We start from the raw sequence: 48819 nt of genomic DNA, 5'->3' as shown, positions 1-48819 counted from the left end.
CCTTCGAATGCTTCGGCTACAGCTTCAGCTCCGGCCAAAATCGCCCGCTCCGCTTCCATACGCAGCATGGCCGGTCCTTTGGCCATATTTGAAGTGCCCATGCGCACCTTACGGTTGACCAAATCCGGGTGCGAGACATCCGCATTTACACCAACGTCCACAACCCTGACATCTGCCCCCGCATGGCGTGCAAGTACATTAATGGCCGCACCGCCTGACAACATGTTATACAGCATTTGCTGCGTGACCTCAGCCGGGAAGGCACTGACCCCCTCTTCACATACACCGTGATCCGCAGCCATGACCATCACGGTTTTGCGAGTAAATTCAGGCTTGTCTCCCCCTGTAATTCCTGCCAGCTGAATGGCCAGACTTTCCAACTTTCCAAGACTTCCCGGCGGCTTCGTTAATTGGTCCAAATGCTTAGCAGCGGCCGATGCAGCCACCTCATCCGGCGGGGTTATGCTATTAATTAGCTGATGCAGCTTTTCGCTCATACCTTCCACTCCCTGCTTCTTTTATATTGCTATAAAATCTCCTATTCATCTGCTGCCATCACGAGTACTCCTGCGCAGCAAAAGCTGTGGTACACCGCTATCTGGATGAGGAAGCATCACAGGCTCAACGCCGTATACACGGTGAATTCGCTCCTTGGTTAACAACTCCGCTGAGGCTCCCACCCCTTCAACCTTTCCATCCTTAAGCACAAGCAAATTATCGCAAAATTGGGCTGCCAAATTAAGATCATGTAGGACAGCAATGATCGTCACACCCGTTTCTTGCCGCCATTCTGCCAGCAGCTCCATAAACTCAAGCTGATAACGCAGGTCCAGGTAGGTTGTAGGCTCGTCCAGCAGCAATATTTGTGGCTCCTGCACCATCACCTTTGCCAAAGCTACACGCTGCCGTTGTCCTCCGCTCAGGCGATCCATTGCTCTGTCCGCCAGCGAAATAAGACCCAAGCGCTCCAGCACACGATCCGTGATAAGGTCAACATCCACACCCTTTTCCCTGCCCAGCCAGTCCTGATGAGGAAAACGTCCCATTTCTACGACTTCCCTGACTGTGTATCCCACGGGAGGAAGCCCCTCCTGTTGGAGTACGGCTATAATTCGGGAAAGCTCTTTTCTGCTGTAGCTGCCAACCTTTTTACCATAGATATGAACGCTGCCCGAGGTGGGCTGATCTACACCGGAAAGCAAATGCAGCAGGGTCGATTTTCCACTGCCATTCGGACCAATAATGCCCCACCACGATCCCTCATCTACGCTCCAGCTTATATTCTCTAACGCATGAAACTCTCCAAAAGCACGAGTCAAGCCAGTTGCCTCTAATGCCGAAGTACGCGTCTTCTGTGATCCACTTTGTTCTGTCACAGCAGTTCCCCCCTGCGCAGCTTTTTGTTCCGATACAGGAGGTATGCGAAGAACGGAGCGCCGACAAAGGCCGTCATAACACCCAGAGGGATTTCCGTTGGAGCCAACAACGTGCGAGCCGCAGTATCTGCCCAAGCCATAAAAATAGCTCCACCCAGCGCGGACAACGGAACAATCACCCGATAATCAGGACCTGTGACCAGACGAATGATATGCGGTACGACGAGTCCTACAAAACCAATGACTCCACATACCGAGACAGCGGCAGCTGTCAGCAGTGTGGATACGATCAGCACAGATAGTTTCGTGGCATCTACCTGAACTCCCATGTGAGCCGCCTGACGTTCACCCAAGGCCAGAATATTCAGCACCCTTGCCCGGTTCCACAAAAACACTAATCCTATGACCACATAAGGTAAAAGAATTCCCGTATATGACCAACCACGCAGACTGAGACTTCCCATCGTCCAGTACAATATTTCATTGACTGTTTCTTTCGACATGGCTGTCAGAAAGGAAACAACCGCACCCAGAAAAGATTGCATCACCACACCCGACAAAATGAGACTTTGTGTCGGAATCTTTCCACCTTCCCGTGCCAGCGTCAGCACCATCCACAGCGTGAGCATTCCGGTGAAAAACGCCACCAGCGGCAGCGTCCATATGCCAACAAATGAAAACTGAAGCCCCCAATAAATCAGCACCGCCGCTCCTACCGAGGCACCCGAGGACACTCCAAGCGTGTATGGATCAGCCAACGGATTGCGAAGCACTCCCTGAAATCCGGCTCCCGCCAGCGCAAGCGCTGCACCTACCAGCATTCCGAGTAACACCCGTGGTAGTCTGACCTTCAAAATAATCTGCTCCGAGGACGTATTCCAATCGGGTGTAAACGTCTCACCTAATCCCGGTAGATGATTAACCAGAATACCTGTGATTTGGCTGACCGGAAGCTTGGCCGAGCCCATGCCGAGACAGAGCAGCAACGTCAGCAGCAGCAAGGCCAGGCCTACACCTCCAAAGCCGATCAGTCTACGGTTCATTTGAAAATTTCAGGATACACGCCTTTGGCCACTTCCTTGAGACCTTCTGTCACGCGCGGACCCGGACGGCTGATCAAATTATCATCCACGGCAAAAACCCGGTTATTGCGAACAGCCGATATTTGATCCCATCCACTGCGGGCTTTGATAATCTCGCCAAGCGTCTGACCTGTTTTGTCGTCCTTGACACTTTTGCTGTACAAAATCACGTCTGGATTTGCAGCAATAATATTTTCCTCGCTGATCTGGTACCAGCCCTTCTGGGTCGCACCTACATTTTCGCCGCCTGCCAGTGTAATCAGCTCGTCCATAAATTCACCCTTGCCCACCGTCCAGCCAGGTGAAAACTCAACATACACTCGCAGCTTCTGGCCTTTGCCGATATTTTTAACACCGTCCTTCACTTCCGCTACATCTGCTCTCATCTTGTCGGTCACCGTTCTTGCTTCTTTCTGATGATCGGTGATTTTCCCATATAATTCGATGTTAGCTATGACATCTTCAACCGTTTTCGGTTCGGTTTTAAAAATCATAATTCCCATATCACGCAGCTTGGTGGTAGCCTGCTCACTAAGGGATATCCCTGCAAAAACGACATCCGGATTCGCAGCAATAATCGCTTCTTCATTCGGCTTCATAATACCGCCCATTTTGGGCTTTTTTGTCGCCGCTTCCGGGTAGTCGGAGTAGTCGGATACGCCGACTATTTCTTTATCCAGCCCGATCGCGAACAGCGCCTCGGTTTCTGCCGGGGAGACGGAAACGATCTTGTCCGGCGCTTTTTTGAACGTGAACTCCTGGCCTGTTGCGTCCTTAATCGTTAACGGGTAAACCGTTTTGCCCGGAGGCTCTTTTGCAGCCGCTGAATGTCCCGTCTGCTGCGAAGAAGCCTGATTTCCTTTATTTTCGGCGTTTTTTCCATTCGCGCCACATGCACTCAGTACAATCACTAAGACTAAAGCCAATAGACCTGTTGTCCAGACCTTTATTTTTTTTCCTGACATGCTTTACACCCCTCCATAAAAATCGTAAGAGCATCGCTTGAACATCATCCGCTAACTTTTAAATCCAGCCTCTTTCCCTTCAAAAAAACCCCGCATCCTTATATCAGGACACAGGGTCACGTTAGCGCAGATCATGCGCAGGCGGCAGCTTCTTCCGCATGGACAGTCACTGCGAACACGTCATCCTTTCCTCGAAGGATTATGGTGAGAGGCGGACGGGCAGGTATCCTGACTTATAGCAAGCTGCCGCAGCCCAAGTTCCTTTATATGCTTGACGGCACATAAAGCAGGGCTGATAGGCAATTACCATTTACAGTGGCGGGACCGCGCCGGATTCACACCGGCTTCCCTTTTAACAGCGAGTAGATGAAATTTCCATTACACTGCGCTGACCTCGTCTGCTGGATATTTGATGTAGTGTTAGTCAAGCCGTTCTTTTACTTGATGATTATAGGTTAAAAAGAGACTGCTTACAACCCAGACAGCCTGTTTACCAGTTCTCGTCTAGTGAATGAGAAAGTATCTTCGCCATGAACTTGTGTGGCTCTATCAGCCTCAACTGAATTCTCAATGCCTCTCCCGGCTTTGGATGTAAGCTCCAAAAACCGTGTCCCGGAATTAGCATATGAGCCAGCTGGCGAATGACGCCGCCATGCGTGACGACCAGAACAGAGGGAGGGGCATCAGCCAAACTTAATTGCTGAGGCTCCATAGCAATTCGCCACTCATACAGAGAGTCAAGAAATTCGTGCAAACGATGCTCAAATTTTGCCCAAGATTCCCCTCCAGGAGGCGTGATCCGTTGCGGCTCATCAATCCAGGCACGATACAATGCCACATTCTTAAGCATGTCATACGTTTTTCCGTCCCATTCACCAAAATCAAGCTCTCTCAGGCGTGGCTCCATAATAGGGGACTTGGCGGATAGAGTGCGTCCAGCTTTTAATTCTGATTCTGGCAAAATGATCTGTAGGGTCTGGCGACACCGCATCAAATCGCTGCAATAGATTCGAGCAAAGGACCGACCCTGCAGCTTCTCCCGCAAAGGCTCCAGTTCCTGCCCTGCTCCCGCTAGCAAACCAATATCTGTGTGTCCTAGATATCGACGCTCCCTGTTCCACAGGGTTGTGCCGTGACGTACCAGCACAAGCTCCAGATCCCATTGCGAATCTTCATTAACATGTCCGCATGCCTGTTTCTCCTGTTCCTTCAAAATGTATTTCAAGGTCCCGTCACTCCTCACTGCGTCCATTCCAAGGCAAAGCAGCCTGCGGCTCCTAGCAGACACAATCCAACAAACATGCTGGACACGGTGAACATCAGCCGGATTGTGTGCCGGATATCCTCCGACTCCATCGGTCGTATCCGATCGCCCATGTATGCACGAAAGGAGCGGACGCCGTGATAGACGTTAAAGCCTCCAAGCCGAATCCCCAGCGCACCGGCAACGGCCGATTCCGGGAAGCCGCTATTCGGGCTTGGGTGCAGACGAGCATCGCGCTTGACAGTGCTCCAGCTTCTTGCAGCATCATGCCGATGCATCCACGCCGCTACCATAAGCATAACCGCTGTCAAGCGTGCCGGAATGTAGTTAGCTACATCATCCAGCCGTGCCGAGGCCCAGCCTAAATGCAGATACTTTTCATTTTTGTAGCCAACCATGGAATCGAGCGTATTTACGGCACGATAAGCCAGCGCCAAGGGGGCCCCTCCGATCAGGGCATAAAAAAGCGGAGAAATAATCGCGTCAACGATGTTTTCTGCGACCGTTTCGACGGTACCGCGTACAATTTCAGGCTCATCCAGCTGCTGCGTATCCCGCCCGACAATCATACCGAGCTCCCGGCGTGCCGCAGGCAGGTTACCCGCCTGCAACTCGCGGTAGACTGCCATGCCCGCTTCCTTGAGTCCTTTGGAAGCAATCGTGGTTGCGATCAGAATGATTTCTGCACCAACAGACAGCCACGGGTGAACCCAGGCAAGCAAACGCAGCAGCGCCCAAGCGAGCGCAAAGGCCCCTCCCGCCACAATAAGTGGCAGCAGCAAGCCGGCGCGTTTCAGTCCACGGTCGCTGCTGACCTGACGGCGAATCGCCTTTTCCAGCGCTGAAATGACATATCCCATTCCGATGACCGGATGCGGCAGCCACCTCGGATCGCCAATTAGCCTGTCCAGAAGATAGGCCGCTAAGATAATCAAGCTAACTGTCACGCCAACGCTCCTCCTCCAGCACTTCACCCAATGCAGACAGCAGTAAGCCGTTGGCTTCCGCGTCCTTGACCGCAATCCGAAAATGGCTCGCCGTCAGCCCTGGATACATAGCACAGCTACGAATAAGAATTCCACGCTGTCCAAGCGCCTGCTGCACAGCCAATGCACTCCACGTTCCCGGCGCCCGTACCAGTACATAATTCGCTTCGCCGGGAATGACGCCGCAGCCCCATTCCGCCAACGCGGTCAGCAAACGGCTGCGTTCCATAGCAATCAGCTCCTGTGTGCGCCGCTCGTAGGCCTCCCCGCTTCGCAGACACGCCTCCCCAGCCAGCAACGCCAATCCGTTCACACTCCAGGTCACCTGTTTGTCTGTCATTCGCCGGATATAGTCTGGATGAGCAATTGCGTAGCCTAGGCGCAGACCAGGAATGGCATAGAATTTAGTCATCGACCGGATCAAAATCACATGAGGATACCGATCCAGCACAGGCAGCAGTGAAATTCGCCGCTCCAGTGGGATAAAATCAATGAAAGCCTCATCCACCACCAGCACGGTGCCCGTTTTGCCAGCCGCCTCTGCCAGCTCACGCAGCTCCTGCTCGCCATATTGCACACCGTTAGGGTTATTGGGCTGCCCCAAAAACAGTACATCTACCTGCTCCATGAGCTGGAGTATATCCTCCACGTCAGCCTTCCATTGCAGCGAGGCTTTGCCGTATACCCGGCTTACCTCGGCCCCGAATTTGCCTGCCAGCTCTGCATATTCTGAAAAGCATGGCTCCACCGTACCCACACGTTGGGGAGCCAATCCTAACAGCAATAAAGCCATGCTTTCAGCCGCACCGTTTCCGATGCTCAGCGACTCGGGTGGAACATACAATCGCCGTGCCAGCATATTTTTAAAATTCCGGTGCCCCGGATCTGGATAGCGAATCACAGTATCCAACGCGCTTTGCAGAACCTCTAGCACCTCGGGCGGTGGACCGAGCGGATTAATATTGGCGCTAAAATCCACAAAATCCGCAGCAGCTCCGCCAAATGTCGCCGCAGCCGTTTCCCTGTCTCCGCCATGACCGTAAACCTCTATCATTGCCTATCATCCTTTCCGGCCAATCCTGATCATTTAGCTCCATTATGGGGCTGTTTTTCGCGTCCCGTCAATGCAAATGAGCTTTTGTGTACATTGCTCACTTGGGTTACAATAGAAGATGGTACACGTAAAATTACACAGTTTGTATACGGAGGAATGGACATGCTGTTCATCGACAACCAGGGCATACACGATCCAGCCATTAATCTTGCCATTGAGGAGTATGCGCTCAAGCATCTACCGCTGGACGACAGCTATCTGCTGTTTTACATTAATCAGCCTTCTATTATTATAGGGAAGCATCAAAACACCATTGAAGAAATCAACGCCGAGTTTGTCAGAGGCAACCATATTCAGGTCGTTCGTCGCCTGTCCGGCGGTGGAGCTGTATATCATGACCTCGGTAATTTAAATTTCAGCTTCATTACCAAGGATAACGGGGAGTCCTTTCATAATTTCCTCAAATTTACGCAGCCTGTTATTGATGCCCTGCGCCAAATGGGTGTGGAAGCCGAAATGACCGGACGCAACGATCTTCAAGTCGGTGAACGCAAAATTTCGGGAAACGCCCAGTTTGCCACACGTGGACGCATGTTCAGCCACGGTACATTGATGTTTAACCTGAATCTGGACAATGTGGCTGCATCCCTGCATGCTAACCCTGAAAAATTCAAATCCAAAAGCACCAAATCCGTCCGCAGCCGCGTTGCTAACATCAGCGAGCTGATGGATCGTGAAATGACGATAGAGCAATTTCGTGAGGAACTACTGCGTTTCATATTCGGAGTAGAGCTGGATCAGGTACCCCAATATAAGCTCACCGATTCCGATTGGGCTAAAATTCATGAAATTTCCAAAGAACGCTATCAATCCTGGGACTGGAATTATGGTCAATCCCCGGAGAGCAATATCAAGCACACCCGCAAATTCCCGGTCGGTATTATTGATATCCGCATGGACCTTAAGGAAGGCCATATCCGTGACATTAAAATCTATGGTGATTTCTTCGGTGTGGGCGACGTTGCTGATATTGAAAATATTCTGCGTGGCAAACGCTATGATGAAGACGAGGTTCGTCAAGCCTTGTCCTCTCTCGATTTGAAGCATTATTTTGGTAATATTGAGCTGGACGACTTTGTCGGGCTTGTATTTTTGGAAGACTAACAGCTACTTTTTCCTATCGTTTCAAACCAATACTTCAGTGGTTATAAGGGGACAGGCTCTTATAGGGGTCGTCCCCTTTTATTGTGATATTGTGATATTGTCATTTTGAATATTATGAGATACAATTTTAGCATTGCCCCATGATAGAGATAAAGGAGAGATTACCGATATGTATAAATTAATTGCTATTGATATTGATGATACACTTATTAACGATCAGAAGGAAGTTACTCCAGCGACACAACAGGCCTTGGAAGCTGCTGTAGCCAAAGGTGTTGTGGTTACGCTCGCCACCGGACGAGCTTACGCTTCCGCACATAAAATTGCCCGCCAGACAGGATTAAACGTGCCGATCATTACGTACCAGGGAGCTTTAGTCAAAAACCTGCTGGACGAAAACGTGCTGTATGAGCGTTATGTTCCACTCGTGGCTGCACGCCGCCTGTATGAATTCTGCGTGGAACGCAATCTGCATCTGCAAACGTATATAGATGACAAATTGTACACACGTGAAGATAATCAGAAAATTAAAGATTACACCGAGCTGAACAACACGGAATATTTTGTAGAGCCTGTGTTCAGTAAAGTTATAGAGCAACCTGCTCCTAAATTGCTGATTATCGACGAGCCAGAAGTATTGGACGAATTGATTCCCGAGCTGCGCGAACTGCTGGGCAATGAAGTGCATATTACAAAATCCAAGCCTCATTTTCTGGAAATTATGCATCATGAGGGTACCAAGGGCCACGCTCTTACCTTCCTGGCAAAACATTTTGGCTGTGAGCTGTCGGAAACGATTGCCATCGGCGACTCCTGGAACGACCATGAAATGCTTGAATGTGCTGGTCTCGGCATAGCCATGGAGAACGCTATTCCTGATTTGAAGAAGCTGGCTGATTACATCACTACCAGCAATAATGAAGACGGCGTCAAGCATGCCATCGACAAATTCGTACTCAATGTTGAATAAGCAAAAAAGTGACTTTTAACGAGATACTTAAATAAAGGATCACAACAACAAAGCCTCCAAACGTCGCATGTTCAATAACATACGACAGTTTGGAGGCTCTTTACGTCATATCACATAATAACTAACGGCTTCAAATTATCAGATAGCCGAACGTAGCTTTCGTCTGTTCACCAGACGGATGATTCCGTTGTTCATACACATCAATCCGATCACAATGAGCAGCACCCCTGCCAGCATCCACCAGCTTACATGCTCTCCATATAAAAAAGCCCCCAAGCCTACAGCAATCGGTGGTGAAATATAGAGCCATGTTGTCGGAAAGAGTGGATTCGTACGAGCCATGAGCCAGTAGAATAGCGTCTGCGCAATCATTGAACCGAACAAGATCAAATACAGGAGAGAACCCATGGCAGGGAGTACATTCCATTCCCCAGAATTCCAAGGCTCTGTCAAAGCTGACAGTACCAGCAACATCCAACCACCATGGAACATTTGCGCTGCATTCAAGGCAATCGGATTCGTATCACGAAACGCATCCATGACTCGCTTGGAGTAAAGGGCCCCTCCCGAATAACACAGCTCACCTAGCAAAATGACTATGCAACCCGCAAGCCACAAACCGCTAATCTGAACCACCAATCCTGGCAGTACCACCAGCACGACCCCGAGAAAACTAATCATGCAGCCAATAAGCGTAATTCTCGTCGTTTTTTGCCGCAGTAGTGCGGACTGCATCAACACAATCATCATCGGTCCAGTGGCTGACAAAATAGCACCGATCCCCGAGCTGACATATTGCTCTGCCCAATACAGTGCTGAAAATGTACCGAAGGTTGTTCCAACTCCAATCAGCAGCATTTCCTTATGCCATAATAACGACCACCGAACCTTTCCCGATAGTCTCATCGCAATAAACAAGATCGCTCCTGCTGCCAGAAAGCGTGTGCCTGCTGATAGGAATGGCGGAAGCCCGGCTTCCACCCCCACTTTTATAGCCAAAAATGTTGTGCCAAAAATAAGACACATAACTGTAAAGGCAATACCAATCATGATACTTCCCTCTCCCTTCTGTTACTCACAAGCATACAAGGAGACAGACAGAACAGATGTGTAACCACAGAACAGTTGTAAGCGATTTTGAAGTGATGTATAGTACAATACACACAAAAGGAGCGTGGACAGCATGGGCAGGAACAACAGCGAATTACTCTTTTCGACGACCGATCAGGCCTTAAAGCTGTATGAACAGGTCATTCACTATGTAAATGTGCGGATTGATCGCGGGGACTGGCCAGCCGACGTTAAATTGCCGTCTGTGCGAAGCTTGGCTCAGGAATTGGGTGTGCATCGGTTAACCGTCTTCCGGGCATATCAGGAGTTAAAGCAACAGGGACGTATTTATGTAAAGGATAAATCAGGGTACTACGCTCATGCTTCCCATGCAAATACATTGAAACCATTAGCCGCCTACTCGGAACGTTCATCCACCAAACAAGGCTTACACTCGGAATCTGCCTACGCGGCAGACGATCCGTCTGTTTCCGCCTGGAGGGGAATGGACGGGCTTACCCGTGTCCAATCTGTGAACGCCGATTTCCAATTTTCCAAATCATTAATTGATCCCTCCCTTCTGCCTAACCGATATTGGGGAGAATTAATGATGCAGGTTTTTGAAAAGCATCCGAAAGTGGCGGCTACCTATTCTTCTGTACAAGGGGATGCTGAACTGCGTGATGCAATGGCCCAGCATTTTAGTGCGGATAAGCATTTTGCCTTATCAACAGACGAAGTACTGATTACCTCCGGCGCACAACAAGCCATTGATTTAATTTCCCGATCTCTTCTGCGTACAGGGGACCGTGTATTAATCGAGCGTCCTGCCTATGGCCCCGCTATGGAAATATTCCGTAGACAAGGTGCACGTCTGACTACAACTGATATTCGCCCGGAAGGTTATGATATGGATCAGATTGAATGGTGCATGAAAACAGAAAAGCCGCGTCTCTTTTATATGAATCCGACATTTCACAACCCGACCGGCTTTACGGTACCCGACGAGCAGCGCAAACGACTGCCTGAACTGGCCGAGCGCTATGGCTGCCTCATTGTCGAGGATGACAGCACCTATGACATCAGCTTTGGGCAAAAGCCCCCTTCCCCGATTTTTGCCTATGATATCTCGGGAAGCGTCGTCTACATTCGCAGCTACAGCAAATATGTAGCACCCGGTCTGCGCATCGCAGCCGTGACCTGTCGACGTCAGCTTATGGCCAGCCTGCTGAGCGTCAAAGCGTTGGTGGACAATGGATCGCCACTGCTGAATCAAAAGCTGTTTTTACAATACTTTCAATCTCCACGTATGCAGCAGCATATCAAAAAGCTATGTATCGCGCTCCAGATTCGCAAGGAAACGATGGAAGACAGTCTCCGCGAATCAGGCTGGACATGGACCAGTCCGTCAGGGGGACTCAACCTGTGGCTCCAGCTGCCTTTTGCGTTGAAGCCCAATGAACTGCTTGCCAAAGGCATAGAAGAGTCCGTCTCCTTTGTACCGGGGAACGTATTTGATCCCGTTGGCGCGGAGGGTAAAACGCATGTGCGGCTGTCCTATTCATACGCCAACGAGCAGCAAATCAAAGAGGGCATCTCCAGACTACTCTGCATCAGTCGGTCGATGTAATGGAAATTGCTATTCCAACGGCAGACTCATGCCGGTTTGCGCCAAGCAAATCCCTTCCCGAAGCCCGTAGTTGCGTGTGACATCCACATCATGGGACATATGTGTAAATACCGTACGATCAGGCTCAAGCCTGCCTATAAGCTCCTGAGCCTCGAGCATGTCATATACCGAGCGGGTCGAATACTCGGCCTCCTCATGATAAAAGCTCGTTCCCAGCACGAGCAGATTCAGATTATGCAAGGGCAGAATCTCTGCCTCATTCAGTCCAATCGAATCGGAACAATAGGCCCACGAGAAACCATCCTTTTCCAGTCGATAAGCGTAAGCATATCCGTTCTTCCCGTGATTTACACGCCAACCTCGGATATTCCACCCGGCAAGCTGCGCTCCCTGATCGACAGGGATAAGGTCCAGATGTCCAGGCAGCCAGGAAAATTGACGCAGAATTGTGTCAATCACTTCCTGTGGAGCATACAAGCGGCCTCTATTCCCGGTCCAGCGACAGGCATCTGCCCATTCCGGCAATCCTCCAATATGATCAAAATGCGCATGTGTAACGAGGATCGTACGGATAAAGCGAAGCCCCCGTAATTCTAGCTGTCTGCGCCAGTCCGGACCACAATCAATCATAAAGTCCTCCGTATCGCTTTCGATCAGCACAGAAGATCTCAGCCTTACATTCGCCCCAGTCGAGCGTGCCTCTGTGCATACGGGACAATCACAATATACACGCGGAACACCCATTGCATCCCCCGTGCCAAGAAAAATAAGCCGATTCATGAATTAAACTCCTATCTATCTGAATGGTTGTCGTATTACTATTATAGCGAACACACCGATTCTGCGTAAATCGTCTGCGTAAATTCTTCCACCTCCAACGCCAAAAGGAGCATGCCCTAAGCCCTGAAATCAGGCCGGACATCCCCTCATGCGTAATTATTCTACGTTTAAATCACTATAGGCATTGGATCTTTCTTCAGGCGGTTTTCCACCATCCAGCTCGACTGATCATTATACAGATAGGCCCGATGTACCAGCACTCGCACCTGCTGACCAGGCTCCAGAGTAGACTTCTCCAGCGAACGGTACGTCATAAGCCGTTGATCTCCGACCTGCACTTCAACCATCCATTCACTTCCCCGGAAATGCAAATGCCTCACTATGCCTTCCTCGGTCGCTGACAAAAGCGCAAACTCTTCACTTGGCCCGACATCAATATACTCCGGCCGGATCAAGGCACGTACTCCTGATCCAGCAGCTTCCTCGAAGCCCTTAAGGCTGGACGCTTGTTCAATCACTGTCGACTCACCAATAAAAGAAGCAACGAACGGCGTCCCCGGCTTTTTATAAATATCCCAAGGCGTTCCCTTCTGCTCCAGCCTTCCTTGATTAATAACCATAATTTCATCCGCCACCTCAATCGCCTCATCCTGATCATGAGTGACGAAAATGGAGGTAATGCCCACCCGCTCAATCAACTCCCGCAGCCAGCTTCGCAGCTCTTGGCGAATCTTGGCGTCAATGGCCGCAAAAGGCTCATCCAGCAGCAACAATTGAGGCTCCGGCGCCAAGGCACGCGCAAAAGCAACCCTCTGCCGCTGCCCACCTGATAATTGATGCGGATAACGATGCTCGAAGCCTTTGAGTCCTGTCAGTTCAACCAGCTCTGTGACTCGCTCTTTGATATGGGCTTTGGAGCTTTTTTTCACTTTTAGACCAAAGGCAATATTATCGTACACGCTCATGTGCTTAAACAAAGCATAGTTTTGAAAAACAAATCCGATTCCGCGCTCCTGCGGGGCCAGCTCATTCACTCTTTTTCCGTGAAAATGAATCTCTCCGGCATCTGGTTGCTCCAGCCCTGCCAAAATGCGTAAAATGGAGGTTTTTCCGCCACCACTCGGACCGAGTAAACCAATCAAATGGCCCTTCCGAATATCAAAAGATACGTCCTTTACCGCATGAAAATTACCGAAATGCTTGTTTAATCCCTTTACTTCCACATGCATATCCGTACACTTCCTTTCCGCTTCTGAACCTGTTCAGGAACAGCAGCAGCCTTGCTTTTTGCAAAGCGCGTACCTCATTTGAGATCACTTAATTAATCCAATGTCTATACTATGTTTTTCTTATGTGATACTTTATCAAAGGAAAGCTTTTGTCGTCAACTCTATATATTAGGTTGAGAGCTAAAAGGGTAAAATATGAAGAAGAAAGGAGATGAAATCATCATGCTGCATACTTTAGAGTTATCTACTACACGGCGAGATGAAATACGTGATATTACACGTGAGGTTGCTTCATTGATCGAAAAAAGTGGGGTTCAACACGGAACCGTACTCATCTATTGTCCACACACAACGGCCGGAATTGCCATTAATGAAAATGCTGACCCGGATGTCAAACATGATGTGATACTAAGACTGGATGAGGTTTACCCGTGGGAACATCCCCAATATCGCCATATGGAGGGAAACACGGCGTCCCACCTTAAATCCATCACAACAGGCCCCTCTCAGACTGTCATCATCCATGATGGAAGGATGCTGCTAGGACGCTGGCAAGGAATTTATTTTTGTGAATTCGATGGACCACGCAGACGACAATACTATGTAAAAATCATGAAGGGCTGACGGCCATAAAGAAAAGACGATGATGTTCTCCTCCTGGATTCATCATCGTCTATTAAATTCTTAGTCGCTTTCGCAAAGTAACGTAATGATTAGTCACCGTCTTGAAGTGCAAATACCCAGAAAAGCACCCTATAAGCTCATGGCCGAGGCGTATGATTGCAGGTACGCTCATAGGTGTCTACACAGCAGCTTTACATGTGCTAAAGCAGCAGGTCTGATTTCTTCAAAGGTTAAACCATCTTGGATATAAAATGACACAAAGCCGTGCATGGATAAAAACAGACTTTTCGGTACCCACGAACAATCTTCCTCCGAGTGTCCCTGACCACTCAATTCCTGTAGGATCATAGACGCAAACAATTCCACACAACGGTTTTGCTCTGTACGACAATATGCAAGCAATTCTTCATCGTGCATCATAAACATAATTTCGTACTGATATGGATTTTCCAAGCCAAAACGGATGAATTCCAGCATCAAGTATTCCAGTCTGCTCAAGCCGCCCTCAGGCGTACCTGTTGCTGATTGCAGCAAAATTCCACGCAATGTATTAAAATCCTCAATTACAATGGCGTAGAACAGTTCAGCCTTCTCTTTAAAATGATAATATAACGAACCATGACTGTAACCCAGATGCTGGCCAATGCTGCGCATTGAAATCGCACGGTAGCCCTTGGTAATAAACAAGTGCCTGGCCGCTTCCAGAATCCGCCCTCTTGACAACTCCTGTTCCACTGCTCTTCTAGCCATATTATTTATTCCCCTTCAATAAAGTAAAGCTGTTCTCCCTCCGACACAAGTGATTGCCCCTGTGTCAAATCTGTTATCCAGTTGCTGAAGGATTCAGCATCACCAGCCAGCGGCAGACAGGTTAACGTAACTTTATCCGTAAAAATGGTTTCTCCAGTACGGATGCTGCGATTCCGCAATTCATTTTCCACTTTACCCAACCAAGTATAATCTAATTCCACAAAAATTTCACGATGCAATACACGCGTAATCGCATCGCCTGCCTCGATTGCTGCAACGGCACCGTCTGAGTATGCACGAATCAGACCTCCTGCTCCCAGCAATATACCACCAAAGTAACGGGTAACGACAATCGCCACATTTTTCAGCTTCTGATTACGGATCACCTCCAAAATGGGCTTTCCAGCCGTACCACTTGGTTCTCCATCATCCGATTGCTTCTGGATTTCGTCTCTTTCTCCAATCATGTAAGCTGAACAATTGTGGGTTGCATTCCAGTGCTCTTTTTTGATGCGTTCTATGAAAGCCGTCGCTTCTTCCTCGGTATGAACAGGCTGGATATGACCGATAAAACGGGATTTACGGATCACAATTTCCTTGCTGCCGGAACCTCGTACGGTTCGGTATTGTTCCAACATATTACGTATACCCTTCCTTACTTCATTTTACAAGAAAGCAGTCCCCCGCTTCTGGCAGCCGGTGAACTGCTTTCCTGTACTTTATCTGAGGCTACAACCTATAACCCCCTGCTCAAAACCCTGCTTTGGGTCAGAGATTATAGTTCCCTTATTCAGACAATCTCGCTTCAAGCTCAGCTTTTTCTTTTTCGAAGCCCGGTTTGCCCAACAAGGCAAACATATTTTTCTTGTACGCTTCTACGCCCGGTTGATCGAACGGATTTACGCCCAGCAAGTAGCCGCTGATGCCGCAAGCTTTTTCGAAGAAATAAGCCAGATACCCGAAGGAGTAAGGGCTCAGGTCAGGAATATTTACAATCAGGTTCGGTACTTGTCCGTCTGTGTGAGCCAGCAACGTACCTTGGAATGCTTTTTTATTTACAAAATCCACGGTTTTGCCTGCCAGGAAGTTCAGTCCATCCAGATCATCCTGATCTGCCTCGATAGTGATGTGGCTAGGCACATTTTCGACTTGGATAACTGTTTCGAAAATGTTGCGGCTGCCTTCCTGAATGAATTGTCCCATGGAGTGCAGGTCTGTCGAGAAATCAACGGACGCAGGATAGATGCCTTTATAATCCTTGCCTTCGCTTTCGCCGTACAACTGTTTCCACCATTCGGATACGAAATGCAGGGAAGGCTCATAGTTTACGAGAATTTCAATGGCTTTACCTTTACGGTACAGAGCGTTACGAACGGCTGCATATTGGTAAGCCTGGTTCTCAGCTACGTTCGGGTTGCTGTATTCTTTGGATGCGTCTGCCGCTCCTTGCATCATTTCCTCAATGTTAATGCCGGCTGTAGCAATCGGCAGCAAGCCTACTGCTGTCAGTACAGAGTAACGGCCACCCACATCATCAGGAATAATGAAGGATTCATAGCCTTCTTCGTTAGCAAGTTTTTTCAAAGCGCCGCGTTCTTTATCCGTTGTTGCGTAAATACGTTTGCGCGCTTCTTCTTTACCATATTTTTTCTCCAAAGCAGCACGGAATACGCGGAAAGCGATAGCTGGCTCAGTAGTCGTACCTGATTTGGAAATAACATTGACGGAGAAGTCTTTTCCTTCAATCAGTTCCAGCAGATGATTCATATATGTAGAGCTGATGTTGTTGCCTGCGAAATAGATAGCCGGACCTTTGCGTTGTTCTTTAGACAATGCATTGTAGAAAGAATGCGACAGCATCTCAATGGCAGCACGTGCTCCAAGGTAAGAACCACCAATACCGATGACGATCAGTACTTCGGAATCGCTTTGAATTTTAGCAGCAGCCTTTTGGATGCGCGCGAATTCTTCTTTATCATAATTGGTAGGCAGGTCAATCCAACCCAAGAAATCGGAGCCAACACCTGTTTGGTTGTGCAGTTGCTCATGAGCCAATTTGATGGGTTCTGCAAAGTAATCAATTTCGTGCTGACCTACAAAGGAGAGTGCTTTAGTGTAATCAAAAATAACTTTTTTAGACATGTTTGGAACCTCCTGTTTGGTATTACTAAGACCATCAATACGAACATAAGGACTTAGGAATAGGATACTTTAATTTGCAGGGCCTGACAAGCTTGCGTTACCTGTATGTCGTGTGCCTTGACAGACCCCGGTGTAGATAGGGTCGCATACCCATGCTACAATAAATTGAGATCAACCTGTTAAACATTCATTTCAAGCCGAATTCGCATCTTATCGGACAGTATCCTCCAACAAGAAAGGTGATTAGCAATGAAAAACATCGGATTTATCGGACTGGGCACCATGGGCGCCCCGATGGCATCCAATCTGCTGAGGCAGGGATTTGGAGTCACGGTTTATAACCGTACGGCTTCACGCTGCGAGCCACTGGTAGAACAGGGCGCTCGTACAGCTTCAACGCCTCGTGAGGCAGCTGAAGATCAGCAACTGGTCATTACCATGGTCAGCGATGATAACTCAATTCGTGACATCTATTACGGTGAGGACGGCGTGTTTGCCGGTCTCACGTCCGGCGTGACCGTGATGGATAACAGCACGATTTCACCTGAGCTGGTCAAACAGCTTGCTGCTGAAGCGGACAAGCTGGGCTGCTCCTTCATTGATGCTCCTGTAACAGGTAGCAAGCCTGCCGCTGTTGACGGAACACTCGTGTTCATGGTCGGCGGAGACGCGGACGCCATCGCAGCACAGTCGGACGTTTTTGATGCCTTGGGCAAGAAGGTGCTGCATATGGGACCAAACGGCAGCGGAGCTGTAGCCAAGCTCGCTCATAATACGATGGTCGGCATTAACAACCTCGCTCTGGCTGAGGGCTTCGCTATTGCCGCCAAATCCGGTATTCCGGCAGACAGCTTCCTTGAGCTGGTTCAGCTCGGATCGGCTGGCAGCAAGGCTGCGGACCTGAAGGGACGCAAAATCATCGAGCATGATTTTAGCAACCAGTTCTCACTTGCCTTGATGCTCAAGGACTTGAAGCTTGCTTCCTCCTTGACCGATAGCCTGTCCATTCCGACACCCATGCTGGCCATTGCCAAAAGCCTGTTTCAAGCCGGGCAAACGCAAGGCTATGGTGACGAGGACTTATCCGCTGTCGTGAAGACATACGAAGCATGGATTGGCCGCACCATTGGTGGCAAGCCACTCGAATAAGCTGCACTTTTCTTCGCAGTTATACGCTAGCATAAAGGGTAAGCACACTTGGCTTGAAGTCGTGTGTTCTTACCCTGTTTAGCTGTTTATTCAGGGTAAGAACAGCAATAATCAGTCACACTTCGTACTTCAAGTTTGAACGAGGACTGCGCAGGTACGTGGAACGTTGCCGTTCCCTGTATTTCCAGCCATTCCTCAGTACCTGGAAGCAATACTTTCAGATCCCCTGCCAAAATCTCCATGATCTCGCGGGAATCCGTGCCGAATTCATATGTTCCAGGCAGCATAATCCCCAGTGTAACCTTACTACCGTCACCCAGGATGACTGTACGGCTTGTGACCTGACCGTCATAATATATGTTTGCTTTTTTAACTACGTTGACTCCATCAAACTGTGACATTTTTTATCCCCTCATCTGCTCATCAATGGTTGAATGAATATTGTGCATCATAACATAGATTTGATTCCATATTCAGTAAGAAAATACACACTGCATCGCCGTATCCTATACACTGGATTTTCAAAAATGATTTCTTACAAAACTCGGTTGTATGAAACAAACAGCCGTAAGCCTATCTCAGGTTACGACTGTCTGCTTGACATGTTGTTTTATTTCAACAAAGCTTTCACGCGGCTAACAACATCCTCTACTGTAAAGCCGTATTCCTTAATGACGCGGTCACCAGGAGCGGATGCGCCAAATGTGCTGATACCAAGAATATCGCCTTGGTCGCCAACATATTTTTCCCAGCCCAGTGGGTAAGCCATTTCCACCGCCAAACGAGCCTTCACTTCAGGCAACAGAACGGAATCTTTATAGGCTTTGTCTTGTTTTTCGAACAGATCCCAGCTTGGGAAGCTGATAACACGTACTTGGATACCTTGCTCCGCCAGTGCTTCCTGTGCTTTAACAGCCAGTTGTACCTCGGAACCTGTAGCCAGAATTTGAGCAACCGGCTTGCCGTCCTTCGCATCTGCAACGACATAGGCACCGCGTTGGATCCCTTCACGTGCATGCTCAGCAGTTGCAGCCAGAATTGGCAGGTTTTGACGAGTCAATACCAGTGCAACCGGATTCTTCTTGTTTTCCAGTGTGTAAGCCCAAGCAGCAGAAGTCTCATTGCCATCTGCCGGGCGAATGACCGTCAGGTTCGGGATAATGCGCAGGGAAGCCAATTGTTCAATCGGCTCATGGGTAGGACCATCTTCACCTACAGCAATACTATCGTGAGTCAGAACGTAGGTTACAGGCAATCCCATCAGAGCTGCCAGACGAACGGCCGGACGCAGATAATCCGTAAATACAAAGAATGTACCGCCGAATACTTTTACGCCTCGGTGCAGTGCCATACCGTTCATCGCAGCAGCCATACCAAATTCGCGGATACCGAAATAGATATTACGGCCGGCATAGTCTTCTGGCGTAAAGTTCGTCAGATTGTTCAAATGTGTCATCGTGGAGCTTTCCAGATCGGCAGATCCGCCTGTCAGGAAAGGTACGTTTGGTGCCAATCCGTTGAGTGCATTACCAGAAGCTACGCGAGTCGAAACGGCTTTGTCTCCAGCCGAGTATTTAGGAAGATCGCGGTCCCAGCCTTCTGGAAGATCGCCGTTGATTGCTGTTTCGAACTGGGCTGCCAAATCAGGATGAGCCGCTTTGTATTTCGCAAATTGTTCATCCCATGCTTTGTTCGCTGCGATACCACGCTCTTTTACTTTTGCAAAATGCTCACGAACCTCTTGCGGTACATGGAAGTCCTCTTCGTATACCCACTTGTAAAATTCTTTAGTCAGCTTGGCTTCCTCTGCTCCCAGCGGAGAGCCGTGAGTACCGCCGTGTCCGCCTTTACCTTGTTTGTTCGGGCTTCCGTAGCCGATGACTGTCTTCACTTCAATCAATGTAGGACGTGTGGAATCGCCTTGCGCTTCTTCAATCGCTTTTTGGATCGCTGGAAGATCGTTGCCATCCTCTACGCGCAGCACTTGCCAGTTGTAAGCCTCAAAACGCTTGGCAACACTCTCGGAAGAAGACAGGTTCAGCTTACCGTCCAGTGTAATATCATTGGAATCGAACAATACGATCAACTTGCCCAGTTGCAGACGCCCAGCCAGTGAAGCAGCCTCGTGGGAAATACCTTCCATCAGATCGCCATCACCGCAGATCGCATATGTGAAGTGATCTACAACTTTAAATTCATCTTTATTGTATGTTGCAGCCAGTTGAGCTTCAGCCATTGCCATACCTACGGACATGGCCAAGCCTTGTCCCAGTGGTCCTGTCGTAGCATCTACACCAGCAGTGTGTCCAAACTCAGGGTGACCTGGTGTAAGACTGCCCCATTGACGGAATTGCTTTAATTCTTCCATAGGCAGATCATAGCCGCTCAGGTGCAGCAAGCTGTACAGCAGCATGGAGCCGTGTCCTGCAGACAGTACAAATCGGTCACGGTTAATCCATGTAGGATGATACGGGTTATGATTCATTGTTTTAGCAAAAAGTTGGTAGCCCATTGGTGCGGAGCCCATTGGCATACCAGGATGTCCCGAGTTCGCCTTCTCGATGGCGTCAATTGCCAACGTACGAATAGTTGTGATGGACAAATTGTCGATTGTGGAGTTCTCATCCTTTTGAATCGCTTGATTCTGGTCAGTCATGGTTTGCCTCCTCATATAGTAAAAAGTATACCAATTGCATTCGGTCATGCCCTCCAATACTACTGTCCGATACCGAAGCCGTGTTTCTTGGAGTGAGTGAATCTGCTTGAATGTTTCAATATGACTTATACATTCTTAAGTATTGTACCATTTGCCGTGAAGGTTTGCCAGATTGTTTATAGAGATGGTTGTCGAAATGTGGCACAGAGTCCTTATATCAATATACCCGTTATGTATTAACCTCATTTAAAAAATGATAAAATCACGAAAAAATATCACAAAAAAACAAAGCCAGTCGAAGTGACAGGCTTTGTTTTTAAAAAGTGTATACTCAAAAGTTTTGTTCTAAATTTTATGATTAATTAAAAACGACCGTTTTGTTCTCATGAACCAGAATTCGATCCTCCACATGCCACTTTACGGCTCTTGCCAAAACGACCCGCTCAATGGTACGACCAATTCGTTTTAGCTCATTTACATCGTCTCCGTGGCTTACCCGCTGCACGTCCTGCTCAATGATCGGGCCACCGTCCAATTCCTCGGTTACATAATGCGCGGTAGCGCCAATAATTTTTACCCCGCGATTATACGCTTGGGCATAAGGCTTGCCACCCACGAATGCAGGCAAAAAGGAATGATGAATATTGATAATCCGGTTACGGTAATACTCAATAAACTTGGGCGAAATAATCTGCATGTACCGCGCCAAAATGATAACGTCGATATCGTCACCAATGACCTCCAGCTGACGGCGCTCCGCCTCTGGCTTAGTGTCAGGTGTTACCGGAATATGATGATACGGAATACCAAACGATTCCACATACTCCTTCATATCCAGATGATTACTAACCACCAATGCAATATCTGCGTCCAGATCCCCGGCCTGCCATTGCCACAGCAGCTCTACCAAACAGTGATCCTCCTTGGAAACGAAAATGGCCAGTTTTTTCTTGCGGCTGACCGCAGAAATCGTCCACTCCATACGGAATTGCTCAGCAACAGCGACAAAGTCCTGCTCCAGCTGCGGCTGGGCTGCACTCAAATTCGGCAGATCAAATTCAACCCGCATAAAAAACATACCGCCGGACGGGTCCATTGTATATTGGTCAGATTGGACGATATTGGCCCCATGCTCGTACAAAAAGCGGGACACAGCCGCAACAATCCCCGGCCCATCAGGGCAGGATACAAGCATACGTGCGCGGTTTTCATGTGCAGATAAAGTGCTGTTTGGATGTTTTACGTGAAGTTCCATGTGGCTACTAATCCCCCTTGGCTTATACTGTCACTGGCAAATGACTGCCGGCAAACCAGGCAATCAGCCGTTGATTAATATGTTCTTCGCTCAGCTCTGGAAACAGGGCTGCCTCCGTGATCATGTCATACAGACGCTCCAGCGGCTCACGTGGATCGGCTTTTCTCGCTTTGGCATCATTTTTCAGCAGAGTCCAGGTGTCCAGCACAAATTTTCGTACATCCACATCCTGCTTTTTGAAAAACGAATGCAATTGCTCGACCTGACCCAAAAATTCATCTCCAAAGCGCTCCTTTACATTTCCGCGAAGCAAAGCAATTTCAACCTCATACATCGGGCGCTGCGTTTTGGCTTCCTTTCCGATCCACGGCGTTTCCAAAATAAATGGACGTCCTTGAAGTGCCTCATGATGTACCACATTATGAATGGTCTGATAGCCAATCCAGCCCGATCCAATCGGAGTGTGGCGGTCTTTACGAGCGCCGACTGGATTTTTACTGTCATTGATGTGAACCACTGCAATGCGATTCAAGCCAACAATACGGTCAAATTGCTGCAAAACACCATCCAGATCGTTCACGATATCATAGCCCGCATCATGAATATGGCAGGTGTCCATACAAACCGTAAGACGCTCGTTGTGCTCCACTTTATCTATAATGGAGGCAATTTCCTCGAAGCTGCGTCCCATTTCGGTCCCTTTACCCGCCATCGTTTCAAGTGCAATATTAACATCTGTCTCCTTAACACCGTTCAGTACCTCGTTCAGGCCATCCGCAATACGCCCAATTCCGTACTCTGCATCCTTATCGGTAAAAGCACCCGGATGCAGCACAATATTTTTCACACCAATCGCGTGTGTGCGACGAATTTCCTCCTGAAGAAAGCTAACCGCCAGCTCATAGGTATTTTCTTTATAGGAACCGAGATTAATGATATACGGGGCATGCACCACGATATCCTCCATCCCTTTTTCGGTCATTAACTGCTTGCCCTCTTCCAAATACATAGATTCCATCGGCTTACGACGCGTATTTTGCGGTGCCCCCGTATATATCATAAACGAGCTGGACCCGTAAGAAGACGCTTCTTTTGTAGCACTGAGCAGACCCTTGTCCGAGAAGGACACATGAGAACCAATTTTCAGCATGATCCTGATTCATCCCCTTATCCTTATTATCCTGTTATGCTTGTCTTAATTTAATTTAATCATTTTAACGTGATTATTGAAATCAAACAACATGGCTTTTATGACAGCCCTATCGAATGTCTTTCATTAGGAAACGTTTTTTTTCTTAAAAAGGGTTATATTCTATAACATATATATTTTTGCGAATCGGAAGGAGAGCTTGCTCCATGAACATCATCGTATGCGGAGGTACTGGGTTGGTAGGGAATGCGCTGGTCAAAAGCCTGCTGGGCGACGGATACACTGTGAAGGTCATTACACGTAAGCCGCTAGAAGGTCACGAATCGAGCCCCCGCTTGCAATACATGAGCTGGAACGAATTGAAACAAAGACCTGAATTACTGGAAGGCACAGATGCGGTCGTTAATTTGGCAGGCGAAACGCTGAATCAACGCTGGACGGACAAGTCCAAACAAAGAATTCTTCAATCACGACTGTTGTCGGTTGCCTGGCTGGCTCAGGCACTGAATACTCTGCAAAGAAAACCGGAAGTCATCATTCAGGCATCGGCTGTTGCCGCATACGGTACTTCCTTGACCGAAACGTTCGATGAGACTAGCCCGCGTCGTTCGAAAGATTTTCTTTCTCAGGTGGTCGAGCAATGGGAAGAGGCCGCGGGCGCCTATCCATCCGATTCCCGTTTAATTAAGCTACGCATCAGCCTCGTGCTGGACAGAAAAAAGGGGGCGTTTCCACTTATGAGATTGCCCTACAAATTCGGATTCGGCGGCAAAATAGGCAGCGGTAATCAATGGATGAGCTGGATTCATATTGAGGATATCGTTCGTCTGATCACGTACTGTATCCATACGACAGAGATCGTCGGGGCAGTAAATGCTTCGTCACCACACCCGTTGACAAACGACCAGTTTGGCAGAACCGTGGCTCAAGTGTATCACCGTCCACACTGGTTTGCCGTTCCCGGCTTTCTCGTTCAAAAGCTTGTCGGTGAGATGAGCACCCTTGTATTGGACGGGCAAAAAGTACTCCCGCGCAAAGCGGTGGAGCACGGATTTAAGTTCAACTATCCTTTACTGAAGGAAGCGCTGGAGGAACTCCACTCTCCTCCAAAGCAGCGCTAAAATTAAAAGAGGAACTCTATGTGGCGGCATCTCATCAGCTCGGAGTTCCTTTTTTAGACATGATCTATTTTCATACAAAAAAATTTAATTTAATTAATACGAACCATGGAACCCTTCTTTATTTCTTGAATGTGTTCTGATTCCTGTACAAACACTAGGACGAACTTCTTGCAACGCCTCTTAACTTATCCCTTCAGCTATCCTCTCAACTATTTCCTTATCAAAATCATCTAGTTCAGCCATTAAAAGATCATATTGTTTTATAGATTCAGAGGTGTTCAATACTCGAAGTACTGCAATACTGTAGTGTCCAAGAGTATCAATACCAAATAGCTTGTTTACTTCCGGATCTCTGAACTGGCTAATATACTTCAATTTTTCGATAATTTTTTCGTTGCAGAGCTTCTTTTTTGCTATCTGACTCATAGCATTCATCATAACCTGGTTATGATGAATATCCAGACACTCCACTAATTTATCGTCACTTATCTTTCCCTCTCGTATTTCTTTTGATAAAGTGAGTAGATTCATTATACACTCTCCATTCAATCTAGTTTAACTGGTCCAAAATTCTCTAAAAGATACTGCCGTTCATTTCTGTAATTGCCCCAGAGATGTTCTGCAAGCTCCTTATTTCCAATCCTCTCTGCTTCTTTTATCTCCACCATATAAGCCCTAAGCTCCATGATAATTCTATTTTTGAATTCATATGTTACATCCAAACTTGGAAATCCTTTAGCCTTATCATCAAGGAAATGTTGATACTCATGTCGCAATGCACTAATTGAAGCATCCTCATATATATTCAGTTGACCAGGCTTCCCTGATCCTTTGGGAGCATACGCCATAATATCTCTATCCAAAATCCTAACTTCAACACCCGCTTCTTGTGTGTTTTTAATAATGTTACTCCACTCTTCTGGGTGAGAAAGTCTTCCCGGACCATAAATATCCCTAAATGGGTCAGCATCATTTTTACCTAACATATTATCAGATAAACGTTTTGAAGTCCCTTCAGCTTCAATAATAGTCCCAGATTTCACCTCATATTTTATTGACGATCCCAAACCAACTTTAGGCTTAATTACTGAGCTAACTCCTCCAAATAGTGCAGCTGTACTAATCATATTGGCCCAATGTTCCTTTGACCAAGCATTTGTAGGGAATATAGCTTCTCTGATCATTCCATGTATACCAAAAGTCCAGAAGTTAAAAAAATCATTTGCTGAATCAAACTGCTTGGATGCTCGCTCCGCATATCCTTGATACAGACCTTTCGGAATACCAAATGTCCAATAGTCTAAAAATCCTCCTACGGAGTCATAGCGTTTTTCGTATCTGTCCTCCGCAGCAGCCATAAAATCCTCACCAAGCTCTACCAAACTATCTGCCGATTTTTCCAAAGCATTCCGTGTATCTGGAGCAGGAACTGCACAAGCATTCGGTGGAGGTGGTAAACAGCTAGAGTCTATACTCCCTGCTTCTATTAGATCCGCTAATCTGAATTTTTCTGCATGATGACGCAACTCCCTAGCAATGGAATCCGTCAGAGTAACAAAGCCAGTCATATTCTTCTGAGATGTTTGGAAACGGTAGTAGAATTGCTCTTTGGTTATACCATCCCATGATTGCTGCATAAAAGAAATTTGCTGTATCAATTGACTATTCATCTGAATCGCTGTTTTCTGTGCAAAGTCAAATTGCTTGGAGACGGATATAAGTTGTTCAGGAGTTACTTTAATGGTTGTCATAATTTACCTCGGTTCAAGTTCGTTATGACATGATAGCATTATTCGAATTTATGGAAAATCGTCTCAATTCCTAATTGTTAAAAGAAAGAGTGTTTCTTTATACCTGTATCAAAAGGCTCAGCTCTGAGTGTCGGCAAATAAACATCAAAGAAGCCCAATACTTTAAATGGGCTTCTTTTTCTTCTATACATAAATATATTACCCTTCACCTTAGGAAGCATCGAAGGATTTAGCAGAGTCCTGCCGATAAGTGTAAGACACTCCGGCAATTTTAAAAGTGTCTCCATCCTTCATAACGTACTTCTTGTAAGGCACCATCGGCTCTCCGTTCAAAACAGTTCCGTTTGTCGAGGACAAATCCTTGACGATGTGACCTTCTCCTTTTGCATCCATACAAAGCTCAATGTGAGAACGGGATGCCCCCTCTGTATTGTCTACAAACTGAACCAATTGCGGATCTCTTCCGATGAAGAAGCTGCCTGCAACGAACTGATCTGGCTGCAACCGAATGCACTCGGTCGCTCCACTTCCTGGTGCTTTGCGCTCCAGACAGGCAATCGGTGATTGTTGAACGTGTAGAATATGTGTCTCTTGGTTTGCACGAAGCAGCACCGTTTCTTGCCTGGATGCTGTATTTAGTAGCTCCGTTACACCAGACAGAGACTTATAATAAGCCTCGCTGGTTTCACTGGCTTCCAATTCATTTGCCTGAACTGTGCCATTCCTAGGTGATTCGTGTAAGTCATAACGTGCAGAAGCCATCCCACTATCCTCAGCAACTCGGCTTCCTGTTCTCTCAGACTCCGGGTCAGAAAAAGACCATCGCCAGCTTTCCTGTTCTTGATCACTTGGATTGGAAGAGCGCTTATCCTTATTCTGACGACCCGCTATAAATCCGGTCAGCTTATCCACCTGATAGCGGTCATTCCTCTGCTGAGCCGGCGTAGCAGCTCCTAACCATTCCGACTCCAATACAGGTACTGAATCAGTGTAGATATGAGGCGAAGCGCCCTTGCGCCCCCATTTTCCCGTCCAGCTTATATAAGCGACCACAGCAAGTACCACAGTCAGCACAACGGAAATGATCAACGGCACGATCTCAGAATGATCCAGATAAATGTAACGCCACACGATGGCCGAAGCGAGCAAACACCCGAGAGCAATGTACGTTTTATATTTATGCAATGCAGGCTCCACCTCTTCCATTTCGGCGTTTACCTCTGTACTCTCCTCTGGCTTCACAGAATGCTTGAGCCGATTAATCCGTTTAAGCTCCTGAATTTCCTGCAAAGTCTCCCGCTTCTCTTGTCCGTACACTCCTCCACGTTCTGAATGATGGTGCAATGAGGACAGTTCATCACGCTTTCCTTGTGGCTCATTTGGAAAATTGGCATTTCTATTATGAAATTCCTCTATCCCCTCATCTTGAGCACTAAAGCTCTCTGAACTAGCCTTCATCCCCTGCAAAAGCAACTCCTTTAACGACCGCAATTCAAACTCATTTCTATCACATAGCTCAAGTATGCGTTGCATATTTTCTCCCTGAAAGTGAGCCACACGAGTCATCAAACGAATAACCATCTGCTTAAATTGACTGCCTGCTTGTCCTTCATACAATACACTTTGTAAAGGAACATAGGTTAAACTGACAGCTTTTCTTGAACCAGAACCGTCTATAAAAATATAATCCTCATGCAAAATAAACTGCCTTATATCTAGCATATATTGCGGGCTGCGATGAAGAGCATCTACCACTTCAAAAAGAATCCGATAAAACTCAGAAGCCAAAACGCCTCCGCCCTTCCATACCTGAGAAAGCATGCGTTGACCTGAAATATCGTAATGCAACTCAACCTGAAAATCGACTTCCTTTATTCTTAGTTCCAGAAGACCAGGAATCCGATTACCAGTCATCATTCCGGTTTGCACGGAATTTAAATCATCAGTCTTGAGTCCGCCTTCCTTATTTAAAACCATAAATGTCCCGCTGTTCCGGACAAAATCCCTGCTTAAACCAAACAATTCATGACCTCCTTAGCATTTTCCCGCTCCCTATAAGGCAGCATGATCCATCCAGGCGGGCATGTCATGGCAAAAAGTAAAGATAAGCACTGATCGCTCCCGGAATGACTGCGGTCATAAATGGAAACCTGAGATGAGCTTCTCTCCCACTGATCAACGCCTTGCCGCTGCGAAACAGGAAAAATCCTCCCAAATTAAAAGCAACGCGCCGCAGTCTCATGATGGCTTCCCTCCGCCATAGCAGGATGCCCACACCAATAATGCCTGCAAAAAAAATTGAATATAGAGCCGATTGCCACGCAAAAGCAGCACCTGTCCAGGCACCGATTAGGCCAAATAGCTTTACATCTCCTGCACCTACTGCTCCTATCCAATACAAAATCAGCATGAGGCCAAATCCTGTCCCAAGTCCAGCAGCAGCAAATAAAAAACCATGCCAGCTTCCTAACAGCGTATTAATCAGCAAACCTGCGACCATGCCGGGCAGCGTAAGCTTATTAGGAATTTTCATACTCCGTAAATCGGTGACCAGCGCAATCACCAGTAAAACTCCACATACAATATACATCCAAGTCAATGCCACCTTCCCCCTCCCCATCTATTGTCTACTCTACGGAAAATGGAACCTCGATACGTTGTCCATCCTCCGTTTCAATCACAAAGCTCCATTGACCAGGTGTCGTGTTTGTTCCCACAAACCAATTCCATTCAATAATTCCCTCGTCATTAGCTGAGGTCCAGCCCAAATGCTGGGCCGTGCTTTGACCCGACTTATAAAGCACAGACAGATTAGCAGTCGTTCCGGGTTCAATCTTGGCCCTGATCAAATTGTACACACCCTTCACGGCAGGCTCTGGCTTGACCAGCAACTGTATGGCATATTGTGTATCCTTATCACCTGCAGCATCTCCTGTACCTGTTCCCTCTCCTGTGTCGCCGATCCAAAGGCGTTCCTCTGCTGCCGCCTGAAGCACTATGCTGCGATACAAAAATGGGACCTTCATCGGTAGTTCATAGGACAGCTCTACTCTAAAATAAGGGTCTTTGGTTTCGGTAAGAGAAGGCACATGCACACTCGTTACATGAATACGGTCATACTCAAGAATACTCTCCTTCATAAAAGGCTTTAGCATCGGCTTTAGAACAGGATCGAGTGCTGCTTCCGTCAAGCGCCCCCGCAACTCATCCAGGGGCTTTCGACCGGCCTGTACAGCGCCTTCTACCCAATCGCCAATCGGAGATGGCAGTTGCGCAGCAAATTGGCTTGCATATTCACTCACAGATAATTTGGGTAATTCATCCAGCGGCTCACGGGCTGTATCCATCTTGGCGGACGCCGCATCTATCGCCAGAGATACCGGATAGATTTTAGCGGAAACCTGCTTAACCGCTTCTGAAGCAGTGGTCTGCAAGGCCGTGGATACCAGCGTCATCTGAACCATATAAATGAGAAAAACAATAAAGAACAGGAACAATGGCAACACCAGTGACGCTTCTAAAACAATACTTCCTTGTTCACACCGTTTCTGTCCACGAACCCGCTGTAGATACCGATTAATAGGAAAAATGCGCTGTTTTTGTAACATAGTACACACTTCCCTTAATGCTCTCGCCTTCCTTTGAGGCAGTTCCGAGCATCTTCATTACCCCAGGTAAAAACCACAGCCGCATCCCGCTCTTGACCTCACCCTTTGCATACGTTTGCCGCTCAGCAGGATTGACATCTGTATTTAGGCGGATCAGAGCAAGCATACGGGACATCTTGCGTTCATTATTGCTATGAAGCATCAGAAACAACCGCAAATGATCCTTGTACGTCATTCGAAACTTCAGAAAATCAGACAAAGGCACATACCCCTTTTGCGCCAGCATAATCATATCTTCAATCGCCTTTTCCACCCCATATAACAAAGCTGCCGCCAAAACGACCAACGGATTTCCCTTTGAGCTATTTTTGACCAGTCCCTCCATCGTACGTATGGCAAGTCTCATTGCGAAAATTTCACCATAAGCGGATGCCAGATTACCCGTTGGATTATGGAACCCGTACAGGATGTACTCAACCTCCTGATTATTCACCTCCAGCTGATCACCCAAAATCTGTGCTGCCTTACCCACATTTGCACCTGATCCAGCCAAACTGCCAAATCGGCTAAAATCCACATGATGATAGTAAGAAAGCGCATATTCGTTCTGGTAAAATTCATCCCCCAGTTGAGTCAGCAAGCCGGATGCAGCCCTATATAGACCGTCCATACTATCCATGGAGGCCCCTGCCGCATCATAGGTGTCATAGGATAAATCAGCGGTTACAGATGAACCGGACGTAGACTGATTAAATGCAATACTTTCATCGTAATACCGCTCCAGCTTTTGGAACTGTTCTGCACTTTGTTTACCTTTGGAAAGAACCTCAATGATGCGATACGCTTGGTTAAGCTTGTTTTTCGCCTCTTTTTCCATTTTCTTGCGTTCTTTGTCAGGTCCGCGTCGCGTGTCCATCATTCTGGCTTCACTATCGAGTACATTGGCGGCTCCCGACCAGACATACGCACTCAAGTACTTGTCCATCTCCTTGAGCGCTGAGACAACTTCTTGCTTGAGCATATCTGCATTCAGAAATGGGTCTGTATAAAAGGATAACGTACGCATCATTCCTGTCAGTCTGTTGTTAGCTGTATTAATAGAAGCACGTTGCTTTTCGATTTCTGCTTCCCATTGCTCAAATTCCTTATCGGGAATCAATAGATCCCCAACCTTTTGCCGGGCGCTTCCTACTAAGGGATCAGCATTGGAGCCTCCTCCGCTTGGAGTAGGTGCAGCAGAAACCTCATCGTAGCCTGCATTGGCTGCTCTTTGTTTATACTGCGCAATGACTTTGCGCATCTCTTCATTAATCTGCTGAGCCTCATTTAACGGCTCCTTGGCTTCCAGAAGCAACTTATCATGCTCTTCTTCAGCCTGAACCTTAGCCTGACGAAGTCGGTCAAGCGCTGATCTCGCTCTTCTTGAATATTTCTCCATCTGCATGATTTTAACATCATCCACGCTTTTCTTATTATCCTCATATACATGCACGTAATGCTTGTATTGTGCAGCAATATCGGCTACAACCTCGAGTGGGTCCCAAATATACTGATTGGGTATATATGCGCCCTGCTGCTTAATAATCCGTTTGCGAATCTCTTCCATACGAGCCCCAGCCTCACGTTGCTTCGCCAGCATGTCATCCAGCTTGGCCTCGCGTTGGTCATACAGCTTTTGCAGCCGTTTCAGTAAATCAACGGTATGAGAAGCCTCCTTCATATTTTGAGAGAGCGGCTTCAGCTTTTCGAGCACTTCCAACGTAAAATCGACAGGCGCTTTATACTTCATCTCTTCACGAATCTGCTCATTAAATATGGAATATTTACCAAGCTCCCTTTCCATCTGCAGAGAACTCGAATCCAGCTTCGTATTCATAAGCGGCAGCGTTTGCGCACGTGCTGTACGCTTAGCGCTGTCATTCAGCACTTTGACCATAATTTGTTCTCCGCCGCCTTCACCATAAGCAAACAAACCGTACTCCTGTTGCAATACCGGATCATAAGCAGACATCACTGAACGAACCGCCGCATGAGCCAGACGTTCGGTTTGCACATGCAGGGCTGCAATTCTCGCATAATCAATAAAGACAGCAATAAAACCAAACATGACCGCCAAAATTAAAATCAAGAAGACCGTGACAGCACCTGACTCGCTATCCTTTGTATTTCGTCCCTTTCCAAACACCCGCTTCCTCCTTTCCAGTCCATCCCCGTTCCTTACTTACCGTTCTGGCCATATTGCATCAACACTTGTCCGACACCTGCCGGATCTACCTTTTCGCCTGAGCCTCTGCCCATAAACTTCGCACCGTAATATCTGACCATTTCCACCGTACGAATCCATTCCACAGGCTCAACCACACCCGAGCTCATTTTCCCTTGTAGGTCCGTCTGGTCCAGAAACTGATTCAACAACGGCACTTTCACGACCTTATTCAGCTCCGTTGTCACCTTGCGGTGAATCAGATTGTTCTCATATGTCATCTGTCCCTGCATCCCCGCAGGCATTCTGCTTTCGGCATTGGACAGCTTCTGAGCAGGCAATGAGCCTCCCTCACTGCCGTCAGGTACCTGTACACTTTCCAAATCATTAGCTCCGCCCCAGCCAAACAAGGCGCCCAGCATGACATCATCCCTCAAACGCCAATAAAGCGAATCCCGTTGTCCTTGTGCAAAAGCCCCTGTACGCGGCTCCCTGAAGCTGTTATCCCAACTGTAAGCAGCTCTCTCCGAAGCGGTTGAAGCGACCTGCACCAGTATAGATTTTTGATATATGTACAGGCAGAAAAATAACATCACAAAAATGATCAACAACAGAATGGGAAAGACGAGGGACGCTTCTAATGAGAAGCTCCCGTCCTCTTTTTGTGCCAATATGCGCAGCATTATGAGTCCATAAAATCGTTACTCTTTTTATCTGCCTTTTTCAGCAAGCCTTCCACAATCTTCTTAATCTGATCCTTGAAAATAATTGCCACTGCAATCAGAATCGCAATGATCAGAATCATTTCCAACGTACCCAGACCTTCTTCCTCTTTGTACAATTTACGGATACCGCCTGTTACTAATGTCAACATCGTTTCATTCCCCCTACATATTCATCATCATTAAAGCGGGAGCACCCACAAGCACGATAACCGTGAGCAAAATCAGCGCCATTGGGAATACGAGCTTAGATGAAGCCTGCTCCCCTCTTGTCCGACTAATCGACGTCCGTTTGCCCCACAACGTCTGGGACAACTCACGTAACGCCATCACGAAATCGCTCCCGCCACGTCTCATATTCAGCAAAACCGTTGTCGTAAATACCGTCACTTCCTGAATACCGCAGCGTTTGCTTAAATGCTCAAATGCCTGTTGAAAGGAATAACCACTTTCCCATTCCCCCACGGTCTGGCGCAATTCCCGATACAACGGATGTACCGTATCTGCCCCTTTGCGCTCCACACAATGGAACAACGCCCGTTGCACCGTCTCGCCTGCACCAACCAAAAGCATCATTTTACTCAGCAGCTCAGGTAATTCCAATAGAATTTGCTGATCCCGCTTCTGTACTTTTCCGTGCAAATCCTTGGCCAGTGCGACTGGAATTAGAACACCGAGTCCCATACCAAGCACCAGTCCGGTTGTATCCCCACCCATCATCAGTGATATTAAAGCTCCACCAGCGACCATCATATATCCGTAACCGAGCATTTCTGTCAGGAAAAGTATCGTTTTTTCTCCGCTGTTTCGCATACCATACAGCTTTTGCACCGAACGCTGGAGCTTGAACATCAGCACAGGCAGCCTATGAGTAGCACGCAAAACATGAATCATGTGTACAAAAGGAACTGAAAGTCTTTGCAGCCGTATTCCTTCCAGCTTCATATGGCGAAAATGTGCATACTGAGCAGCATACATCCGGTTCAGCACCACCCAACCTCCCACTTGCAGAACCAGCGTGACCAGACAAACCAACATCACCATGTTTATCTCTCCTTACACTTCAATCTTCATAATGTGATTGATCCACACAAGACAGCCACCAAGCACCAACAGACAAATGGTGGACAAAATCATACCCGTACCACTATATAAAGGCATCATGTAATCTCCTGCGGTCATTGTCATAAACAGTACAAATAAAAAAGGAGCAGCAAACATAACTCTCGATTCAAAACGCTTTTGCGCAATCATCACACCGATTTCTTGTTGAATTTCCAGCTTCTCCCCAATGACACTTGAAGCTCGTCGTACGACCTCCACCAGATCACCTCCGGTTCGTTTACAAGCCGCAAATACATCTGCAAAATTCGTAATATCCTCCATTTGGGCCCGACGGGCCAAATCCTGCAAGGCAACCTCCACGGGCTGTCCAATTTCGAGACAGGCTGTAATAATGTTAAATTCAAAAATCAGATCATGATCTCCATCCGGACTGAGCAAACGCAAATCCTCCACAGCCTCACGAAAACCATTCTCTACCGACCTCCCCGCCGAAAGAGAAGACGAGAGGGAATATAAAGCCTGCTTGAATTGGATGCTTAGAGCAGACCTGCGTCGTTGCAGCAAAAATTGCCTGAAATAACGGGGCGTCGCCAGAGCTCCGACAGCACACAGTAACGATAATATCCATTGGTGATAAAATAGATAGCCAATCATTGCGAATAGCACGCCACTAAAGAGAATGCACATACTTTTTTGTATTGTCGTTAATGTATATACCGTATAGTCAGGCAGAGAAGGGACCTGACGGGATGCTTGCTCCGGCTTCCCTGCCGCCTTTTCAATCTTCATACCGCTGCTTCCCCCTATGCCAGCTTTCCGGCTTGATCCCGGCCATTTGCAGCTTTAACGTATGGTGCAAACCTTCACCACAACGTTTCAGCTCCCCTATAATTCTTCCTTTACTTTCTCCGTGTTCTTGAAAGCGATAGAGCGGATTAAGCGTCACCTCACCATTTTCAAAACCGATGACTTCGCTAATTTCGAGTATCCGTCTGGATTTGTCACGCAGCCGTGACAGATGGACGAATATATCAATGGCCGAGCTAATCTGCTGCCGGACTACACCAAGTGGAAGATCGGCCCCGCCGAGCACCATCGTTTCCAGCCGACTGACCATATCACGGATATTATTCGCGTGGCCAGTTGACAACGATCCATCGTGTCCTGTGTTCATCGCTTGCAGCATATCCAACGCCTCACTTCCCCTGACCTCACCCACTACAATCCGGTTAGGTCGCATACGCAAGGAGGAGCGAATCAGATCACGAATGGTGATCTCCCCCTTGCCCTCGGTATTCGCGTTCCGTGTCTCCATGGAAACGAGGTTAGGGACAGTCACGATTTGCAGCTCTGCCGAATCTTCAATCGTTATAATCCGTTCGGACGGTGGGATAAACTGGGATAATGCATTCAAAAAGGTTGTTTTACCGGAACCCGTTCCTCCGCTTATAAAAATATTGTATTTGCTACGTACCAGGTCCTTGAGCATTGCGGCAGCTTCCTCATCCAGCGCGCCTATTCGTATCAAGTCCTCCATCGTCATGGGACGTTCGGGAAACTTCCGTATTGTCATCGTTGGCCCCTTGAGGGCCACTGGCGGCAGTACAATATTGACGCGTGACCCATCCTTTAGACGAGCATCCACAATCGGCGAAGCCTCATTTACAATTCGATTTACCCCCGCTACAATCGTCTGGATCATATCCTCCAGTCGCTCTCGGGACTCAAATTGATCGGTCACCTGGATGACCTCACCTCCCCGCTCCACAAATATTTCCCGGTGACTGTTAATCATAATTTCCGTAACTGTCGGGTCGTCGATCAATGGCTGAAGCACATCCAACCCACGGAACGAATTAAAAACTTTACGTACAAGTGCATGCTTTTCACGGGAAGTTAAGCCCGCCAGCTCTGCATCGTGTAAAATTCGATTTTCAATATGTCGGATCAAATCCGTATCGTCTACCGAAGACGTCACATCCAGCCCACCTCGGATATCTGCTCGCAGCGCCTTAAATCGCTCCTCATTTATGCTCATCAGCCCTTCACCCCCTTTTAAGACCAAGCAGCGGGCAACTGTGCCGCACTCTCCACATTCAGCAGCTCGCGACACAGATGACGGATTTCCCGCTGATAAATCGGTGAACTAAGCAATAATTCACGATGCTGCATCTGTTTCCATGAAGGAATATACGGCAGCGCTCCATGTAGCTCCATAAAGTCTCGAGGTAGTGAATTGATCATAGTTCCCATATAACGGTTCACCACAAAGCTCGTTTTGGACAGCATAGCTTCAAGCCCTTCGGGCTGTGTTAGCTCCAGAAAATCCAGCCATAGGCCACACTTATGCATGCTCATTAAATCGTCAGCCAGCAGCCAGATCAGCTTATGACTGACCTCAAGCATCGCTTGAGCGCGGTCACCGTCCTCAGATTCGCCATCTACGATTACTACATCATACTGTCCGCATTCAGCAATCGTCCGGATCAGCTGTACCGCTTCATCACAGGTCATATCTATTAGCTCCATGCGATTATAGACAGGCAGAAAAGTATCGGCCTGAATTTCAGGGCGATGTACACAATAGGAAGCTACGGAAGAGGGAATGCCATCACTCTCCGTCGCCTTGAGGTCATATAGCAGCCTGGACAGCCCTCCTCCTTCTGTGCTGTTAGAACTGCCTGAACCCGTGAACAACGAGCTTGAGTCCACCGTTTCCAGATTCAAATAAAATACGGAATACCCCTCATTCCCCAGCTGCTTGGACATATTGAGCGCAGCTGTTGTCTTTCCCATCCCGCCGGAAGCCGCCACCATGCCGATAATGGTTCCGCCTTCGCGGCTGTTTACACTTTGTCGACTGTTTGATTGCTGTCTTGCCATTTCCAAAATAGAACCTACCAGCTCGGATAAAGGCTGGTATTTCAATAACGGTTGTCCATATTCGCTCACTTCTTCTCCCTCATGTAATACCAAGCAAGGAATATTGGCAGCTTTCCGATCTGTCCACAGACTCAAAAAAGCCGCTTCACCCACCACGACATCCGGTCTTTTCATTCCATTCGTTTCCAGCATGTATTGACAAAATGCTTCCGGCTGCGAAAATGCCGTTATCCTCAGCCTTCTGGCGTACTCGCTCCCATGTACATAATTCAGCAACGGCTCAATATATTCCCGGCCATCTACAGCCAATACCACTTTCACCGGAATCATGACGCTACCCCCTTTCCTCAACACAACAACGCAAAAAAGCACCGTTCATCAAGCCGTAAATACATACGGTTGGTGAACGGTGCTTCCGTCACGTGCTATCTATTTACTGGTAGAATAGCATAGCACTTATTTTTGAGCAAGTATTTTTTATGCAAATACGACTTCAAATTCTTTTTAGGTGCAAAAGGCGGGGATACAATCCCCGCCTCCCACTACCTTTATCTTACCAGAATTTGTGGTGATGACGATGACAGTCATGATGGCGATGATGACGATGTTTCCGATGATGGTGACATTTTTTCACAAAAAAGTCTTCATGAAACCGATGATGTTTGACTCTAGGTTTAAACTTAATGACCGTCACCTTAATGATTTTCTTAGTAACGCGTTTTCTTGGCTTAGGGAAATGACAATGATGCCGATGATGTTTAAACATTTTTAATTCGCCTCCATTTCTTTGAGATAGAATATACTATGGAAGCACGGAACAACCGGAAACCAGCATATGACTATTTACGTATGAATTGGGTAATTCACTCATCTTCCTCGAGCTTGATATTCGGTTCATAGTCCGCCACGATTAGAACATCCATATGACGCGCTTGACGAAGAATTCTCGGAACGACCGTAACCTTTCCCCAACACTTACTTCGGGAAGACTGGCCCACGATGAGCTGCGTACCTGTATATCCTTCTACCGGAGCAATTAAAATGTCGGCAATCTCCCGTCGGCTGGAAACAAGCCGGATTTCAAAGCTTCCTCCCAATCGGTTGGTCAACATCTTTAATTGTTCCAGTCGAGGGTTCAACCCCTCGGGTATACTCTCACCGACATGAACATAAGTCACAATCCACACGGCCTTCAACCGAAAAGCGATACGAAAACCACGGCGAATCAGCCTTTCAGCATTTTCGCTTATCGTGACGCCTACGAAAATCACTTCCTCCCTACGCCACGGTCCCCGAAGCGATCCGTGACGATCCCACGATTCCAGCCGTTCATCCACATCATCTGCCAATTCCCGTAAAGCCAGCTCACGCAACGCAATCAGGTTACCTAATTTAAAAAAATGGCTAAGCGCCTGTTCCACCTTGGCGGGATCGTATATTTTGCCATCACGCATCCGCTGCTGCAACGATTTTGGAGCCACATCAACAAGTTGTACCTCATTGGCCAAACGCATCATATGATCAGGGACAGTCTCTCTCACTCGAATGCCGGTAATTTGTTCTACCGCGTCATTCAAGCTCTCCAGGTGCTGTACATTCATTGTGGATATGACAGAAATACCTTGATCTAAAATAGTCAGTACATCCTCATAGCGCTTGGATCTCGGACTGCCAGGAACGTTGGTATGTGCCAGCTCATCAATAAGCACCACTTCAGGATTGCGCCTAAGAATGGCCTCTGTGTCCATTTCTTCCAAATGCACCCCATGACGCTCGACGGGCTGACGGGGAATCATATCCAGAGAACCCACTTGTGCCAGTGTTTCTGCTCTTCCATGCGTTTCCAGCAATCCGATTACAACATCAATTCCACTCTCCAGCAAATCATTGCCTTCTCTCAGCATCGTATATGTTTTACCGACCCCTGGAGCAGCGCCAATGTATACCTTGAGCTTGCCGCGCCGAATTTTGGCTGCCTCAGCCTGTGCTTCCTCATCGCTCAAGCGATGATATGGTTCATTATCTCCTTCCTCCTGTCTCATCGTTGGCAAAATCCGTTCACCCTCCTGCTCGGCTCGATCCGCAATTAACAGCAGGTCCATGTTTTTCATCCGTTTAAAAATTCCGTTCACCAGCGACCCTCTAACCAACTCCTGCCATCGGGTCTGCCGAGAATGTCCCATGACAATCCGGGTGACATTATGCGCTACCGCATAATGGATAAGCTGACGAGGCAACCTTCTGCGGGAAAAAAGCGGGACTTCTTCAAATGTCGATCCTATCTTGTCAGCCAACTGCACAATTGAGCGCTTGAAGGCTGCTGATTCCCTGGACAGCTTGTGCTTCGGGCTGACAAAAGAAACCACCAGCATATCTCCACCCAACCGCTTGGCGACCTGCTCTCCTCTGCGAACATAAATGGACCCGTTCCAATGATACTGAACAGGCACCAAAATACGCTCTGCGGCTCCTGACGCCCCGTGCAATCCTAATTCCTCCCGGTGCCGTTCCAGCGAATCGTTCACATCCTCTGCCACTAATCGCAGAGCCAGCTCGCGCAGCTTACCGAGATTTCCCCGATGGAACATTTCAGGATTGGGCGTATGCATGTATCCTTTCGCCAGCCGTTCCAAAATGGTCTCCGGTGTGACATCAATCAGACGGATTTCATCCGCCAGCTCCAGTGTATCGACTGGAACCGTGGATGCCACTTCAATCCCTGTCAGCTGATAAACCCACTCCGTTATCCCTTCGAGTTCATAGACATTGACCGTCGTAATGACGCTAATCCCCAGCTCCAGCAAATATTGAATATCCTCCAGCCGGGTTGGAAATCGGGCATCTTCCCGGTTGCGATGTGCCAAATGATCCACCAGTACCACCTCGGGATTGCGTTCCACCAAAGCTTCCAGATTCAAATCTTTTTGCTCCACACCATCCTGCATCCAATGAATACTAGGCACTCGCTCCAGCGTGCCGATTTGCTCCACGGTTTCACGCCGCTGCATGGTCGAGACCGCACAAATCACCACATCAATGCCTTCATGCTGAAGCGATTGTCCTTCCTGGAGCATATGATACGTTTTGCCCGAACCACTGACTGCACCGATGTAAATTTTGAGTCTGCCCCGATGCAGTTTGTTAATCGAATCCAGTATTTCCTCGGGTGATTTGCGTTTGAAGCTCTCCATCCTTTGTTCCTCCCCGCCACGCGACAGCTCATTTGCGTCCGTTCTTGTCTGGTTGTAATGAATGTACTCCGGTGTTCCAGACAATTCAAGATGAGCATCCTGGCTTTCCCCGAAAAAAGCCACACAAGGCAGTATACACGCAAAAAAGCGTGAATTCAGGCATTTCCTGCCCGTTTGCACGCTTTTTTGGTAAACCTGTAGGTGGTCGCTTCCTGCGAATTAATGGCGTTCTTCGCCAACCATCCCTCGCTGCTGAAGCCATTTTTGCCACACCACACCATGGGATGGAGAAAAGAGAAAAGCTATAAGCAGCAGCCCACCCGATACACACAGCATACATGCTGCAATAGAGGCATCCAGCATACTTGCCGTGTAGAAGCCTGCCACCGAACTGATAGCCCCAAATCCGACGCTGTACACAATCATATGGGACAATTTCTCCGTGAGCAGATAAGCCGTAAGTGGCGGTACCACAAGCATTCCAACCACCAGAATTGCCCCCACGCTCTCAAATGACGCCACGGTCGTAAGCGATACGAGACTCATCAGCAGATAATGAAAAAAACAACCGGAATGCCCAGTGAAGCTGCTAATGCGGGATCAAAGGATGTGATCTTAAATTGCTTGAAAAAGCCCCATACCGCGAGCATATTGATTAAAAACATCATACCTGTAGTCCATACAGCCCTCGGACCTACATCGACACCAGCAATTTCTAGCGTATTCCACGGCACATATGCAATCTCCCCATACAGCACGTGATCCATATCTAGATGAACATTAGAAGCAAACACGCTGATCAGCTTGCCTTCCGGCACCTCAAAGGAAACATCGAACAGAACAGGCTTTTTTTGATAAGCTACAGATAAATCACGAACGACAAGCGGTGAATGCCCCATATGTTTTGCCTCCTTTATTTAAGGGCTTTATCCATCGTATTGACGTTATGCCTCACCATTCCGATGTACGTGCCTTCTTCCGTGCCTTCTTTGCCCATGGCATCCGAATATAGCTCGCCACCAATCCTTATCGTATGGCCTTGCTGAGCGACTCCCTGAATAACCGCATCTATGGCCTTTCTTGGCACGCTGGTTTCTACAAATAAGGCTTTGATTTTATGCTCCACCAGATAGTCTCGCAGCTTGGTCACATCCTGAGAGCCTGCTTCAGACTCTGTACTCATGCCTTGAAGTCCCTTAACCTGAATGTCGTAAGCATCTCCAAAATAGCCGAAGGCATCATGTGCCGTGACTAGCACGCGCTGGGCTTCCGGTATGCTCGCAATCTGCTCCCTTGTGTAATCATCCAGCTTCCGCAGCTCAGCTAGATAGGTTTCTGCGTTAGCCTTATAATCCTCTGCATGCGCAGCATCAAGCGCCGACAATTCATCTCTGACGGTTTCTACCGCAGACATCCAGTTTTGTACGTTAAACCAGATATGCGGATCATGCTCAGACCCCATTTCCGGGCTGCCTGTACGCAGCTGATCCTGGGTGATGTTTTTGGAGACAGGTATGACGTGTTTTTGCTTGCCGATTTTCTCCAGAATGTCCTGCATTTTTCCTTCCAAATGCAACCCGTTATAAAAAATAATGTCGGCCTGATCCAGCTTGCGCATATCTCCCTGAGAAGCCTTGTACAAATGCGGGTCAACGCCTGATTTCATAATGCCTGTAACCTCCACATGATCACCGCCAACCTTGCCCACAATATCCGAAATCATGCCGATGGTCGTCGTAGCCTTTATTTTTTGTCCTGCCTCTCTTGTCGTTCCCTGTTCCTTCTGCTCCTGACTACATGCACTGGCAAGAACCAAAACCAGTGACAATACTCCAACCGTCGTTACCCATCGCGGCAAAGTTTTCTTAGACTGCTTGTTCATGCTTTAAAACCTCCTTCGAATATTGTATTGGGACAAACTATTTCCATAAGACAATTATTTTTCACAAGGACTATATTTTGGAGTATAAACTAAAATTTTTACCTAGGGAAACATTTTTAGAATATAAATCTTATTCCTTTTGCCTGATCGTTCGATTTTGGCTCTCTGAATGTGTAATATATAGAAGACATCCAATCGTTAAAATAAAGAACGTATATAAAGAAGGTGCATATCATGAAGCAAACAGGACGCAGCCCATATCAGGACAAACGTCAGCAACATCGGATTCGGCCAATGCTGCACATTTTTGTGCTGCTGTGCTGTCTGGCTACCCTTACATCGTGTGCTCGGGGGGATATCCATGTCGATGTTCATCTTGATCGGAGTATAGATATGGATGCATCGTTCAGTGTGAACAATCAGACACTGATGATGTTGGACAATCCCGGACTGCTGGATCAATTAGCCAAGCGTATTCAAAGCAATAATGTGGATGTTCAGCCGCTAGCTGAACAGGGAAGAAAGGGATATCAAATCAAGGGGCATTATGAAGGAGATTGGGCCACAAACGAAAAAAATCCCAATCAGGAATTCAATCTGCCCGAGGGATTAGAAGTAAAACGCGCTGTGACCCAACATTTTTTCACAACAAATTATGATCTTACGATGAAGCTTGATCTGCCACGAATGCTTCCTGAAGAAGCCAGGGGATTGAGTGACAAATTACAGCAAATGAATGTGTTCGCGCGTAAATTACTGGAGCGGCAGCTTGATCTTAACTTTAGCCTGTCCTTGCCAATCCGACCTGCTGCCAGCAATGCGGACAGTGTATCGAAGGACGGAAAAACACTGCGTTGGGACATTGCCCCATTGGAATCCAATGAGTTGAAATTATCCATCAATGTCCCGAATCTACGACATATCGTATATGTAGCTATTGCGGGCTTGATACTGATTGTGGTGATTGTGATATGGCTGATTCGTGGTCATCGCTCCAAAAGGAAAGCTGACCCCTCTGAATCTTAAACCCTGACATCGCTAAAAAAATCGTTTCCGAATCTCTGGTGGGGGGATCTGGCATTGATCCTCTTCATCCTTGCCAAACCAGCGGTATCGGTTACGTGCTATCCAGTTATAGACAGCATCACGCATAAAGCGGGGAAATAGAATGAAAGCATAGGCCAGCGGGTATGGGAATCGAAGACGTCTGGCAATCCGCAGAGCCGCAGTTGACCTTGTATAATACATACCGTCTTCAATCAATACAAACGTATCCAGCTGATCTGTAGATAGTCCTCCTGCACGTAAAAGCCTTTGTCCTTCCTCGGATTGAAGGGAACCAAAATGGAATATCCCCTCAGGGTCACGCTTGATAATAAAGCGGGCTGCCCCCTGACAAAAATGGCATACACCATCCACCAACACAATGGAATGCTCCAAACGATCAGACTGCTTCATCATGCTTTCACCTCCAAGGAAATCAACAGCTTGCATGCCTTTATGCGTAAAACAAAAATTCATAAACAAAAAAACGTCGAAATCATCCGACGCTTGTTTAGAAAGGTATCGACTTTTACTTGTTCGGGAACTAGCTCAATGCTTTCTCGAACAATTGTTTGGCATGAATTTGCGCTAAAAGCTCTTCATGAAACTGATCCATACACTTGCAGATAAAATCCTTATGGCATACCGGGCAAGGTGTCGTTAGCAGTCGACTAATATTCGTCAAAGTCCACTCCGGATTACGTTGAGAAAAAACGCGGCACTCTGTACCATCGGCCAAACTCATTTTAAACTCATAAAGCCCTTCTTTTTCGTTGCTGCCAGCCAGCGTGAAATTAACAATATTCGGTCTGTAAGACATCGTATCACCCGTATTTTTCAAATTTGTTTCGTACCTGGTGACCAGAATCACCTAAGCCATCTTAATGAATTTTGGCGTTGATGTCAAATGGTCGGGGATCTACCGTCATGTTAATACATGATTTCCTTTCCGTATGTACTTTAAACGAACCACACACAATGAATCATAAAAAATAGGATTAACTTGCTTGGTCACACAAAAGTTGCACTGGACAAAAACTATTGTAGGTGTACAATAGGGATAACGTAATCGTTATGTCTCTAATACTATAATTCAATATGAATAAAGAAGGTGAAGCGTATGAAAAATATGAAGGGTAACGTGGTGGAAATCGCTTCACTGTCGGAAGTGAATCGTTCCTTGAGCGTCCCTAAAGACGGTACCTGGTTTCGGAAGTTTCTCGCCTTTGCCGGACCCGGCTATATGGTCGCTGTCGGCTATATGGATCCCGGCAATTGGGCTACAGACATTGCAGGCGGATCAAAATTCGGCTACACGCTGCTGAGTGTTATTCTGGTCTCCAACCTGATCGCTATTCTGCTGCAAGCCTTATCTGGCAAGCTTGGCATTGCCACAGGTAAAGATTTGGCACAAATGTGCCGTGATACCTATAGTCGTCCCGTCGCAATCGGCTTATGGCTTTTGTGCGAAATTGCCATTGCAGCCATGGATTTGGCTGAGGTTATCGGTTCAGCCATTGCATTGAAGCTGCTGTTTGGTCTACCGCTACTGTATGGCGTTATCATTACCGCATTTGATGTCATGCTCATTTTATTGCTACAAAACAAAGGTTTTCGGGCTTTGGAAACATTGGTCATTGTACTAATGGCGACAATTGCCGGGTGCTTTGGCATCAATCTCATTTTGGCACAGCCATCATGGGGCGGCGTGTTAGGCGGATTTGTGCCAGATTCACAAATTTTGACCAACCCTAGCATGCTGTATATTGCTATCGGTATTATGGGTGCTACCGTAATGCCCCACAATCTTTATCTGCATTCATCCATTGTACAAACTCGCAAATTTGAGCAATCTTCAGCAGGTAAACGGGAAGCTATTAAATTTGCAACTTGGGATTCCAGTATTGCGCTTATGTTTGCTCTCTTTATTAATGCCGCCATTTTGATCGTGGCAGCAGCGGTGTTCCATACTGCCGGAAGAACGGATGTAGCTGAAATTAGCGATGCCTACTATCTGCTGTCGCCTTTGCTCGGAACCACACTTGCAAGCATCCTATTTGGGATCGCATTGCTCGCCTCCGGCCAAAATTCGACTGTAACAGGTACGTTAGCCGGACAAATCGTTATGGAGGGCTTTCTCAACCTCCGCCTTTCCCCTTGGCTGCGTCGTCTGATAACCCGACTCATCGCTATCATTCCAGCGGTAATTGTCACTGCTATCGCCGGTGAAAAGGGGGCAGAAGAACTGCTTGTACTGAGTCAGGTTATTCTGTCCATCCAGCTGCCTTTTGCCATCATCCCACTGTTGCTCTTTACGAGTGACAAAAAGATCATGGGTGAATTCGCGAACAAAACGTGGCAAAAAGTACTGACCTGGATCGTGACCGCTGTCATTATCGTCTTGAATGTGATACTCATTATTCAGACGATTTCAGGTTGAACAATAATCATTTGCAGACGCCTAGGCTACACCCAAAAAAGGAGATATCCAAAACGCCATAAAAGGTGTAAGGATATCTCTTTTCTTTTCCCAATCGTATATCTGTACATTCATGCAAAATTCTTTACTTCCTTAGTTTGTAATGATACAGTAAAACCACAATACTAAATGTTTAGTATTAAATGTTTATTATCAAACTATGTAGAGGAGATATCATTTTGAGTACGACACGTGTAATGGTTCTTGGGCTTTTATTACAATACGGAGCAATGTCCGGATATGAGATACAACAAAAGATGCAATCCGCTCAAACGGATAAATGGGCTTATGTGCAACCAGCTTCTATATACCATGCCTTAAAAAAAATGGATTCGGAAGGAATTGTACAGTTAGAAACGTTAGAACAGACAGGGAACCGGTCCAAAGCCATATATGCTATCACGGAGGCTGGAAAAAGTGAGTTTAGTCGGCTTTTAATCGAATCATTTAAAGAATCTTCTGTTGTGTTTCCAACAGCACTGTACACAGCTTTAACTTTTATGGATGAGGCTGGGCTCCATGAAATTGAAGAAGCTTTAAGTTTTCAGCAGCAGGCCATCGAAAAAATCTATAAAGAAATGAAACTAGGGCAAGAACAAAAAGCTGAACTTATGGATATCCCCGTAAACGTCATGTTAATTTTCAGAAATATTTATGATCAATGCGAGCTTCAATTAAAATTTGTAAAACAAATTAAAGAGGAAATCAGAAGAAATTTATGAGGAGGATGTAATCATGAAACGGAGTAAAGGAGCACAGAATAAGCAAAAAGCTGCTCTAATTGTTGTTGGATTAGCTGTATTCATTGATATGTTAATCTATGGATTAGTCGTCCCCATTTTGCCAAGGTACGCAGATTCTTTGGGAGCAACTCAAACCGAAATCGGTTTTTTATTCAGCAGTTATGCAATCGCATTATTTATAGCTACACCTGTTTTTGGCTTATTAACGGATCGGATTGGGAGAAAGACACCTTTATTATGGGGGTTAATTGGACTCATAGCCTCCACTTTAATGTTCGCCATAGCCCACACCCTCTGGCTGCTTGTACTGGCACGTGCTCTTCAGGGAATCGCCGCCGCAATGACCTGGACAGCAGGGCTCGCTCTCTTGGCTGATCAATATCCATCTGAAGAACGTGGCAAAGCTATGGGCTTGGCATTATCCGGTCAAGCCGCCGGAACCCTTCTCGGACCGACAATTGGCGGTTGGTTGTATCAATGGGGAAGTTACCAGCTTCCTTTTTACTTTGCCATCTCCCTGGCTGTCATTGATGCTGTACTTCGGTTAATACTCCTGCATGATATTCCGGAAGCAAAAAATGAAAAGTATATTTCCCCTTTCTCGTTCATGAAAAATAAAGATTTGCTTTTGGTTATTGGAGTTGTGATTATCGGCGCATCCATCCCAAGCGTACTTGAGCCAACATTACCGTTACACCTACAGCACAATTTTAGCGCTAACCCTGGACTTATTGGATTATTATTTGCCATTCCCACACTTGCTTATGGCCTGGCAACACCTTTTATAGGACAGTTTTCCAGTAAGATTGGTTATAAAAATGGAATTCTCCTCGGTCTACTTATGGTATCCATTACTCTTCCTCTGACTGCACTTCCAGGAATATTATCGTTTCAAGCTATTATTTTAGCTGTTTTAGGGGTTAGCATGGGCATGGTTCTTGCTCCCTGCTTACCCCAACTTGCTGATATTTCTCAACGAAGTGGAATTCATTCTTATGGAATTACTTTTGCACTTTATAACACGGCATACTCGATTGGCCTAATGATCGGCCCTATTTTGAGCAGTACTCTTACAGATCTAATGAATATTAAGTTATCTTATTTAATCATAGGCATTATTGTATTTATATACATGTTCGTACTCGCTTCAGCCTTAAGGAAAGCCAAAAATTCATATCTCCCATAAGGAATGAAGCGCTTCCTTGCAGCTTTATCCATCCCAGAGCATCCCAATCCCATAAAAAAGGTATCCCTCAAGCTTATCGCTCGGGAATACCTTTTTTTGATCCATCTATGGCTTTACAGGCTCTACCTTCTTTGCGCTTCAAGCGCGAGGTTCAGCTTGAGCACGTTCACACGCGGCTCTCCGAACACTCCGGCACTACGGCCTTCTGTTTGCTCCTGTACCAGTGCTTTCAGCTGATCCTGCGCGATTCCCGTCAAGCGGCTAATGCGCGGAATTTGCACCTGTGCCGCCTGTGGCGAGATGTGCGGGTCCAGGCCTGAACCGGAGTTCGTAATCAAGTCCACCGGAACCTGGCTAATCGGCACATCTGGATTTTGTTTCTGCCAAGCGGCAATGGAATCCTGGACTCGCTGTATCAAGGCCGGATTCGACGGTGCGTAGTTATTTGAGCCTGAACCAGCCCCATTATAACCAATGCTCGACACCCGACCTTGGAAAAAGGCCGGATTGGCAAAGGATTGCCCGATCAGCTCAGAGCCAACAATCCGTCCCTCCGCATCCTGTAGCATGCTGCCGCCCGCCTGCTGCGGAAACAATACCTGTGCCACTCCTGTACTGACCAGCGGGTATGCCAAGCCGCACAAGAGGATCATCAGCACCGAGGTTCGCAAAGCGACTCCAACGATTGTACTTCCTCGCATCTCCTGTCTCTCCGGCTGCCCCTCTGACATAGCGTCCGTCTCTGTACGGTTGCTGCCACCTTGTCCGGCAGACCCGGCTTTTTCGTGTGCAGCAAATCTACGACCAGACATCATCCGATAAAACCCACTCATGTTGCTCACCCTTTCCGCTTCCATTATCTGAAATGCATCCTTTTACAGGCTGCTTTAAATCCATAAATGCACCAGCAAATCAATGGCCTTAATGCCGACAAACGGTACCACCATACCGCCCAAACCATAAATCAGCAAATTCCGTCCGAGCAGACGATCCGAGCTCATCGGCTTATACTTTACGCCCTTCATCGCCAGCGGAATCAGGAGCGGAATAATAACCGCGTTAAAGACCAGCGCCGACAAAATAGCAGACAGCGGGGAGCCAAGCCCCATGACGTTCAAAGCGCCCATTTGTGGAATGGCCAACATGAACATCGCCGGGATAATGGCAAAATATTTGGCAACATCGTTCGCGATACTAAACGTTGTCAGAGCGCCGCGTGTCATGAGCAGCTGCTTGCCGATAGCGACCACCTCAATAATTTTGGACGGATCGGAATCCAGATCCACCATATTGGCGGCTTCCTTGGCCGCGACCGTGCCGCTGTTCATGGCAAGACCGACATCCGCCTGCGCCAGCGCAGGAGCATCATTTGTGCCGTCTCCGGTCATAGCCACCAGCTTGCCCTGCTCCTGCTCACGGCGGATCACCGCGATTTTATCCTCCGGCTTGCTTTCTGCTACAAAATCGTCCACACCTGCTTCACGAGCAATAGTAGCAGCGGTCAGCGGATTATCCCCGGTACACATAATCGTACGAATACCCATTTCCCGGAGCTGATCGAACCGCTCCTTCATACCCGGCTTCACCGTGTCCTTCAAATAAATAATCCCGTATATCTGACCGTCCAGCGCGACTGCCAGCGGCGTTCCTCCTTCAGAGGCCACC

Annotated in this window: 46 protein-coding genes, 1 pseudogene and 1 riboswitch; of the genes and pseudogenes, 11 read left to right on the top strand and 36 right to left on the bottom strand. The window is 47.4% G+C overall.

Features of this window, described 5'->3' with window-relative positions:
* The 7 genes from L693_RS0104380 to cobD form a co-directional block, all read right to left on the bottom strand.
* A partial coding sequence (locus L693_RS0104380; protein WP_025716228.1) for a nicotinate-nucleotide--dimethylbenzimidazole phosphoribosyltransferase occupies positions 1-497 on the bottom strand: 497 nt, incomplete at its 3' end.
* Between the two features lie 45 nt (positions 498-542).
* Entirely contained in the window at positions 543-1376 is an 834-nt protein-coding gene (locus L693_RS0104375) for an ABC transporter ATP-binding protein (protein ID WP_025716227.1), read from the bottom strand.
* Positions 1373-2419 carry a FecCD family ABC transporter permease gene (locus L693_RS0104370; RefSeq protein ID WP_025716226.1) on the bottom strand — a complete coding sequence of 349 codons (1047 nt, stop codon included), beginning with the start codon at positions 2417-2419 and terminating at the stop codon, positions 1373-1375. The genes L693_RS0104375 and L693_RS0104370 overlap by 4 nt, the downstream gene beginning before the upstream one ends.
* Positions 2416-3423 (bottom strand): ABC transporter substrate-binding protein, encoded by a 1008-nt coding sequence (locus tag L693_RS0104365; RefSeq protein ID WP_025716225.1) that lies wholly within the window; start codon positions 3421-3423, stop codon positions 2416-2418. Before L693_RS0104365 ends, L693_RS0104370 begins: the two co-directional genes overlap by 4 nt.
* A gap of 202 nt (positions 3424-3625) precedes the next feature.
* Positions 3626-3835, bottom strand: a riboswitch (cobalamin riboswitch).
* Positions 3836-3913: 78 nt separating this feature from the next.
* Positions 3914-4675 carry a histidine phosphatase family protein gene (locus tag L693_RS0104360; protein ID WP_081752079.1) on the bottom strand — a complete coding sequence of 254 codons (762 nt, stop codon included), beginning with the start codon at positions 4673-4675 and terminating at the stop codon, positions 3914-3916.
* The gene (cbiB, locus tag L693_RS0104355) at positions 4663-5634 is read right to left on the bottom strand and encodes an adenosylcobinamide-phosphate synthase CbiB (RefSeq protein WP_025716223.1); all 972 of its coding nucleotides are present in this window, start codon (positions 5632-5634) and stop codon (positions 4663-4665) included. The genes L693_RS0104360 and cbiB overlap by 13 nt, the downstream gene beginning before the upstream one ends.
* Positions 5624-6727 carry a threonine-phosphate decarboxylase CobD gene (cobD, locus tag L693_RS0104350; RefSeq protein ID WP_025716222.1) on the bottom strand — a complete coding sequence of 368 codons (1104 nt, stop codon included), beginning with the start codon at positions 6725-6727 and terminating at the stop codon, positions 5624-5626. Before cobD ends, cbiB begins: the two co-directional genes overlap by 11 nt.
* 162 nt (positions 6728-6889) lie before the next feature.
* Between cobD and L693_RS0104345 the strand changes: the two genes are divergently transcribed.
* The gene (locus tag L693_RS0104345; protein ID WP_025716221.1) at positions 6890-7891 is read left to right on the top strand and encodes a lipoate--protein ligase; all 1002 of its coding nucleotides are present in this window, start codon (positions 6890-6892) and stop codon (positions 7889-7891) included.
* A gap of 169 nt (positions 7892-8060) precedes the next feature.
* On the top strand, positions 8061-8861 hold the full coding sequence (locus L693_RS0104340; RefSeq protein WP_025716220.1) for a Cof-type HAD-IIB family hydrolase: 801 nt from the start codon (positions 8061-8063) through the stop codon (positions 8859-8861).
* A 138-nt stretch (positions 8862-8999) separates the two neighbouring features.
* Here L693_RS0104340 and L693_RS0104335 read toward each other — a convergent pair whose 3' ends face one another.
* Entirely contained in the window at positions 9000-9911 is a 912-nt protein-coding gene (locus tag L693_RS0104335) for a DMT family transporter (protein WP_025716219.1), read from the bottom strand.
* A gap of 133 nt (positions 9912-10044) precedes the next feature.
* Here L693_RS0104335 and L693_RS0104330 point away from each other — a divergent pair, with 133 nt between their 5' ends.
* On the top strand, positions 10045-11541 hold the full coding sequence (locus tag L693_RS0104330) for an aminotransferase-like domain-containing protein (RefSeq protein ID WP_025716218.1): 1497 nt from the start codon (positions 10045-10047) through the stop codon (positions 11539-11541).
* 9 nt (positions 11542-11550) lie between these two features.
* On the opposite strand, the gene L693_RS0104325 is transcribed toward L693_RS0104330, so the two are convergent.
* Positions 11551-12321, bottom strand: a complete 771-nt coding sequence (locus L693_RS0104325; protein ID WP_025716217.1) for an MBL fold metallo-hydrolase — start codon at positions 12319-12321, stop codon at positions 11551-11553.
* Positions 12322-12488: 167 nt separating this feature from the next.
* On the bottom strand, positions 12489-13550 hold the full coding sequence (locus tag L693_RS0104320) for a sulfate/molybdate ABC transporter ATP-binding protein (protein ID WP_025716216.1): 1062 nt from the start codon (positions 13548-13550) through the stop codon (positions 12489-12491).
* 222 nt (positions 13551-13772) lie between these two features.
* Here L693_RS0104320 and L693_RS0104315 point away from each other — a divergent pair, with 222 nt between their 5' ends.
* Positions 13773-14174: a secondary thiamine-phosphate synthase enzyme YjbQ gene (locus tag L693_RS0104315; RefSeq protein ID WP_025716215.1), complete on the top strand. Its 402-nt coding sequence runs from the start codon at positions 13773-13775 to the stop codon at positions 14172-14174.
* A gap of 168 nt (positions 14175-14342) precedes the next feature.
* Here L693_RS0104315 and L693_RS0104310 read toward each other — a convergent pair whose 3' ends face one another.
* From L693_RS0104310 to L693_RS0104300, 3 genes are all read right to left on the bottom strand, one after another.
* On the bottom strand, positions 14343-14924 hold the full coding sequence (locus L693_RS0104310) for a TetR/AcrR family transcriptional regulator (protein WP_025716214.1): 582 nt from the start codon (positions 14922-14924) through the stop codon (positions 14343-14345).
* 5 nt (positions 14925-14929) lie between these two features.
* Positions 14930-15562: a YigZ family protein gene (locus L693_RS0104305; protein ID WP_025716213.1), complete on the bottom strand. Its 633-nt coding sequence runs from the start codon at positions 15560-15562 to the stop codon at positions 14930-14932.
* Positions 15563-15710: 148 nt separating this feature from the next.
* The gene (locus L693_RS0104300) at positions 15711-17066 is read right to left on the bottom strand and encodes a glucose-6-phosphate isomerase (protein WP_025716212.1); all 1356 of its coding nucleotides are present in this window, start codon (positions 17064-17066) and stop codon (positions 15711-15713) included.
* Between the two features lie 249 nt (positions 17067-17315).
* Here L693_RS0104300 and L693_RS0104295 point away from each other — a divergent pair, with 249 nt between their 5' ends.
* Complete coding sequence (locus L693_RS0104295; protein WP_025716211.1) at positions 17316-18215, top strand: NAD(P)-dependent oxidoreductase; 900 nt, start codon at positions 17316-17318, stop codon at positions 18213-18215.
* A gap of 86 nt (positions 18216-18301) precedes the next feature.
* Here the strand turns inward: L693_RS0104295 and ppnP are convergent, their stop codons facing one another.
* From ppnP to L693_RS0104275, 4 genes are all read right to left on the bottom strand, one after another.
* A complete protein-coding gene (gene ppnP, locus L693_RS0104290; RefSeq protein WP_025716210.1) occupies positions 18302-18616 on the bottom strand; it encodes a pyrimidine/purine nucleoside phosphorylase in 315 nt (104 codons plus the stop codon).
* Positions 18617-18825: 209 nt separating this feature from the next.
* Complete coding sequence (gene tkt / locus L693_RS0104285) at positions 18826-20871, bottom strand: transketolase (RefSeq protein ID WP_025716209.1); 2046 nt, start codon at positions 20869-20871, stop codon at positions 18826-18828.
* A 358-nt stretch (positions 20872-21229) separates the two neighbouring features.
* Positions 21230-22126: a formyltetrahydrofolate deformylase gene (purU, locus tag L693_RS0104280; RefSeq protein WP_025716208.1), complete on the bottom strand. Its 897-nt coding sequence runs from the start codon at positions 22124-22126 to the stop codon at positions 21230-21232.
* Positions 22127-22148: 22 nt separating this feature from the next.
* Positions 22149-23276 carry a deoxyribonuclease IV gene (locus tag L693_RS0104275; RefSeq protein WP_025716207.1) on the bottom strand — a complete coding sequence of 376 codons (1128 nt, stop codon included), beginning with the start codon at positions 23274-23276 and terminating at the stop codon, positions 22149-22151.
* A 206-nt stretch (positions 23277-23482) separates the two neighbouring features.
* Here L693_RS0104275 and L693_RS0104270 point away from each other — a divergent pair, with 206 nt between their 5' ends.
* A complete protein-coding gene (locus L693_RS0104270) occupies positions 23483-24397 on the top strand; it encodes a TIGR01777 family oxidoreductase (RefSeq protein WP_025716206.1) in 915 nt (304 codons plus the stop codon).
* A 180-nt stretch (positions 24398-24577) separates the two neighbouring features.
* Here L693_RS0104270 and L693_RS0104265 read toward each other — a convergent pair whose 3' ends face one another.
* The 12 genes from L693_RS0104265 to L693_RS0104210 all read right to left on the bottom strand — a co-directional run bounded on the left by L693_RS0104265 (position 24578) and on the right by L693_RS0104210 (position 36959).
* Complete coding sequence (locus tag L693_RS0104265; protein WP_025716205.1) at positions 24578-24928, bottom strand: hypothetical protein; 351 nt, start codon at positions 24926-24928, stop codon at positions 24578-24580.
* Positions 24929-24942: 14 nt separating this feature from the next.
* Complete coding sequence (locus L693_RS0104260) at positions 24943-26148, bottom strand: WXG100 family type VII secretion target (RefSeq protein WP_025716204.1); 1206 nt, start codon at positions 26146-26148, stop codon at positions 24943-24945.
* A gap of 210 nt (positions 26149-26358) precedes the next feature.
* Positions 26359-28170 (bottom strand): DUF6382 domain-containing protein, encoded by a 1812-nt coding sequence (locus tag L693_RS0104255; protein ID WP_025716203.1) that lies wholly within the window; start codon positions 28168-28170, stop codon positions 26359-26361.
* 64 nt (positions 28171-28234) lie between these two features.
* On the bottom strand, positions 28235-28747 hold the full coding sequence (locus L693_RS0104250) for an A24 family peptidase (protein WP_025716202.1): 513 nt from the start codon (positions 28745-28747) through the stop codon (positions 28235-28237).
* Positions 28748-28775: 28 nt separating this feature from the next.
* A complete protein-coding gene (locus L693_RS0104245; protein WP_025716201.1) occupies positions 28776-29756 on the bottom strand; it encodes a TadE/TadG family type IV pilus assembly protein in 981 nt (326 codons plus the stop codon).
* The gene (locus L693_RS0104240; protein WP_025716200.1) at positions 29725-31941 is read right to left on the bottom strand and encodes a hypothetical protein; all 2217 of its coding nucleotides are present in this window, start codon (positions 31939-31941) and stop codon (positions 29725-29727) included. The genes L693_RS0104245 and L693_RS0104240 overlap by 32 nt, the downstream gene beginning before the upstream one ends.
* Before the next feature lie 32 nt (positions 31942-31973).
* Complete coding sequence (locus L693_RS0104235; RefSeq protein ID WP_025716199.1) at positions 31974-32642, bottom strand: TadE family protein; 669 nt, start codon at positions 32640-32642, stop codon at positions 31974-31976.
* Positions 32642-32833: a Flp1 family type IVb pilin gene (locus L693_RS0104230; RefSeq protein ID WP_025716198.1), complete on the bottom strand. Its 192-nt coding sequence runs from the start codon at positions 32831-32833 to the stop codon at positions 32642-32644. The genes L693_RS0104235 and L693_RS0104230 overlap by 1 nt, the downstream gene beginning before the upstream one ends.
* A gap of 13 nt (positions 32834-32846) precedes the next feature.
* A complete protein-coding gene (locus L693_RS0104225; protein ID WP_025716197.1) occupies positions 32847-33725 on the bottom strand; it encodes a type II secretion system F family protein in 879 nt (292 codons plus the stop codon).
* A 12-nt stretch (positions 33726-33737) separates the two neighbouring features.
* Positions 33738-34535 (bottom strand): type II secretion system F family protein, encoded by a 798-nt coding sequence (locus L693_RS0104220; RefSeq protein ID WP_025716196.1) that lies wholly within the window; start codon positions 34533-34535, stop codon positions 33738-33740.
* Complete coding sequence (locus L693_RS0104215; protein ID WP_025716195.1) at positions 34525-35778, bottom strand: CpaF family protein; 1254 nt, start codon at positions 35776-35778, stop codon at positions 34525-34527. Before L693_RS0104215 ends, L693_RS0104220 begins: the two co-directional genes overlap by 11 nt.
* Positions 35779-35801: 23 nt before the next feature.
* Positions 35802-36959, bottom strand: coding sequence for an AAA family ATPase (locus tag L693_RS0104210; RefSeq protein WP_025716194.1), 1158 nt, complete (start codon positions 36957-36959; stop codon positions 35802-35804).
* A 132-nt stretch (positions 36960-37091) separates the two neighbouring features.
* Between L693_RS0104210 and L693_RS29775 the strand changes: the two genes are divergently transcribed.
* On the top strand, positions 37092-37295 hold the full coding sequence (locus L693_RS29775) for a hypothetical protein (protein WP_155983764.1): 204 nt from the start codon (positions 37092-37094) through the stop codon (positions 37293-37295).
* Positions 37296-37492: 197 nt separating this feature from the next.
* On the opposite strand, the gene L693_RS0104200 is transcribed toward L693_RS29775, so the two are convergent.
* The 3 genes and pseudogenes from L693_RS0104200 to L693_RS0104185 form a co-directional block, all read right to left on the bottom strand.
* On the bottom strand, positions 37493-39820 hold the full coding sequence (locus L693_RS0104200) for a histidine kinase (RefSeq protein ID WP_025716193.1): 2328 nt from the start codon (positions 39818-39820) through the stop codon (positions 37493-37495).
* Between the two features lie 219 nt (positions 39821-40039).
* A pseudogene (locus tag L693_RS27650) lies at positions 40040-40623 on the bottom strand (metal ABC transporter permease); the annotation flags it as partial.
* A 110-nt stretch (positions 40624-40733) separates the two neighbouring features.
* A complete protein-coding gene (locus L693_RS0104185) occupies positions 40734-41702 on the bottom strand; it encodes a metal ABC transporter solute-binding protein, Zn/Mn family (RefSeq protein ID WP_025716190.1) in 969 nt (322 codons plus the stop codon).
* Between the two features lie 234 nt (positions 41703-41936).
* Between L693_RS0104185 and L693_RS0104180 the strand changes: the two genes are divergently transcribed.
* A complete protein-coding gene (locus tag L693_RS0104180) occupies positions 41937-42728 on the top strand; it encodes a DUF3153 domain-containing protein (protein WP_025716189.1) in 792 nt (263 codons plus the stop codon).
* 12 nt (positions 42729-42740) lie between these two features.
* Here the strand turns inward: L693_RS0104180 and L693_RS0104175 are convergent, their stop codons facing one another.
* Positions 42741-43160: a thiol-disulfide oxidoreductase DCC family protein gene (locus L693_RS0104175; protein WP_025716188.1), complete on the bottom strand. Its 420-nt coding sequence runs from the start codon at positions 43158-43160 to the stop codon at positions 42741-42743.
* Positions 43161-43290: 130 nt separating this feature from the next.
* A complete protein-coding gene (locus L693_RS0104170; RefSeq protein ID WP_025716187.1) occupies positions 43291-43617 on the bottom strand; it encodes a hypothetical protein in 327 nt (108 codons plus the stop codon).
* Positions 43618-43866: 249 nt separating this feature from the next.
* On the opposite strand from L693_RS0104170, the gene L693_RS0104165 reads away from it, so the two are divergent.
* From L693_RS0104165 to L693_RS0104155, 3 genes are all read left to right on the top strand, one after another.
* Positions 43867-45186 (top strand): Nramp family divalent metal transporter, encoded by a 1320-nt coding sequence (locus L693_RS0104165; protein WP_025716186.1) that lies wholly within the window; start codon positions 43867-43869, stop codon positions 45184-45186.
* A gap of 218 nt (positions 45187-45404) precedes the next feature.
* Positions 45405-45947, top strand: a complete 543-nt coding sequence (locus L693_RS0104160) for a PadR family transcriptional regulator (RefSeq protein ID WP_025716185.1) — start codon at positions 45405-45407, stop codon at positions 45945-45947.
* A gap of 13 nt (positions 45948-45960) precedes the next feature.
* Positions 45961-47154: an MFS transporter gene (locus tag L693_RS0104155; protein WP_025716184.1), complete on the top strand. Its 1194-nt coding sequence runs from the start codon at positions 45961-45963 to the stop codon at positions 47152-47154.
* Between the two features lie 122 nt (positions 47155-47276).
* On the opposite strand, the gene kdpC is transcribed toward L693_RS0104155, so the two are convergent.
* Positions 47277-48011 carry a potassium-transporting ATPase subunit KdpC gene (gene kdpC / locus L693_RS0104145; protein ID WP_155983763.1) on the bottom strand — a complete coding sequence of 245 codons (735 nt, stop codon included), beginning with the start codon at positions 48009-48011 and terminating at the stop codon, positions 47277-47279.
* Between the two features lie 30 nt (positions 48012-48041).
* A partial coding sequence (locus L693_RS0104140; RefSeq protein ID WP_025716183.1) for an HAD-IC family P-type ATPase occupies positions 48042-48819 on the bottom strand: 778 nt, incomplete at its 5' end.

This window comes from Paenibacillus sp. 1-18, from assembly GCF_000520755.1.
GTDB lineage: Bacteria > Bacillota > Bacilli > Paenibacillales > Paenibacillaceae > Paenibacillus > Paenibacillus brasilensis.
This window is presented reverse-complemented; position numbering and strand designations above follow the sequence as displayed.

Excerpts from the sequence above, each read along its gene's own strand:
- L693_RS0104370 (WP_025716226.1), bottom strand. The coding sequence starts at position 2,419 with ATGAACCGTAGACTGATCGGCTTTGGAGGTGTAGGCCTGGCCTTGCTG.
- L693_RS0104365 (WP_025716225.1), bottom strand. The coding sequence starts at position 3,423 with ATGTCAGGAAAAAAAATAAAGGTCTGGACAACAGGTCTATTGGCTTTA.
- L693_RS0104360 (WP_081752079.1), bottom strand. The coding sequence starts at position 4,675 with ATGGACGCAGTGAGGAGTGACGGGACCTTGAAATACATTTTGAAGGAA.
- cobD (WP_025716222.1), bottom strand. The coding sequence starts at position 6,727 with ATGATAGAGGTTTACGGTCATGGCGGAGACAGGGAAACGGCTGCGGCG.
- L693_RS0104345 (WP_025716221.1), top strand. The coding sequence starts at position 6,890 with ATGCTGTTCATCGACAACCAGGGCATACACGATCCAGCCATTAATCTT.
- L693_RS0104340 (WP_025716220.1), top strand. The coding sequence starts at position 8,061 with ATGTATAAATTAATTGCTATTGATATTGATGATACACTTATTAACGAT.
- L693_RS0104335 (WP_025716219.1), bottom strand. The coding sequence starts at position 9,911 with ATGATTGGTATTGCCTTTACAGTTATGTGTCTTATTTTTGGCACAACA.
- L693_RS0104330 (WP_025716218.1), top strand. The coding sequence starts at position 10,045 with ATGGGCAGGAACAACAGCGAATTACTCTTTTCGACGACCGATCAGGCC.
- L693_RS0104325 (WP_025716217.1), bottom strand. The coding sequence starts at position 12,321 with ATGAATCGGCTTATTTTTCTTGGCACGGGGGATGCAATGGGTGTTCCG.
- L693_RS0104320 (WP_025716216.1), bottom strand. The coding sequence starts at position 13,550 with ATGCATGTGGAAGTAAAGGGATTAAACAAGCATTTCGGTAATTTTCAT.
- L693_RS0104315 (WP_025716215.1), top strand. The coding sequence starts at position 13,773 with ATGCTGCATACTTTAGAGTTATCTACTACACGGCGAGATGAAATACGT.
- L693_RS0104310 (WP_025716214.1), bottom strand. The coding sequence starts at position 14,924 with ATGGCTAGAAGAGCAGTGGAACAGGAGTTGTCAAGAGGGCGGATTCTG.
- L693_RS0104305 (WP_025716213.1), bottom strand. The coding sequence starts at position 15,562 with ATGTTGGAACAATACCGAACCGTACGAGGTTCCGGCAGCAAGGAAATT.
- L693_RS0104300 (WP_025716212.1), bottom strand. The coding sequence starts at position 17,066 with ATGTCTAAAAAAGTTATTTTTGATTACACTAAAGCACTCTCCTTTGTA.
- L693_RS0104295 (WP_025716211.1), top strand. The coding sequence starts at position 17,316 with ATGAAAAACATCGGATTTATCGGACTGGGCACCATGGGCGCCCCGATG.
- ppnP (WP_025716210.1), bottom strand. The coding sequence starts at position 18,616 with ATGTCACAGTTTGATGGAGTCAACGTAGTTAAAAAAGCAAACATATAT.
- tkt (WP_025716209.1), bottom strand. The coding sequence starts at position 20,871 with ATGACTGACCAGAATCAAGCGATTCAAAAGGATGAGAACTCCACAATC.
- purU (WP_025716208.1), bottom strand. The coding sequence starts at position 22,126 with ATGGAACTTCACGTAAAACATCCAAACAGCACTTTATCTGCACATGAA.
- L693_RS0104275 (WP_025716207.1), bottom strand. The coding sequence starts at position 23,276 with ATGCTGAAAATTGGTTCTCATGTGTCCTTCTCGGACAAGGGTCTGCTC.
- L693_RS0104270 (WP_025716206.1), top strand. The coding sequence starts at position 23,483 with ATGAACATCATCGTATGCGGAGGTACTGGGTTGGTAGGGAATGCGCTG.
- L693_RS0104265 (WP_025716205.1), bottom strand. The coding sequence starts at position 24,928 with ATGAATCTACTCACTTTATCAAAAGAAATACGAGAGGGAAAGATAAGT.
- L693_RS0104260 (WP_025716204.1), bottom strand. The coding sequence starts at position 26,148 with ATGACAACCATTAAAGTAACTCCTGAACAACTTATATCCGTCTCCAAG.
- L693_RS0104245 (WP_025716201.1), bottom strand. The coding sequence starts at position 29,756 with ATGTTACAAAAACAGCGCATTTTTCCTATTAATCGGTATCTACAGCGG.
- L693_RS0104235 (WP_025716199.1), bottom strand. The coding sequence starts at position 32,642 with ATGCTGCGCATATTGGCACAAAAAGAGGACGGGAGCTTCTCATTAGAA.
- L693_RS0104230 (WP_025716198.1), bottom strand. The coding sequence starts at position 32,833 with ATGTTGACATTAGTAACAGGCGGTATCCGTAAATTGTACAAAGAGGAA.
- L693_RS0104225 (WP_025716197.1), bottom strand. The coding sequence starts at position 33,725 with ATGGTGATGTTGGTTTGTCTGGTCACGCTGGTTCTGCAAGTGGGAGGT.
- L693_RS0104220 (WP_025716196.1), bottom strand. The coding sequence starts at position 34,535 with ATGAAGATTGAAAAGGCGGCAGGGAAGCCGGAGCAAGCATCCCGTCAG.
- L693_RS0104210 (WP_025716194.1), bottom strand. The coding sequence starts at position 36,959 with ATGATTCCGGTGAAAGTGGTATTGGCTGTAGATGGCCGGGAATATATT.
- L693_RS0104200 (WP_025716193.1), bottom strand. The coding sequence starts at position 39,820 with ATGGAGAGCTTCAAACGCAAATCACCCGAGGAAATACTGGATTCGATT.
- L693_RS0104185 (WP_025716190.1), bottom strand. The coding sequence starts at position 41,702 with ATGAACAAGCAGTCTAAGAAAACTTTGCCGCGATGGGTAACGACGGTT.
- L693_RS0104180 (WP_025716189.1), top strand. The coding sequence starts at position 41,937 with ATGAAGCAAACAGGACGCAGCCCATATCAGGACAAACGTCAGCAACAT.
- L693_RS0104175 (WP_025716188.1), bottom strand. The coding sequence starts at position 43,160 with ATGAAGCAGTCTGATCGTTTGGAGCATTCCATTGTGTTGGTGGATGGT.
- L693_RS0104165 (WP_025716186.1), top strand. The coding sequence starts at position 43,867 with ATGAAAAATATGAAGGGTAACGTGGTGGAAATCGCTTCACTGTCGGAA.
- L693_RS0104155 (WP_025716184.1), top strand. The coding sequence starts at position 45,961 with ATGAAACGGAGTAAAGGAGCACAGAATAAGCAAAAAGCTGCTCTAATT.
- kdpC (WP_155983763.1), bottom strand. The coding sequence starts at position 48,011 with ATGGAAGCGGAAAGGGTGAGCAACATGAGTGGGTTTTATCGGATGATG.